A 55,734-nucleotide genomic window follows, 5' to 3' on the forward strand; every position below is an offset into this window, starting at 1 on the left:
GCCCGGTTACATTCCGAACCCGGAAGCTAAGACTCTTTGCGCCGATGGTACTGCAGGGGGGACCCTGTGGGAGAGTAGGACACCGCCGGACTTCTTCGTTGAAATGGCCACCCAAGGTTCTTGGGTGGCCATTTTGCGTTAAGTCACATTTTTCGAGCCTGTGGTGAGCAGGTTCGCTCGTCCAGGAGTACCGTGGACGACAGAATTCAACAGCCGGTAGACGTCGTTCGACGACGTGATGAGTACGTGGAGAGCATTGTGAGCGATCAGTCAGAAGACAAGCCCGAACGGGGCGACCGACGTCCTCCGCGCTCTGCACCACGTTCCTCCGGGGATTCTCGGGGCGGTGCTCGGCCGAACCGCGACCGACCGAACCACGATCGTGCATCCGGTGATCGCTCGCGCGGCGATCGTGCTCCAGAGCGGAAGTCGTGGAGCGACAACCCTCGAAGCGACCGTCCGCGGACGGACCGTCCTGCCGGGGATTCTCCGCAGCGTTCGGGTGACCGCCCGGCGTGGAACAAGGACCGTCCTGCTGGGGATCGTCCGCAGCGTTCGGGTGACCGCCCGGCGTGGAACAAGGACCGTCCTGCCGGAGATCGTCCGCAGCGTTCGGGTGATCGCCCGGCGCGGAACAAGGACCGTCCTGCCGGAGATCGTCCGGATCGTGGGAACCGCACCGACCGTGGGCACAGCTCCGATCGCGGTGGTCGTCCCGACCGCGGACGCGAGGGTGGCCGTGAGTTGTGGACTCGCGACGGCGCGCCCGCCCGTGGCGACCGCGATGCGTTCCGCCGTGAGCGTGAGCTCACTGAAGAGGAACGGATCGCGTTCGAGCTCAAGTCGATCCGGCCACGGCACGACGACCCGGAGATCCCCGCGGACGTCACGCCGCAGGACCTCGACAAGGGCGCTCGGAACGAGCTGAAGACGCTCAGCAAGGAGAACGCCGACGGCGTCGCCCAGCACCTCGCCATGGCTGCACGCCTCATCGGCACGGATCCTGCGCTCGCTCATCTGCACGCGATGTCGGCTGCGCGTCGTGCCGGCCGGATCGCGATGGTGCGCGAGACGTTGGCGATCACGGCCTACGAGACCGGCGACTACGCACTGGCGCTCCGCGAGCTCCGCACCTACCGTCGCATCTCCGGGAAGGACGACCAGCTTCCGCTGATGGTGGACAGCGAACGTGGTGTCGGCCGTCCGGAGCGTGCTCTCGAGCTGGGACGTTCCGTGGACCGCTCGACACTCGACGTCTCGGTCCGGGTGGCGCTCGCCATCGCGATGTCCGGAGCCCGACTCGACCTCGGGCAGAACGAGGACGCCCTCGCCGAGCTCGAGATCCCCCAGCTCGACCCGAAGCGGGCGTTCTCGTGGAGCCCCGCGCTCTTCGACGCCTACGCGGAGACGCTCGACATCCTCGGGCGTGAGGATGAGGCGGCCATCTGGCATGATCGCGCGACGATCGCCGCAGAGGCGCTCGAACAGTCCGCGGCCGACGACGAGGGCGAGACCATGGTCGTCGTCGAAGAACTGTTGGAGTTCGAGCCGTCGGAGGACGAGTCCTCACACGATGCACCCTCGACTGACGATTCCTCCGCGGCGGCCGCCGGAGAACCCGACGCTGCCGCTGAACAGGAACCTGAAAGCGCCTCCGGAGAGGACGCCGCGGATGAGTCCGCTGCTGACGAGAAGGCCTAAGCCAGTGACGCCGCTGGAGGGTGTCGACGTCGTCCTCGCCGACCTCGACGGCGTGGTCTACGCCGGCCCCAACCCCATCGCGCATGCGGTGGAGTCGTTGAACCTCGCCGCCGAGCGGATCCGGGTGGGGTACATCACCAACAACGCGTCCCGTACCGACGCCTCCGTGGCTCAGCACCTGACCGATCTCGGTCTGCGGGTCGCACCCGCTGAGGTCGTCACGAGCCCGCAGGCGGCCGTTCGGTTGCTCGCCGGACTGGTTCCACCCGGCTCCACGATCCTCGTGGTCGGTGGCGCCGGGCTTGTCGACGAGGTGGAGAAGGGCGGGTTCGTCGTCACCCGTTCCGCCGAGGAGTCCCCGGCTGCCGTCATCCAGGGCTTCGCCCCGGAGGTCGGCTGGTCACAGCTCGCCGAAGCGGCGTTCGCGCTGCAGGCTCCGACCGCCGACGGAACCGAACTGCCGTGGGTGGCGACCAACACCGACTGGACCATTCCCCAGGCGCGAGGGATCGCTCCGGGCAACGGCACTCTGGTCTCCGCCGTGCACACCGCCGTCGGTCGTCTCGCGACTGTCGCGGGCAAGCCGGAAGTGCCGATCTTCGACGAAGCCAAGGTCCGGTTCTCCGCGACCAACCCACTGTTCATCGGCGATCGCCTCGACACCGACATCCTCGGCGCAAACCGGGCGGGCATCGCGTCCGCTCTGGTGCTCACCGGCATCGACCGCGCCAAGCACGTGCTCGCCGCCGACCAGCACTCTCGCCCGACGTTCATCCTCGAAGACCTCCGCCAGTTGCACGAGCCCTACCCGGCGACCACGATGTCCCGCGACGGCAAGGCGGCCAGCGTCGGTGGCGCGACCGTCCGCATCCGCGGCAACGATGTCGTCGTCGAAGCCGAAGGGGAGTCGAAGATCGACCTCCTGCGGGCCGCCTGCGCTGCGATCTGGGCTTCGGGCCGTGCGATCTACGGGCTCAACGTGCCGGAGCACCTGTACGCGGAGTGATCGGGCTCATCATGACGTCGAGGGCGGGCATCGGGAACGGTGTTCGCCCTCAGCGCTCCCTCCCGAATCCGTCGGTGGTGGCCGGTAGGCTGGGCGGGTGACGAACGAGCAGGAGTACCCAGCCGACGGCCTGGTGTCGCGCGTCCGCGTGATCGACGAACAGCCGCTCGAGCAGCGGGCTGCGGCGTACGCCGGAATCGTCGAAGAACTGCGCGCCACCCTCGAGGGGAGCGACTCGCCGAGGACCTCGGCGTAACGCATGGAGAACCGAACCCAGCACTCCGACCCCGTTCAGTCCGACCCGATCCCGACCGGCCCCATGCGTCTCGATGCAGCGCTGGCCGCACGGGGCCTTGCGAGGTCACGCACGCACGCCGCCCAGCTGATCGCCGACGGACTCGTCACCGTCGACGGCACAGCGGTTGTCAAGCCGGCGCTCAAGGTCGCCGAGCGTTCACGCCTGGTCGTCGCAGGAGCCGACCACTACGTCAGCCGCGCCGCTCACAAGCTCATCGCGGCGCTCGACGCGTTCCCGGTCGACATCACGGGAGCGCTCGTCCTCGACGCCGGGGCGTCCACCGGCGGATTCACGCAGGTCCTCCTCGAGCGCGGTGCCCGCCAGGTGATCGCCCTCGATGTCGGACACGATCAACTCGTCGCGCAGCTGCGCGACGACAGACGGGTGTCGGTCGTCGAAGGCTGCAACGTCCGCTCGCTCACGGCAGCGCAGCTCGCAACGCTCACCGGCATCGACGAACGCCCCTCCGTCGTCGTCGGGGACCTCTCGTTCATCTCCCTCACCCATGTCCTGACGGCACTCGTGGCGACCGCGGCGGAGGGAGCCGAATTCGTCCTGCTGATCAAGCCGCAGTTCGAAGTGGGGCGCGGCGGCGTGAAGGAGGGCGTCGTCAAGAACGCCGCCCTCCGCGCCGACGCGATCAACGCGGTGCTGTGGGCTGCGTGGGATCTGGGGCTCGGCACCGCAGGACTCATCCCATCTCCCATCGTCGGCACCCACGGCAACCACGAGTACGTGGTGTGGATATCGGCCGCGCACGGCACCATTCCGACAGAATGGATGCAACAGATCACCTCGATGGCTGGAGCGTAACCGGATGGCACCTTCGACCGATCCCGACCTTGCGCCGAGGAACATCCTCGTCGTCGCGCACACTGGTCGCGACGACTCCCGCGACGCAGCGGTCCTCGTGTGTCGCCTGCTCCTGGAGCACGGTGTCCGACCCGTCCTCAGCGCGCTCGAGCGCTCCGACCTGCTCGTCGTCGACCCGGGCCTCGAGGTCGTCTCCGTGCTCGACGAGGATGTCGAGCTCGGCGACATCGAACTGACCATCGTCGTCGGCGGCGACGGCACCATCCTGCGCGCCGCCGAAGTGACCCGCGGATCCTCCGCACCGCTGCTCGGTGTGAACCTCGGGCACATCGGATTCCTGGCGGAGAGCGAGCGCGATGACCTCACCGAGACGGTCGAGCGCGTCGTGCGCCGCGACTACTTCGTCGAGGAGCGCATGACGCTGTCGGTGCGCGTCAAGGTGGGGGCCGAGGTCGTCTACGAGACGTGGGCGCTCAACGAGGCGACCGTCGAGAAGGGCAGCCGCGAGCGGATGCTCGAGGTCGTCATCGAGGTCGACCAGCGTCCGCTCTCCTCCTTCGGCTGTGACGGTGTGGTCATCTCCACCCCGACGGGATCCACCGCGTACAACTTCTCCGCTGGAGGCCCGGTCGTCTGGCCGTCGGTCGAGGCGATCACCCTGGTGCCGCTCAGCGCGCACGCACTGTTCGCCAAGCCGCTCGTCGTCGGGCCGGAGTCCTCTCTCGCTGTTGAGGTGCTCGAACGCACCGACGGTGTCGGGGTCCTGTGGTGCGACGGGCGTCGGGCCCAAGACCTCCAGCCGGGCTCCCGGGTGGTCGTGCGTCGGTCGTCGGTGCCCGTGCGGCTTGCGAGACTGCACGAGAGCACCTTCACCGACCGGCTCGTCAACAAGTTCCAACTGCCCGTGAGCGGCTGGCGTGGCCCCGTCGGCCGCGAGGAGCCGCTGACCGGCGCGATCAACGTGTCCGCGTCGTCGCGGGCTACCGGGTTCGACGACCAGGAGAGCACCGCATGATCGAAGAGATCGAGATCCGCGACCTCGGTGTCATCGCCGAGGGAACCCTGCCGCTCGGCCCCGGTTTCACCGCGGTGACGGGGGAGACGGGCGCGGGGAAGACGATGGTCGTGACCGCACTCGGTCTGCTGCTCGGGCAACGTTCGGACAGCGGGGTGGTCCGAGCCGGCCAGAAGCAGACGAGCGTGCAGGGTCGATGGATCGTCCCGAACGACGGCCCGGTGGCCGAACGGGTGCGCGAGGCCGGGGGAGACCTCGACGCGGCAGGGCACGACGCCGAACTGCTGCTCGGACGCATCGTGACCGCCGAAGGCAGGGGACGCGCGATCGTGGGCGGCCGCACAGCGCCCGTCGGCATCCTCAGCGAATTGGGTGAACAACTCGTCGTCGTGCACGGACAATCGGATCAGATCCGCCTCCGTGCGGCCCCCGCGCAGCGCGACGCCCTGGACCGGTTCGCTGGCGAACCGCTGCAGCAGGCACTGGCCACATATCAGCGGGGGTACGAGCGTCTCCTCGAGCTGCGCACGGAGCTCGACACCCTCACGAACGAACGCGACACGCGCCTGCTCGAAGCCGAGCAGTTGCGTGCCGCTCTCGCTGAGATCGAGCAGGCCGATCCGCAGCCTGGGGAGGACGAGGAACTCGCCGAGCGCTCCGACCGGCTCACGAACCTCGAGGAGCTCCGGCTGTCGGCTGCCGGTGCGCGCGAACTCGTCTCCGCCGAGGCCGGTGAGGAGAGCGACGTCGTCGGGCTGCTCGAAGGGGCCAGGCGTCAGCTCGACCGGGCTGCGATCCACGATCCGGCCCTCGGCACGATCGCGGCGAGCGTGGCGAACGCCAGCTATCTCGCTGCGGAGATCGCCGCCGAGTTGTCGAGTTACCTCGCCGGCCTCGACGAGGACGGCGCCCGCGAACTCGAGGTCGTGCAGGAGCGCCGGGCGTTGCTCGCGACGCTTGCCCGCAAGTACGGGCCCACGGGCGACGACGTCCTGCGCCTGCTGGAGACGGGCAGCTCACGGCTGTTGGAACTCGACGGCGACTCCGACCGCATCACCCAGCTCGAAGTCGACGTCGAACGGGTCGCCGCCGAGGTGGACGCCGCAGCCTCAGCGCTGAGCGTCGTCCGCGGTGAGGCCGCTGCGCGCCTGAGCGCCGACGCCAGCGCGGAGCTGCGGTCGCTCGCGATGGCCGAGGCGGAACTCGTCGTCGAGGTGACGGAACGCGATGACCTCACCGTCCACGGCCGCGACAGCATCGTGTTCCTCCTGCGCCCCCATGCCGGTGCCGACCCGAGGCCGCTCGGCAAGGGTGCCTCCGGAGGCGAGCTGTCGCGGGTCATGCTCGCGCTCGAAGTCGTCATCGCGGGAGCTGACCCCGTGCCAACCTTCGTCTTCGACGAGGTCGACGCGGGGGTCGGTGGCGCAGCGGCGATTGAGATCGGTCGTCGTCTCGCGGCCCTCGCCGAGCGGTCGCAGGTGATCGTGGTCACCCACCTCGCCCAGGTCGCCGCGTTCGCGAACAACCACCTGAGCGTGGTGAAGGGTGGCGACGGCTCGGTCACCGCCTCGAGCGTCCGCCAGCTCGTCGGTGCCGACCGCGAGGCGGAGATGGCTCGGCTGTTGTCCGGTCTGGCCGAATCCGACAGCGGACTCGCCCATGCCCGTGAGCTTCTGGCGATGGCTGGCGCATGAGCCCGTCGACGGCGGGAGACACAACCCCGATCTGGATGGTAGGATAAAAGCCCGTGGTGAATACTTCTGAAGCGGGCAAGCTGAACTCTCTGACCGACGACATCGTCTCGGGCTCCAACGGCACGACCAAGCACATCTTTGTGACAGGTGGTGTCGTTTCTTCGTTGGGCAAGGGCCTCACCGCCGCCAGCCTCGGCAATCTGCTGACGGCACGCGGCCTCCGTGTGGTCATGCAGAAGCTCGACCCCTACCTCAACGTCGACCCCGGCACGATGAACCCGTTCCAGCACGGTGAGGTCTTCGTGACCGACGACGGCGCTGAGACCGACCTCGACATCGGCCACTACGAACGTTTCCTCGACATCGAGTTGAGCCAGGCCGCGAACGTGACGACCGGTCAGATCTACTCGACCGTCATCGCGAAGGAGCGGCGTGGCGAGTACCTCGGCGACACGGTGCAGGTCATCCCGCACATCACCGACGAGATCAAGCGCCGCATGCGCCTCCAGGCGACGGAGACCCCGCGTCCCGACGTCATCATCACCGAGATCGGTGGCACCGTCGGCGACATCGAGTCGCAGCCGTTCATCGAGTCCGCTCGTCAGATCCGGCACGAGCTCGGCCGCACGAACGTGTTCTTCGTGCACGTGTCGCTCGTGCCGTACATGGGCGCCTCCGGTGAGCAGAAGACGAAGCCGACGCAGCACTCCGTCGCTGCGCTCCGGTCGATCGGCATCCAGCCCGACGCCCTCGTGCTCCGCAGCGACCGTCCCGTCACCGAGAGCAACAAGCGCAAGATCGCCCTCATGTGCGACGTGGACGAGGACGCCGTGGTGAACGCCATCGACGTGCCGAGCATCTACGACATCCCGACCATGCTGAACGACCAGGGCCTCGACGCGTACATCGTCGACCGCCTCGGACTGACCGCCCACGACGTCGACTGGAGTGGCTGGGCAGACCTGCTGCAGGCCGTCCACGCACCGAAGCACGAGGTCACGATCGGTCTCGTCGGCAAGTACATCGACCTGCCCGACGCCTACCTGTCCGTCACCGAGGCTCTCAAGGCCGGTGGCTTCGCCAACGAGACCAAGGTCAGCATCCGCTGGATCCCGTCAGACGAGTGCGAGACGGTCGATGGCGCTGCGAAGGCCCTGTCCGAGGTCGACGGCATCTGCGTGCCGGGCGGTTTCGGCATCCGCGGCATCGAGGGCAAGCTGGGCGCACTGAAGTTCGCGCGTGAGAACGGCATCCCCGTCCTCGGCCTGTGCCTCGGCCTGCAGTGCATGGTCATCGAGTACGCCCGCAACATGGCGGGTCTCGAGGGCGCGAGCTCGTCCGAGTTCGACCCGGACACCGAGTTCCCCGTCATCGCCACGATGGCGGAACAGGTCGAGATCATCGCCGGTGGCGACCTCGGTGGCACGATGCGCCTCGGTCTGTACGCGGCGAAGCTCGATGAGGGCTCGATCGTCGCCGAACTGTACGGTGCGAACGAAGTCTCCGAACGTCACCGTCACCGCTACGAGGTGAACAACACCTACCGTCAGCGGATCGCCGACGCGGGCCTGCAGTTCTCCGGCCTCTCGCCCGACGGTAACCTCGTCGAGTACGTGGAGCTGCCCCGCGAGGTGCACCCGTTCTACGTGGCGACGCAGGCCCACCCCGAACTCCGGTCGCGCCCGAACCACGCGCACCCACTGTTCGCCGGCCTCGTCGGCGCGTCGCTCGAGCGCCAGCAGGCGAGCCGTCTGTTCGACGTCGCGAATGGCTGAGCCGTTGCACGACGAGACCCACGCCGTCGAGGTGGTCTCCTCGGAGCGCGTCTTCGAGGGCAAGGTCTGGGACATCCGCCGGGAGGCCTTCACCTACGGTGACGGTGAGGTCGTCCGCGAGTTCGTCGACCACACAGGCGCCGTCGCGGTGCTGGCACTCGACGCCGAGGAGCGGGTGCTGCTCATCCAGCAGTATCGCCACCCGATCCGCGAACGCGACTGGGAGCTGCCCGCTGGCCTGCTCGACATCGCGGGGGAGGACCCTGCGGTCGCCGCCGGTCGTGAGCTGGAGGAGGAGGCGGACCTCGTCGCCGGCTCCCTCCAGCTGCTGACGGAGTTCTACACGACGCCCGGTGGGAGCAACGAGTCGATCCGCATCTACCTGGCCCGAGACCTCACGGCGACCGCCCAGGCGTTCGACCGCACCGAGGAGGAAGCGGACATCAAGGTGGCCTGGGTGTCGCTCGACGACGCCGTGGCGGCGGTGCTCGACGGCCGACTGCACAACTCGATCCTGATGCTCGGTGTGCTCGTGGCCGCTGCAGCGCGCGACCGCGGCTGGTCGACGCTCCGCGACAGCGGTGCCTCGACGATCGGTCGAGCCGGAGCCTGAGCCGTGGCGCTCGATCGCGCGGTCGCGAACTACCTGCGGCACATCGCGATCGAGCGCGGCCTGTCGGCGAACACGCAGTCCGCCTATCGGCGTGACCTCGAGTCCTATCTCGCCTGGCTCGCCGAACGCGACGTCTCCGAGCCCGCCGACATCACCCCGGCGCACATCGCGGCCTTCACGACCGCTCTGCGCACGCCCGAGGGGCGGCCGTTGCAGGCGTCGTCCCTCGCACGCGTGCAGTCCTCGATCAGAGGTCTCCACCGGTTCCTGCTCGACGAACAGCTGGTCGACGTCGACGTCGCCCGCGAGGTGCGCCCTCCGAAGCTGCCGAGTCGGCTGCCGAAGGCGATCACGATCGAGCAGGTACAGGCACTGCTCGCGACGACGGACGGCGACGATCCGCTCGCCGTCCGTGACAAGGCGTTCCTCGAACTGCTGTACGCGACGGGCGCACGGGTCTCCGAAGCGGTCGGTCTGAACGTCGACGACGTGATCGACACCGACATCGTCCGGCTGCTCGGCAAAGGCGGCAAACAGCGGATCGTGCCGCTCGGCAGTTTCGCCCGCGATGCCGTCGACCGCTACCTCGTCCGTGTCCGTCCCGCGTACTCGAGTGTTGGCCGGTCGACCCCGGCGCTGTTCCTCGGGCAGCGGGGCGCGCGACTCTCGCGGCAGAGCGCCTGGCTCGTGCTGCAGCGCGTTGCCGAGCGTGCCGGGCTCGACTCGCACATCTCCCCGCACACCCTTCGGCACTCGTTCGCGACCCATCTGCTGCAGGGTGGCGCCGACGTTCGTGTGGTGCAGGAACTCCTCGGTCACTCCTCGGTGGCGACCACGCAGCTGTACACGCTCGTGACGGTCGACAACCTCCGCGACGTCTACACGCAGGCGCATCCCCGGGCGAGATGGGGCGCTGGCGGAGCGGCACCGCGGGACGGCTCGGCGGGCCGGTAGACTCGTCACTCGAACGACAGCAAGCGGGAGCGAGGCAACACCGGTGGCCGGTACGAAGCACACGAGCGCAGTGCAGGATTCTGCGCGCAAGACCGCCGCCGAACTGAACCCGAACGGCCCGACCGGCCGTCCGCGTCGCGAGTTCGCGGTCCCGCCGAAACTGGCGCAGCACGGCCCCGCGCGCATCATCTCGCTCTGCAACCAGAAGGGTGGCGTCGGGAAGACCACGACCACCATCAGTCTGTCCGCTGCGCTCGCCGAGTACGGCCGCCGGGTGCTCGTCGTCGACTTCGACCCGCAGGGCGCGTTGTCCGCCGGCCTCGGCATCTCGACGCACGAGTCGAACACGGTGTACGACCTGCTGCTCGGCACGGTGAAGGACCCGGCGGAGGTCATCCAGCACACCGCGATCGACGGCCTCGACGTGCTGCCCGCCAACATCGACCTCTCAGCCGCCGAGGTGCACCTCGTGAACGAGGTCGCCCGGGAGACGATCCTCGCCCGGGTGCTCCGGAAAGTGTCCGACGACTACGACGTCATCCTCATCGACTGCCAGCCGTCGCTCGGCCTGCTGACCGTCAACGCGTTGACCGCGAGCCACGGCGTGCTCATCCCGCTGGAGTGCGAGTTCTTCGCGCTGCGCGGTGTCGCCCTCCTCATCGAGACGATCGACAAGGTCCGCGACCGCTTGAACCCGGCGATCGAGCTCGACGGCATCCTCGCGACGATGTACGACTCGCGGACGTTGCACTCGCGAGAGGTGCTCGAGCGCGTCGTCGACGCCTTCGGTGAGAAGGTCCTGGAGACGGTCATCGGTCGCACGGTGAAGTTCCCCGACGCCAGCGTCGCAGGCACGCCCATCACGGAGTTCGCTCCGGAGCACGCCGCCGCGAAGGCCTACCGCCAGCTCGCGAGAGAGCTCATCTCCCGTGGCGCGATCGCCTGATCCCGCCCCAGTGCCGACGGCCGTCCTCTCGGCGGCCCAGGGCGACGGGGTGGCCGCGACCGAGGTGACGTCAGACGCACCCGCTGCGAGCCCGTCCTTCCGCGTCTCGTTCGAGGGCTTCGAAGGGCCGTTCGACCTCCTGCTGTCGCTGATCGGCAAGCACGAACTCGACATCACCGAGGTGTCGCTCAGCCGGGTGACCGACGAGTTCATCGCCTACTTGCGCACGCTCGAGGCGGAGGACGAACTCGACCAGGCGAGCGAGTTCCTCGTTGTGGCGGCGACCCTGCTCGATCTGAAGATCGCCGGGCTGCTGCCCCAGGGCGAGCTCGTCGACGCCGAGGACGTGGCGCTGCTCGAGGCGCGCGACCTCCTCTTCGCCCGGCTGCTGCAGTACCGCGCGTTCAAACAGGCGTCGAGCTGGTTCGCCGGGCGCTTCGACGTGGAGGCGTCACGACACGTGCGCACCGTGCGACTCGAGACGAAGTACCGGCAGCAGACGCCGGAACTCGTCTGGACGCTCACCGCCCAGGACTTCGCAGCGCTCGCGACGCTCGCCTTCACACCGCGCGAGGTGCCGACCGTCGGCCTCGACCACCTGCACGCACCGCTCGTGAGCATCCGTGAGCAGGCGGCTCACGTCGTCGCGATCCTGCGCCGCGGTGGCTCGCACACCTTCCGAGAACTCATCGCCGGTGCAGAGCTGAAAGGTGTGGTCATCGCGCGATTCATCGCCGTCCTCGAGCTGTATCGCCACGCGGCGCTGTCGTTCGAGCAGATCGAACCGCTCGGAGAACTGACGCTGCGCTGGACCGCCGAAACCTGGACCGATGACAGCCTCGCCAACCTGGGAGCCGATTACGATGCCTGACGCGTTCGAAGCCGTCGAAGCACCGCGCGAAGCGGAGACACCGACGCCGCAGCCGGTGACGACGTTGCCCGCGGAACCTGCGCCGGTTCCCGCGCCCGACGTGCCACGCGCGCTCGAGGCGATCCTGATGGTCGCCGACGAACCGCAGAGCCTCGTCAACCTGGCAGCTGCCGTGCACGTGCCGGTCGGTGCGGTCCGCCGTGCGATCGCCGATCTCGTCGCGGATTACGACGGTGAGCGCGGAGGGGTCCGTCGTGGCTTCGAGCTCCGCGAGGTCGGTGGCGGCTGGCGGTTCTACGTGCGCGCGGACTACGACGAGCTCATCACCGAGTACGTCGTGACGCAGAACCCCACCAAGCTCTCCCAGGCGGCCCTCGAGACCCTCGCGGTCATCGCCTACAAGCAGCCGATCAGCCGTGGTGCGATCGCGTCCATCCGCGCCGTGAACGTCGACTCCGTGGTGCGCACGCTCCTCGGACGAGGCCTCATCACGGAGATGTTCACCGACAGCGAGACGGGTGCCATCAACTACGGCACCACCGATCTCCTGCTCACCCAACTTGGTATCAACGCCATCGACGAACTGCCGCGGATCTCACCGCTGCTCGACGACGGCCGGGAAGGATTCGACAGTGACCAGCACTGAATCAGAGGGCATCCGCTTGCAGAAGGTGCTGGCGAACGCCGGCGTCGCCTCAAGACGGGTCTCGGAACAGCTCATCGAGGACGGCCGCGTCGAGGTGAACGGTGAGGTCGTCACCGAGCTCGGCTCGAGGATCGACCCCGAGCACGACCTCGTGTCGGTGGACGGCAGCGCCATCCAGCTCGACGCCTCGAAGCGGTACCTGATGCTCAACAAACCCGTCGGCATCTACAGCTCGTTGAAGGACGACCGCGGTCGTCCGGATCTGCGCCGATTCACCGACCAGTACGAGGAGCGCCTCTTCAACGTCGGGCGCCTCGACGCCGAGACGAGCGGTCTGCTCATCCTCACGAACGACGGCGACCTCGCGCACGTGCTCGCGCACCCGTCCTTCGGCGTGCAGAAGACCTACATCGCGAAGGTCACCGGCCGTGTGACACCCCAGGTGCTCGCGAAGCTCACGGCAGGGATCGACCTCGAAGACGGCCCGATCTCGGCCGACAAGGCACGCCTGCTCGGTACCGAGGACGGCCACAGTCTCGTCGAGCTGACGCTGCATTCCGGGCGCAACCGCATCGTACGGCGCATGCTCGACGCCGTCGGCCACCCGGTCGTCGACCTCGTGCGTCGTCAATTCGGACCGCTGCACCTCGGGACCCTCGGGTCCGGGCAGCTGCGCGAACTCAGCAAGGACGAACTCGGCGCGATCCTCACCATCGCCCGGAAGCACGCTCCCGAGGCACGCGCGGCAGACGGCACCGCTGCGGAGGCCGCGGAGTCAGAGGCATGAGCGATCTGATCGGCGCTCCGGCGCGCGTGCAGGGCTCGGTCCGCGTCGTCGGCGCCGGACTGCTCGGTGCGAGCATCGGGCTCGCGCTCGGGGCGAAGGGTGTCGACGTCACCCTCGCCGACGCGTCGCCGAGCCAGCTGCGGCTCGCGGTCGATTACGGTGCGGGTCGTGCTGCGGGGGCGGACGATGATCCTGCCGTCGTCATCGTGTGCGTGCCGCCCGACGTGACCGCCGACGTCATCGAGGTCGAACTCGCCAGATTCCCGAAGGCCGTCGTGACGGACGTGGCGAGCGTGAAGCTCGAACCGTACCGGGTGCTGCTGGGGCGTGGCGTCGACCTCACCCGCTACATCGGCTCGCATCCACTCGCCGGTCGTGAGCGCGGGGGAGCGATCTCGGCCAGAGCGGACCTCTTCCTCGGACGCCCCTGGGTGATCTGCCGTGACGCCGAGACGCCCGCCTGGGCACTCGCACAGGTGGAGGGGCTCGCACTCGACCTCGGCACGATCCCCATGGAGATGACGCCTGAGGAGCACGATCGCTTCGTCGCGCTCGTCTCCCACACACCGCAGCTGGTCGCGAGCCTGCTGGCCGCGCAGCTCCGCGAGGCGGAGGAGGGCGCGATCCAACTCGCCGGCCAGGGACTCCGCGACACGGTCCGCATCGCCTCGAGCGCACCCGAACTCTGGGTGCAGATCCTCAGCGCGAACCATGCCGAGGTGCTGCCCGTGCTCGAACGGCTCCAGACCGATCTCGCCGCAGTCGCCGAAGCGCTCCGCGATCCGGAATCGCCCGGCGCCCGTCGAACCATCGCGGACACCATCCACGCCGGCAACACGGGTGTCGCACGACTGCCGGGCAAACACGGTCAGAACCGTCGGTTCGCCAGCATCGTCGTGCTCCTCGACGACCGTCCGGGCCAACTCGGTGCGCTCTTCACCGAGCTCGGCGAGATCGGCGTGAACATCGAGGACCTCCGCCTGGAGCACTCTCCTGGCGCGAACATCGGTCTCGCGGAGGTGCAGGTCCTCCCCGAGGTGAAGCAGCGGACCATCGACGACCTCGAATCGCGCGGCTGGCGCATCGCAGAAGTATAGGAAGACACCACACATGACCCACCAGGACCCCACGAGCTCCGGCACCGAGACCGAAGCCGTCGACGCACCCGTCGTCGTCGCGATCGACGGCCCGGCGGGCAGCGGCAAGTCGAGCGTCAGCAAGGCCGTCGCGAAGCGCCTCGGCTACCGCTACCTCGACACCGGCGCGTGGTACCGCGCGCTCGCGCTGCACACGCTCGAAACCGGTGTCGACCCCGAGGACGCAGCGGCCGTCGTGACGTCCCTCGAGGACTTCGGCGCCGCGTACACGGTGTCGCTCGACCCCGAGGTGCAGGCCTTCTCGCTCAACGGCCATGACGTCACTGAGGAGATCCGCGGACCACGGGTGACCGCCGTCGTCTCGGCCATCGCTCGCGTGCCCGAGGTGCGCAGCTGGATCAACCGGACCTTCCGCTCCCTCATCGCGGGTGTCGATCGTGCCGGGATCGTGGTCGAGGGGCGGGACATCACCACCGTTGTCGCACCGGATGCTCAGGCTCGCATCCTGCTCACGGCCTCTGAAGAGGCTAGAATGGCCAGGCGTTCAGCGGAATTCGAGAGCCACCCTGCCGGCGACGTCGCGGAACAACTGCAGCGGCGTGATCGGGCGGACTCCAGGGTCGTCGACTTCATGAACGCGGCGGACGGAGTGACCACGGTCGACTCCACGCACATCGACTTCGACGAGACGGTCGACGCGGTCGTCCGCGTCACCGAATCCCTCACAGCAAGGAACTCCCATGGCTCACGATGACGAGCACTTCGACGGAGGCCCCGACGACCTCGCAGACCGCCTCCTGGACCTCGACGAGGAGCTCGCGACCCAGCGGGCCGCGTCGCTGCGCTCCGGCCTGGCCGACTACGACCTCGAGGGCGATGACCTCGACATCCTCGACGGCGCCACCGAAGACCCCGACGAGATCCGCTTCCTGCCGGCGCTGCCGGTGGTGGCGATCGTCGGCCGACCGAACGTGGGCAAGTCCGCGCTCGTGAACCGGATCCTCGGACGCCGCGAGGCCGTCGTCGAGGACACCCCCGGTGTCACGCGCGACCGCGTCAACTACAAAGCCGAGTGGAACGACCGCCGGTTCACCGTCGTCGACACGGGCGGCTGGGAGCCTGACGCCAAGGGCATCGACGCGTCCGTCGCCGCGCAGGCCGAGATCGCCATCGACCTGTCCGACGTCGTCGTGTTCGTCGTCGACGCCATGGTCGGCGCGACCGCCACCGACGAGCAGGTCGTACGTCTGCTCCGCAAGACCGGACGTCCCGTCTTCCTCGTCGCGAACAAGGTCGACGACGCTCGCCAGGAGCCTGAGGCTGCAGCGCTCTGGAACCTCGGTCTCGGCGAACCGCACCCGGTCTCCGCGATCCACGGACGCGGTGTCGCCGACCTCCTCGACAACATCCTCAAGGTGCTTCCGAAGGTCTCGGCCGTCGCGAAGGACGAGTTCGGTGGGCCGCGCCGCGTCGCGATCCTCGGCCGCCCGAACGTCGGCAAGTCCAGTCTGCTGAACAAGACCGCCGGTGAGGAGCGCGTCGTCGTCAACGACCTCGCCGGTACGACCCGCGACCCGGTCGACGAGCAGATCGAGCTCGGCGGCAAGATCTGGCGTTTCGTCGACACCGCTGGCATCCGTCGCCGCGTGCACCTCTCGCAGGGTGCCGACTTCTACGCCTCGCTTCGCACGAGCACCGCGCTGGAGAAGGCGGAGGTGGCTGTCGTCCTCATCGACGTCACCGAGGTGATCAGCGAGCAGGACGTGCGCATCATCGACCTCGTCCTCGAGAGCGGGCGCGCACTCGTGCTGGCGTTCAACAAGTGGGACCAGCTCGACGACGAACGCCGCAAGTACCTCGAGCGCGAGATCGAGCAGGACCTCTCGCACGTCTCGTGGGCACCTCGGGTCAACATCTCCGCACGCACCGGTCGTCACCTGGAGCGGCTCGTGCCCGCACTCGAGGTCGCCCTCGAGTCGTGGGACATGCGCATCCCGACAGGCAAGTTCAACGCGTTCCTCGCCGAGCTCACGGCTGCACATCCGCACCCGTTGCGCGGTGGCAAGCAGCCGCGCATCCTGTTCGGTACGCAGGCCGCGAGCCGTCCGCCGACCTTCGTGCTCTTCACCACCGGCTTCCTCGACCCCGGCTACCGCCGCTACGTCATCCGCCGTCTGCGTGAGATCTGGGGCTTCGAAGGCACCCCGATCAACGTGAACATGCGTGTGCGCGAGAAGCGTCAGCGCTAGCGCTCGTCGACGCACGACGAAGGCCCGGTGCTCCTCATGAGAGGAGCACCGGGCCTTCGCCGTACAGCCTTGCTATGCGACGCGGTAGCCTTCTCCGACTGGCGCGAGGGTCGTGTCGTGCTGCACCTCGAACGGCCACCAGCTGGGGAGCAGCATCGGCACCAACTCGAGGAACGCGGGAATGTCCCGCGGTGCAGGACTGTCCAGCCACACGCGGAAGGCGGCGACCGATCCGGCAGCCACGAAACTCGCTGCGGAGCGGACGAACCTGTCGCGTTCGGCGGTGTCGAGGACATCGAGCTCCGGCAGCACGATCGCGCCGCGGTCGAAGATCTCGAGGATGGTGGCCGTCAACACCCGGTTGAGCATCGGCTGGAGGCTTGCGCCGATGACGTCGTCGCCGAGACCGATGCGGTAGACCTCTGCGTGCTCTTCGATGTGACGCAGCGTCGCGACGGTGACGCGAGCGATGGCTGCCGGGGCGTCCTCCGCGGACACGGAGGAGAGGTGGGTGACGTTCAGAGCCGTGAGCTCGTCGGCCAGCACCGATTCGAGGAGATCGCAGGGAGCTGCGGCGTGCTGGTAGAACGTGGAGCGATTGATCCCCGCGCGCGCCGAGATCTCCGAGACGGAGAGCTCCGTCGTCGGGCGCTCGGCGGCGAGCGTGAGGATCGTGTTGGCGAGCCGCGCGCGGGTGCGGCGTTGTCGAGCGTCCATTGGGGGTCCTTGGGGTGGTGAACGGTGTCGGGAACGCCATGCGAGACGTCTGCCTGAGCATATGGACGTCAAATATATCACATATTCTTCAGGTGACGGGCGAGATGCGCGGTCATCAACGGCTCACCATGTGGCGATCCGTGACAGTCTTGGAGGATGACCGAGCCGCATCCCCCCGAACACCACGTTCGGGATGCCGGAGACGCCTGGGTCGAATCAGGTGACGGCAGGAAGTTCTGGGGCCGCTTCGGGGCGGCCGGACTCCTGGTGCACGACCCCAGGCGCGGCGTGCTGTTGCAGCATCGGGCTGGTTGGAGTCACTTCGGTGGCACGTGGGGCATCCCCGGCGGTGCCCGACACGAGGGCGAGAGTGCTGTGGACGGCGCCGTCCGCGAGGCGAACGAGGAGGCCGGGGTGCCCGGCGAGGCGATCGAGCTCCGGTTCGACTCCGTGTTCGACCTCGGCTTCTGGTCGTACACGACCGTCATCGCCGAGGCCGTCGCACCGTTCGAGCCGGTCGTCTCGGACCCGGAGAGCATCGCGCTCGAGTGGGTGCCGCTCGGCGAGGTCGAGCAGCTGCCCCTGCACCCGGGCTTCGCCGACTCGTGGCCGGGCCTCCGTTCGCAGCTCGAGCGCAGCGTCACGGTGGTCGTCGACGTCGCGAACGTCGTCGGGTCGCGCCCGAACGGCTGGTGGAAGGACCGCGCTGGAGCCGCGAGGACCTTCACGACCCGACTCGCTCAGCTCGCCCACGACGGTCTCGACGCCTCCTCCCTCGACCTGGACTTCAACCGGTGGTGGCCCGCGTACGTCGCGGTCGTCGAAGGGCAGGCCCGGGGGACCCGGCTCGACGCGACGGTCGCCGGCAGCGGGCATGAACTGCGCGCGGGCGTGAGCGTCGTCGATGCTGCGGCGAGCGGCGACGACGCCATCGTCGACGTCGTCCGCGGCTTGTCGGGCGCGGTAGTCGTCGTGTCCTCGGACCGCGGTCTGCGCGAGCGGGTCGAAGCGCTCGGCGCGACGGTCCGCGGAGCCGGTTGGCTCCTCGACCACCTCGACGCCGTCGCCTGAGCGGCATCTTCAGTAGGGTTGGGGCATGACCCTGTTCATCATCGTCGGCGCCGTCGGTCTCGTGATCGTCCTGATCTCGCTCGTCTTCGGTGAGATCTTCGACTTCCTGGACGGGGCCGTCTCGGCCACCGCACTCGGGAGCGCCTTCACCGTCTTCGGCGCGGTCGGAGCCATCGTGCTCGCGAACGGCCTGCCGCCATGGTCCGCCTATCTCATCTCCGCGATCGTCGGCGTGCTCGTGCTCCTCGGCGTGCAACTGATGATCCGAAGCTTCAAACGATCCGAGGACGGCACGCCGAGTTCGCCGCTCGGGCTGTACGGCGTCGCCCGCTCGACGGTTTCCGGCTCGTTCGGTGAGGTGAGCCTCGACGGCCCGCATGAGATCGAAACCCGGCTCGCGTTCGCCGACGAGCGTATCGAGGCAGGCACGCGCATCCGCGTCGTCGAGATCCAGGGGTCACGCGTCAAGGTCGAACCGGCCTCCATCCCGTCTGCGCCGCCGGCTGCCGCCGAGTAGCGCGCTCAGTCCACCAATCCACCAGCACGCCCTCGAGGGGAAGGCACCTGCCCTATGGACTTCGTCACCACTAATGTCACCGTGATCGCGGTGATCGCGCTCGTCATCGTCGCGCTCGCGATCGTCGCGTTCGTCGCCGGACGCATCAAGCGGGTTCCGCCGAACCAGGCGCTCGTCATCGTCGGCCGCGGCGCAGGCTCACGAGCGGGGGAGCCCGACGGTGGGCAGCGCGTCGTCATCGGCGGCCGCGTCTTCATCTGGCCCATCCTCCAGCAGGGCTTCCCGATCTCGCTCGAGCAGCGCCAGATCGGCATCGTCGTGGAGGGCGTCGACACCAACTTCATCAAGGTCGCCATCCAGGCGAGCGTCAACTTCAAGGTCTCCGGCACCCCGGAGGGCGTGCGTCGTGCTGCGCAGCGATTCCTCTCCCAGCAGGGATCGCTGACCCAGATCATCCAGCAGTCGCTCGAGGGCTCGCTGCGCTCGATCATCGGCAACATGCCGATCAAGGAGATCATCTCCAACCGCAACGCGCTCTCCGAAGCCGTGGTCGAGGCGACCAAGACCGACCTCGCCGAGCAGGGTCTGCAGGTCGACCTCCTGAACATCTCGGACATCTCGACGCCGGGCACCAACTACCTCGCCGACCTCGGTCGTGCTGAGAACGCGCTCGCCCGACAGAACGCCGAGATCAAAGAGGCCGAGACCGCTCGCGCCTCCGAGTTCGCGCGCATCGAGGCCGCCGAGCAGGTCGCCGAGCGCCAGAAGGCGCTGAGCCTCAAGCAGGCGACCATCAAGGCCGAGACAGACCGTGCGAACGCCGAGGCCGATGCCTCCGGCCAGCTCGCGACCGCGCAGCAGGATCGCCTCGTCGCCGAGCAGGAGCGCGAGGCCCTTGCCGAGAAGGCGAAGGTGGAGCAGGAACGCCTCGACATCGAGGTCCGGAAGCCGGCGGAGGCCGACGCGTACGCGACCGTCCAGCGGGCGCAGGCAGACCGCGACGCGGCGAACGCCGCGACCGAGGCGGAGGCCTTCAAGCGGAAGACCATCGCAGAGGCGAACAAGGTCGCAGCGGTGCAGGACGCCCAGGCCGCCGCTGAGTCGGTGCGTCTGGCCGGTACGGCAGAGCGCGACAAGCAGATCGCGCTCGCCGAAGGTATCCGTGCGCAGGGTGAGGCGCGGGCCGCAGCCGTCGCCGCCGAGGGTCTTGCAGAGGCCCAGGCGACCGACGCGAAGGCCGAAGCGCTGAAGAAGTACGGTGAGGCCGGCCTCGCGTCCGAGATCATCGCCCGACTGCCTGAGATCACGCGCGCCGTCGCGGAGCCGCTCGGGAACATCTCGAACCTCACGGTCATCTCGACCGAGGGTGCGTCCGCCGTCACGAAGACGGTGGGCCAGGTCGTCAGCGAGGTGCCGAAGGTCGTCAAGGACATCACGGGTCTCGACCTGTCCGCCCTGCTCGGTGGTGTCGCCGGTGGCGCGCTCGGCGAGAACCTCCAGCAGGCCATGAAGGACAACAGCGCTGCCGCGGCGAAGCGGGCGAAGACGGCCACGCCGCCGTCGACGGACGCCGTCTAGCCAGCGTCGCGCAGGTCACGGCCCGGTCATCCTCGGATGACCGGGCCGTGGTGTTTCCACCGCTCGTCTTCGAGGAGCACGGTGCCTGATTGGAGGTTCCCGTGCAATCTCGGTGCATCCGTGCCGAGGCATATGCTGCGGCCTACGCTGGGAGGATGCGTGCGGCGCGCACGCGGGTCATCTGGAGGATCAGCGTGGACCAGCGAGGCAACGAGTCCGAACAGCACGATGGGTCGCCGTCGGCGGCAGAGCGTGAGGCCGGCGGGGTGCAGCGCACGAGACTCGCCGCCAGGCCGTGGCTCTCGTCGTACGCGAAGGGCGTCCCGGCGGACATCGACGAGGTCACCGAGACGCTCGTCGACCTGCTCGACACCTCGGTGAAGCGCTTCGGCTCCCAGGTCGCCCTGGAGTTCTTCGGTGCCGAGACGACGTACGCGGAGCTCGGTGAGCAGGTCGCCCGAGCGGCAGAAGGACTGCGCAAGCTGGGTGTGAAGCCGGGTGACCGGGTCGCCCTTGTCCTGCCGAACTGTCCGCAGCACGTGGTCGCGTTCTATGCGGCGTTGCGCCTCGGCGCCACGGTGATCGAGCACAACCCGCTCTACACGGCGCGGGAGTTGCGGCACCAGTTCGAGGATCACGGCGCGCATGTGGCGATCGTGTGGGACAAGGTCTACGACCTCGTCGCCGACCTGCCTGCCGATGTCATGCGCGGCCGTATCGTGTCCGTCGACATCACGCAGGCGTTGCCCCTCTCGAAGCGGCTCGCCCTGCGGTTGCCGGTGAAGCGTGCGCGGGAGTCCCGCGCGGCGATGACGGCGACGCCCTCGGCCAAGCATGTGCTGCCGTGGGAGCGGCTCGTCGGTGGTCGGAAGCTGTCGAAGCGTGTGGTGCGGCCGGTGCTCGACGACACCGCGCTCCTGCAGTACACGAGCGGCACGACCGGTAACCCGAAGGGCGCGATCCTCACGCACCGGAACCTGCGCGCGAACGCCGCACAGGGGCGGGCCTGGGTGCCCGGGCTGCGTGAGGGCGAGGAGGTCTTCTACGGAGTGCTGCCGCTGTTCCACGCCTATGGGATGACGCTCTGCCTGACATTCGCGATGAGCATCGGTGCTCGGCTCGTGCTGTTCCCGAAGTTCGACCTCGAGCTCGTGCTGACCGCCGCGAAGAAGTCGCCGCCGACATTCCTGCCCGCCGTCCCGCCGATCTACGATGCGCTGTCCCGGGCGTCGAGCCGGAAGGGCGTCGACCTGACGAGTGTGCGGTTCGCGATCTCGGGCGCGATGAGTCTCCCGGTCGCGACCGTGACGCGGTGGGAGGAGGCCACGGGTGGCCTGCTCGTCGAAGGATATGGGATGACGGAGTCGTCGCCGGTGGCGCTCGGCAACCCGATCGGCCCCTCGCGGCGCCCCGGCACGGTGGGTGTGCCGTTCCCGAGCACGGAGATCCGTGTCGTCGACCCGGACGACCCGACGATCGACCGGCCGGCCGGGCAGGCGGGGGAGTTGTTGATCCGCGGGCCGCAGGTGTTCCAGGGCTACTGGGGTCGCCCGGACGAGACGCGCGAGACGTTGCTCGAGGACGGCTGGTTGCGGACCGGCGACATCGTGACGGTGTCGGACGACGGCTTCGTGACGGTGATCGACCGGGTGAAAGAGCTCATCATCACGGGCGGGTTCAACGTGAGCCCCTCGGAGGTGGAGGAGACGCTGCTGTCGCACCCCGACGTCCTGTCCGCCGCTGTCGTGGGGCTTCCACGGGAATCCGGTGGAGAGGACGTGACTGCCGCGGTCGTCATGCGTGACGGCACGGTCTTCGACTCGGGTGCCCTCCGCGACTACTGCCGCACGAGGCTCACGGCGTACAAGGTGCCCAAGCGAGTGGTGCAGCTCGACGAACTGCCGACGTCGCTCATCGGCAAAGTGCTGCGCCGCAAGGTGCGCGACGAGCTCGTCGCCGCCCGCGACGCGAAGTAGGACCCGGGGGATCCCGGCGGCGCGGATGTGTCACGGAGCCCCTCCGGAATCCGCTAGACTGTTCGAGTTGTCTTCTCCGCCTGGCGGGGATGGCATCGGGCTGTGGCGCAGCTTGGTAGCGCACTTGACTGGGGGTCAAGGGGTCGCAGGTTCAAATCCTGTCAGCCCGACAGAGAAGCCCTGGTGAAAGACATCTTTCACCAGGGCTTCGTCGTTCCTGGAGAAGTACGGCCCCATGACCGACTCGACCGTCTAACATGGGTGCAACGTCGCGTGCCGGTGGCAGTTCGTGTCAGGCATGGAGGCGTCGAACCTGAAGGACTGACGATGCTCTCATCGCTCCCTTCGTCTTCGCGTGACTGAGCGCGAGACGACCAGGCTGATCGCCTGGAACAACGAACTCCGAAGCGTACACCGGCGACTGCGCGATGCACTGGCTGTCGCCCAAGCGGCCGTGACTGACGGTGGCCCATCCGACGACGCAACGCGAGATCTGCTGCTGTATTGCCACGGATTCTGCGTGGCACTGGATGGACACCATCGCGGCGAGGACCGTGCGCTGTTCCCGGCGATCGAGGCCGCGCATCCCGACCTCGCTCCCGTGTTGCGATCCCTCGAACGAGATCACTCGATGATCGCGCATCTCCTCGGAGAGCTCAGCGCGGCGGTCGATCGATCGGCGTCGCCCGCCGAACTGTCCATGCATCTCGACGGTGTTGCCGCAGTGATGGAGACCCACTTCCGCTACGAGGAACGCCAGCTCCTGTGGGTGCTCGACAGCCTCGAACTGCACGACGCTGTGAGCGGTGTCCTCGGGCCGCTGTAAAACACGTCCGGCATTCGCTCCCGCACGCTGACCGTTCACCCTCGACGACGTCGGCTGGCGCACCGGCTCAGCCGAGCAAGGTCACCCCGAACCCCGAGACGACCGTCCGCAGTTCGGCGAGATACCGCTGCGCCTGCTCGGTGAGCGGGATTGCGGCGTGGCCGATCCAGCCGATCTCGATGCGCTCGTCGACGTCGAGGGGGATGGCGACGATCTCGGGGTCGAGGTCGTCGCTGACGATGCCGGTGGAGATGGTGTACCCGTCGAGTCCGATCATGAGGTTGAAGATGGTCGCGCGGTCGGACACCCGGATCTCCCGCGCGCTCGAGAGGGTGGAGAGGATCTCCTCGGCGAAGTAAAACGAGTTGTTCGCGCCCTGGTCGAACGTGAGTCGAGGCACGTCGGCGAGATCGGCGAGGGTGACGCGGTCTCTCGAGGCGAGAGGGTTCTTCCGGGAGATGAAGATGTGCGGTTCGGCGACGAAGAGTGGGCGGAACGTGAGCCCGGAATCCCGGAGCAGCTTGTCGATGACGTTCCTGTTGAAGTCGTTCCGGTAAAGGATCCCCAGCTCGCTGCGGAGCGTGCGGACGTCTTCGATGATGTCCCACGTGCGCGTCTCCCGCAGCGAGAACTCGTACTCCGCTGCATCGCTCGCCTTCACCATCCGCACCATCGCGTCGACGGCGAACGAGTAATGCTGCGTCGACACCCCGAGCAGACGTCGAGACGGTGGGCGACCGAGATAGCGCTGCTCGAGCAGGGCCACCTGCTCCACGACCTGTCTGGCGTAGCCGAGGAACTCCACACCGTCCGTGGTGAGGGTCACGCCGCGGGCGGAGCGGAGGAGTAGGACGCGCCCCACTCTGCCCTCCAGCTCCTTCATCGCCGCGGACAGGGTGGGCTGGGCGACGTAGAGCAAGTCGGCGGCGGCGCTGATCGAACCCTCTGCGGCGACTTCGATGTAATAGGTCAGTTGCTGCAGCGTGATGCCGCTCGAACGCTTCGTCATAGGCTCAGACTATGTCACCGCATAGTCGCCGTGCATTACTCGATGGGGATGCTCGCAGGGCACCATGGAGACACACTTCTTCGTGAGGCCGAGCCCGGCCGATCTGCTGACCGATTGGCCCCTCATGGCGCACGAATTCACGTTCCGCATCACGACGACCCGCTTCGACGAGGACTACTCGCCGTCGAACGACTCCCGGATCACCACGAACTTCGCCAACCTGGCGCGCGGTGAGCACCGTCAACAGAACCTCCGCAACGCCCTGACGATGATCGACCGGCGGTTCAACGATCTCGCGGGCTGGGACAACCCGAACCGCGAGCGATACACCGTCGAACTCGAGATCGTCTCCGTCGCGGTGCAGTTCGCCGCAGAGGGGGAGGACCAGGAGTTCCCCCTGCTCGAGGTCCTGGACATCCAGGTCCTCGACCGCGTCACCGGAAAGCGCAGCCAGGGGATCGTGGGAAACAACTTCTCGTCATACGTCCGCGACTTCGACTTCAGCGTGCGGCTGCCGGCGGCCAGCGAGGCCGCGGGCGGGTTCACCGTTCCCGCCGACTTCGGCGATCTCCACGGCAAACTCTTCCAGCACTTCCTCGACTCTGAGACGTACCGGGAGCGCTTCTCGGTGTCACCGGTGATCTGCATCAGCGTCTCGACGAGCAAGACCTACCGTCGCACCGACAATCGCCACCCGATCCTCGGCGTCGAGTACGAGCAGAAGGATGCGTCGCTCACCGACGAGTACTTCGGCAAGATGGGGCTCTCGGTCCGCTACTTCATGCCGCACGGCAGTGTCGCGCCGCTGGCGTTCTACTTCCGCGGCGACCTGCTCGGTGACTACACGAACCTGCAACTCATCGGCACGATCAGCACGATGGAGACGTTCCAGAAGATCTACCGACCGGAGATCTACAACGCGAACTCGGCCGCAGCGAGCGTCTATCGACCGAGTCTCGAGCAGCAGGACTACTCGGTGACGAAGATCGCCTACGACCGAGACGAGCGCAGTCGGCTCGCGACCGAGCAGGGGAAGTACGCCCACGAGCACCTCATGCAACCGCACGGCGACCTCCTCGAACAATGGGCCGCCACCTACCCCGCCCCTGTCGGATGACCATCGGAGATCCTCGAGCATGAACACGCTTCTTCCCACCTCGATCGTCGGCAGCCTGCCGAAGCCGTCCTGGCTCGCCCAGCCCGAGACCCTCTGGTCTCCGTGGAAGCTGGAGGGTGACGCCCTGGTCGAGGGCACGCACGATGCGCTGCGCCTGACCGTCCAGGAGCAGCGACACGCGGGCCTCGACATCATCAGCGACGGCGAGCAGAGCCGCCAGCACTTCGTCACGACGTTCATCGAGCATCTGTCGGGCGTCGACTTCGACCAGCGGGAGACCGTCCGGATCCGCGACCGGTACGACGCCAGTGTGCCGACGGTCGTCGGTGCCGTGAGCCGCGAGAAGCCCGTGTTCGTCGAGGATGCGAAGTTCCTTCGTCGGCAGACCGATCAGCCGATCAAGTGGGCCCTGCCCGGGCCGATGACGATGATCGACACGCTCTCCGACCGCCACTACAAGAGTCGCGAGAAGCTGGCCTGGGAGTTCGCGACGATCCTCAACCAGGAGGCTCGAGAACTCGAGGCGGCGGGTGTCGACATCATCCAGTTCGACGAGCCGGCATTCAACGTGTTCTTCGACGACGTCAAGGACTGGGGTGTGGCAGCGCTCGAGCGGGCGGCCGAGGGGCTGCGCGCGGAGACCGTGGTGCACATCTGTTACGGCTACGGCATCAAGGCGAACACCGATTGGAAGGCGACGCTCGGGGCGGAGTGGCGGCAGTACGAGACGTCGTTCCCGCTGCTGCAGCGCTCGAGCATCGACACCGTCTCGCTGGAGAGCCACCATTCGCACGTGCCTCTGGATCTCATCGAGCTCATCCGGGGCAAGAAGGTCATGCTCGGAGCCATCGACGTCGCCAGCGACACGATCGAGACGCCTGAGGAGGTCGCGGGCACCCTCCGCAACGCTCTCGCGTTCGTGGACGCCGACAAGCTCATCCCGAGCACGAACTGCGGACTGGCGCCGCTGCCTCGTGATGTCGCGCGCGGAAAACTGCGCGCGCTCACCGCTGGTGCCGCGCTTCTTCGCGAAGAACTCGCGTCAGGGAGGTAGCATCCGACGCGCCTCCGGAGCCGCTGTTCTCTGGACCGGCGTGTTCCTCAGTCCGCACGCCCTCAGACGCCTGCTCCCGCCGTCCGTGGTGCGATACGACGGGGCTCAGACGACGATCAACTCGGCACCGTCGGGCCGGTGGTCGGCCAGCGAGACGCTGTGGATCGTGGCGTCGTCGTAGGTGTTCCAGGAGTAGCTCCTCGTGCGCGACGAGAAGAGCCCCGTGTAGATCGTCTTCTCGAACTCCCCGGAGCCCATCGCCGCAGCGCCTTCCACCATGGCCACCTGCTGCAGGGTGTGGAAGGCCCGACTCACGTTCTCCTCCTCGCTCGCCTTCTCTGGGTAATGCCCGTTGACGTAGGCCGCACGCACGAACCGCGACGGCGAGGAGTAGTCGCCGGGAATGCCACGCATGTGCGAACCCGAGCCGAACGGGGTCAGGCGTGCTCGAATGAGGACGCTCTCCTCGGGGAATTCCGGCGAGGTGTTCAGGTAGTTGCGAAGGTTCTCGTGGTGCCAGGCGAAGCCGGGCTGATTCGCCAGGACGTCGATGTCGTCATCGAAGACGTGCATGCCGTCATCCGTGTACTCCACCACGATCGCCCGGGTCGCATCGCCGATGACCCAGTGCAACAGGGAACTCGGGTACTTCTCGTTGATCGGTCGGTCGACGATCACCACGTTGCCGAGCGCCGCCTCGACGTCGTCGACGCTCCTGAACTGCGAGGCGACCCAGAGTGGGAACTCGAACGCGGCGACGTTCGTCGCACCATCGACGGGCTCGGGGGCATACTGGGCGTATCCCGGGAAGTTCAGCCCCGCGACGGCGAGGCCGGCGTCGTTTCCGCAGTCGAAATACAGAGGCGTGCCCTCCTCCACGATGCCCATGCCGATGACGGCGTAGCGGATGCCGTCCACAGCACCGAACGGCGACGGGACGATGAAAGCGGTCGGAGTGATCACGACCTGTTCGCCGTATCCGGTGCTCCAGTCGAGATTTCGCGCCAGATACAGATGGCCGTTTCCGTCGGAGAATCTGATTGCTATGCACATGGGATGCCCTCCCGTGCGATCCGCGCACGTCGCGGTGCCGCATCCCGTTCAGTATGCTCGCCGCGTCAACCGAACACCAGGGTGGTTGTCCGCACCCGCGCGCGCGGATGACTCCTGCTGCGTGATATCGCTCTTCGCGCCCGAGAGTAATGACCGAGCGGCAGCAGGCGTGGATGCGAGGTCGACCTCGAACAAGTTCCGGCGGGGCTTGCTCTGGCCTGATCCGGGCGGGTGCCGCCCGTCACCCGGCGTCAGGGAACGGGCGGATCTCGAGGCGGCCGTTGCGGGCCATCGGGTGACGGGCGGCGATGTCGAGAGCTTCGTCGAGATCCGCGCAGTCGAGGATGTCGAAACCCCACAGGGTGTCGGTGACGCCGGGCGTGGCGCCCGCGGTCACGAGACGTTCGCCGGCACGGACGCGCAGGCTCCGCGCGTCGCCAGGGTCGAGGACGTCTCCCATCAGTCGCTGCCCCCGTGTGTCCAGGTCGTCGACCCAGCGGTCGACATCCGTGTCATCGGTGGGGGAGTCTGGCTCCGGGTCTGCGAGGACGAACATCATGAAACGCATCAGGTACCCCTTCGTCGTGAGTCACTCGACACCCTATGTGAACAGTGTCCACTTTGTCACGGGTCCGAGCGCAACCGGATCTGAACGACGAGTGCTCGGCTACGCGTTCGCCGCGAGGTGGATCCCGAGATCGGTGCGGCCGGGGAGGATGTCCTCCCGCAGGGCCCGCGTGCCGTGGTAGTCGCCGTCGCTCAAGCGGCGGAACGGGCGGCCGGGTTCCGATCGGATGGCCCTCAACCGCTCTCGCAGGCGCACGACCTCGCGCTCGACGGATGCGCCATCGAGTGCGTCCGCGTCGTGGACCACGTGGAGATCCAGTGCCTCGATGCCGACGTACCACAGGATGCCGTGGGTGAGCGGGAACAGGATCGACTCCAGATCGCCACTGATGCCTCGCGGTCCGATGGAGCCCGGGTCCTCTCCGGCGGTCACGATGACGAGCGCCCGCCGACCCTCGAGTCCACCGGCGCCGTATCGCCGCGGGACACCGAGCTCCGGGTCGAGGTCGCCGTAGGCGAATCCGCTCGTCAGGACCCGGTCGAACCAGCCCTTCAGCACGGCCGGCATCCCGTACCACCAGAGCGGGAACTGGATGACGAGCAGATCGGCCGCGGCGAGCTTCTGCTGTTCGAGCTCGACATCCGAGGCCAGCTGCCCGCGGGCGAACGCTTCACCCGCGATCTCCGCCAGGTTCCCGGGCGTCTCAGCGAGTTCGCCGAGGTCGCGGGAGCTGAAGACCGGGTCGAATCCCTGCGCATAGAGATCTGACGTCACCACGGAGTGGGTCGCCGCCAGCGCCTCGGTTCCGGCGCGGAACAGCAGGTCGTTGAATGACGGGCGGCGCGGGTGGGCGTACAACCAGAGGGCGGTGTCGGGTGTCGGGGGGTGTTGGATCGTCATGCGGTTCCAGGTCCGTTCTGGTCAAGGGTTTCGGTGGTGACGGCCGTGATCACTTGGGCAAGGGTGTCGCGGGCGCGATCGCTGCTGATCCGTCCGGCGAGTGACTCCTGCCCGAGCGCGTTGCCGGCGCCGATCACGGCCTGCAGTGCCGCGGGGTCGAGTGCGCCGGTGAACGGCTGCAGTGCGTCGAGGCACATCCCGAGGTAGGCGTCTTCTGCTTCCTGGCGCAGCTCGCGGAGTGCGGGGGAGCCGGCGAGGGCTGCGACCACGTCGGCCAGCTCCTGTCCTTCGGCGATGCAGCACTCGATGTAGGCGCCGGCGACGATCCCGGTGACCGCCGCGAGTGTGGGTTCGGCGGTCTCGAGCGCTTCGGCGAGCGTCGACCGCTGGCGGCTCTCGAACTCGCGGTACAGCTCGGCGAGGACGCCCGAACGGTCGCCGAAGTGGTCGTAGACCAGGGGCTTCGTCACGCCGGCTGCTTCGGCGAGCCTGGCGAGGGTGAACTCGTCGGTACCGGATGTGCGGATGAGCTCACGAGCCGCTGAGAGCAGCTGGGCGTGGCGTTCTGGTTTGGACAGGCGCTGGCGCGACTGTCGGGCGGTGACGGTGTCCATGCCACTAACTTACCATTCGTAATTTACGATTGGTAACGTAGTGGGCCGTACGGCGAAGGGGTCCTATGACGACGTGCCGTGGGCCCAGAGGGTGTCGATCGGGATGGACGCGCCCAGGATCGCCTCGGCAGCGCGGTGACCCGAGTAGACGGCAGCGTGGACCGTCGCCGGGTCATCGGTCCAGGTCGCCTCGCCGGCGAGGTGGAGGACGTCGCCGACCGGTGTCGCAAGCGTGTCGTGGTCGTCGGTCGAGGAACCGAGCGTCATGAACGCGTACGAGCCGAGCGCGAACGGATCGGCGTACCAGTCGGTGACGATGACGTCCGTCGGCGTCTCAACGCGATCACCGTACAGCCTCCGCAACTGCTCGAGGATCGACTCGACGACCTCGGCATCGCTCCAGCCGCGGATCTCCTCCGCGGTCGGACCCGCCGCGAAGGTGAGGAGGGTTGGGACGCCGTGGAGACCGGTGAGGTCGTACCAGGAATGCCATCGCCGGCTCTCCGGGCCCTGCTGGCGCACGGCGTACACGCCGTCGTCCCAGAACTTCGTCGGGAATCGCAGGAAGACCTTCTCGAAGGCGTTCATCCGGAGTCGACCGAGCGCGCCGGCCACCGGCTCCGGCAGCGGAGGGGTGATGACGAAGTCGTCGGACTGCAGGACCCCGACGGGCACCGTCACGATCGCCGTGTCGGCGGTCAGCGTGCCGACGTTCGTCGTCACCGTCACTCGACCTGTCGACCAGTCCAGGTGTGAGACGACGTGTCCGAGCCGGATGTCGAGGCCCTCCGCCAGGTGCTGGGGGAGTCGGTCGTAGCCGTCGGGGAACACGACCTCGTCGCCGTCGATCGAGTCGTCGTCGAGGCCGTGCGCTGCGAGCTCTTCGATCGCTGCCCCATACTGCTCCTCCGAGCGGTGCTCCAGGTACTCGCGGACGCGCTGGGTGCGCTCCGCCTCCCAGCCCTGCCTGGCGAGGGCCTCCTCCGTGACGTCGCGGTACGAGGCCTCCGGAGCGGAATCGGCGACGACGATTCGCAGGGTGGCGTCGAGCGTGTGGATGTCCTGAGCGAACTGCGCGGCGACCTCGTCGGACAGGCGTGCTCCGTCCGGGCCGTAGTACGCGATCGGCCGACTGTCCGGCTGGTACCCGCCGACCGTGAACTCCACCGTCGTCATGCCGAATGCGGCGGCTGCTGCCGCGACCGCGCTGCCGTCGACGCCGTGGATCCACGACGCCCCGAGGTCTGTCGCATATCCGTCGCGGCGCGCGGTCCAGACTCGCCCTCCGACCCGATCGCGAGCCTCGACGACGACGACCCGCCGGCCGGCCAGCTGCAACAGGCGCGCCGCGGTCAACCCGGCCACACCGGCGCCGACGACGACGGTGTCGAACCCGGGCTCGCTCATCCGAGGTCGTCCATGCTGCCGGTGGCCGGCGTGCCGTGCACGCGCTCGTACTGCAGATGAACGGAACCGCCGGGGGACGTCTCCGCCGGGGCCACGAGACGCAGGTTCGTCGGCACGGCGCCACCGGCGAACACCTGCTTCCCGCTGCCCAACAGGATCGGGTACACCCAGAGGTTGAGCTGGTCGAACAGCTGTTCTGCCAGCAGGGTCTGCACGAAGTCGAGGCTGCCGATGACGTGGATCTTCTCGTGGCGTTGGCGCAGTTCGTCCACCGCCGACGGCAGGTCCGCTCCGAGTTGCGTCGAGTTCGCCCAGCTCAGCTCCTGGGAGCCGCGAGAGGCCACGTACTTGGGGATGCGGTTGAACAGGTTCGCGATGCCGCTCACCCGGCCGTCCTCCTCCTGGTGCGGCCAGTAGGAGGCGAAGATGTCGTACGTGCGGCGCCCGAGCAGGAGGGCGTCCATGCCCTGCATGCCGCGGTCGATCTGCTCGCCGTCGACCTCGTCGATGAGCGGCGCCTGCCAGCCGCCGAAACGGAAGCCGTCGCTCGGGTCCTCTTCCGGGCCGCCCGGAGCCTGGGCGACGCCGTCGAGTGTGGTGAAGAGGTCGATATGGATGCGTCCCATGGCAAGCTCCGTTCTCCTGGACTCACCCTCCACCCGTGGCGCAACCGTGTCAACGGGCGCGCCTGGGAACGCGCTGTCCAAAGGGAGTCGTGCGCGCGGGAGGCGAGTAGCGTTCGATACGACAGCACACACGCTGAGGAGAGAGGCAACGCCACGATGTCCGAACTGGATTCCATCGCCGTCACCACCATCGACGGACGCGACACGACGCTCGCGGAGTGGGACGGCAAAGCGAAGCTCGTCGTCAACGTCGCGAGCCGCTGCGGTCTGGCTCCGCAGTACGAGAAGCTCGAACAGCTCCAGAAGGAGTACGCCGACCGTGGCTTCACCGTCCTCGGCTTCCCGAGCAACCAGTTCCTGCAGGAGCTCAGTGACACCGAGAAGATCGCCGAGTACTGCTCGACCACCTGGGGCGTCACCTTCCCCATGATGGACAAGGTGAAGGTGAACGGTCGCAATCGGCACCCGCTCTACCAGGAGCTCGTGAAGACGGCCGACGCCAACGGCAAAGCGGGCAACGTGAAGTGGAACTTCGAGAAGTTCCTCATCGCCCCCGACGGCACCGTGCACCGCTTCCGCCCGACGACCGAACCGGACGACCCGGCGATCATCGCGGCGATCGAGGCGAGCCTCCCCGCCTGATCCGGGCCCGGCTCCCGGTCACGAGAGGAATCCCACACCCGTGAGTTCCTCGGCGCTCCGCCACAGCTCGGCGGCCACGTGTTCGTCGCGTGCCGCCGCCGAGCGTGCGGCGGGCTTCGGTGTGCCGCGCATCTCGCCGAACCCACCCGGACCGTAGTACCCGCCCGGCTCGACCCCCGGCGACGTCGCGGCGTAGAGCGACGGGAGCGCGCCACTGTCGGCATCCTGACCGAACAGTCGCGTGACGACGGCGAGGATGGGACCCTGGACCGACTGCGTGTGGGATTGCAGTTCCGTGCTCGCGAACCCGGGGTGTGCGGCGACCGACAGCACCGACGAACCGGCCGCCGTCAGTCGACGTTGCAGCTCCGCCGCGAACACGAGGTCGGCGAGCTTCGACGCACCGTAGGCGCCCCATCGCTGGTAGCGCCGACGATGCCAGCCGAGGTCGCTGAGGTCGATCCTCCCCTGACGGTGCGCGACGCTCGACAGCGTGACGACCCGCGACGAGATGCGGTCGAGGAGCAGCCCGGTGAGCGCGAACGGCCCGAGGAAGTTCGTCCCGAACTGCAGCTCGAATCCGTCCGCGGTCCGCGACTCCGGGACGGCCATGACGCCGGCATTGTTGAGGAGGATGTCGACGTCGCCGACTCCATCGGCGAAGCGGTGGACCGAATCGAGGTCCGCGAGGTCCAGGTGACGCACGCCGATGTCGCCGGTCATCGCCGCCGCCGCTCGTTCTCCCTTGTCGGTGTTGCGGCAGGCGAGGATCACCCGTGCTCCGCGGGCGGCGAGCTCTCTGGCGGTCACCGCGCCGATACCGCTGTTCGCGCCCGTGACGATGACCGTCCGGCCGTGCTGGTCGGGGATGTCCGCTGCTGTCCAGTCGCTCATCCTCCCGAGGGTACGCTGCGAATCCACAGCTACAACCCATATCGTTCACAGGTGAAGCGATATATCGTCGAGTATCGTTCACGAGTTTCGAAGGAGATCATCATGGGTGGATCATTCCCGACCGGCAGCTTCGGCTCCGGCGCGCACACCGACGGCATGTGGCAGGTCATGGAGCAGCTGCGCTCCAAGTTCGAGAAGAGCGCGGGATCCCGAGTCGGGCGCGGCGATGTCCGCGCGGCCGTGCTCGCCCTCCTCGCAGAACAGCCGATGCACGGTTACCAGATCATCCGCGAGATCGAGGAGCGCAGCGGCGGCAGCTGGAAGCCGAGCGCCGGCTCCGTCTATCCGACGTTGCAGCTGCTGGCCGACGAAGGCATCATCACCGCCGAGGAGTCGAACGGCCGCAAGACCTACGCGCTGACCGAGGCGGGCCGCGACGAGGTTCGCGAGTCCAGCGTGTCCGCGCCGTGGGATGCCAGCGGCACGAGCGAAGGCAACGGCTTCGCAGCCCTGCCGAAGGCGGGCGTCGAACTCGCGCAGGCCGCGGCGCAAGTCGGCCGCTCCGGCACCGCCGCGCAGGTCCAGGAGGCCGTCACCGTCCTCGATGAGGCTCGCAAGCGCCTCTACGCGATCCTCGCCCAGGACTGAACCGGGTGTCATCGGTCCGCGACGCACGGCTGACCCCGGCGTCCGAATCGGGCGACGGGCGAGCCAGATACCGTCGGATCCTCCGCTTCGCGAGCTGGCACCTCGCCGTGGCGTGGTGGTACGAGATCGTCCTCCCGCGGCTCGGCCTCGGCCGGGTGGCGGAGCGGACGCGCTCGAAGCGGATGCAGCGGTTCGCGCGACGGTTCCACGCCCTCGCGATCGACCTCGGTGGCCTGATGATCAAGGTCGGACAGTTCATGTCGTCGCGCCTTGACGTGCTCCCACCGGAGATCACCAAGGAACTCGAAGGTCTGCAGGACGAGGTACCGCCCGTGCCCTTCCCGGAGATCAGGGCGCTCGCCGAAGCCGAGCTCGGCGTCCCGCTCTCGCAGGTCTTCGCGTGGATCGATGAACGACCGGTCGCGGCGGCGTCGCTCGGCCAAGCGCACCGTGCCAGGCTCGCGCCGCTGCTCGCCGAGGACACGGGACTCGACGCCGTCGTGCTCAAAGTCCAGCGGCCCGGTATCGACGACGTCGTGGCCGTCGACCTCGCGGCCCTTCGCCGCGTCGGCGGCTGGCTGCGACGCGTCCGTCTCGTCGCCGACCGCGTCGACCCGCAGGCGCTCGTCGAGGAGTTCGCAGCGACCAGCCTCGAGGAGATCGACTACCTGCACGAGGCCGCGAGTTCCGAACGGTTCCAGGCGGAGTTCGCCGCCGACGATCGCGTCGGTGTGCCCGCGGTGGTGTGGGAACGGACGACACGACGCGTGTTGACGCTCGAGGACGTCACCGCGATCAAGATCACCGATGCCGACGGTCTCCGCGCCGCCGGCATCGACCCGGGCGCCGTCGCCCCCGTGTTCGCGGCGGTCATGTTCGAGCAGCTGTTCACGAACGGCTTCTTCCACGCCGACCCGCATCCCGGGAACATCTTCGTCACCCCGGTGCCCGACGGCGATCCCGAGCGCCCGTGGAAGCTGACCTTCATCGACTTCGGGATGATGGGCGAGGTGCCGCCGACCACACGGAGCGGCCTGCGGAAGCTTCTGATCGCCGCGGCCTCCCGTGACGGCTCGGGTCTCGTGAACGCGATCCAGGACCTCGGCGTCCTCCTGCCCTCGGCCGACACCACCGAGCTCGAGCGGGCGATGACCCAGCTGTTCGCACGGTTCGGTGGCATGGGATTCGCCGAACTGCGTGAGGTGGATCCGCGCGAGTTCAGGCAGTTCGCGACCCAGTTCGGTGACGTGGTCCGATCGCTGCCGTTCCAGCTGCCCGAGAACTTCCTCCTCGTCATCCGGGCGATCTCGCTCACCTCAGGCGTGTGCAGTGCCCTCGACGCGGAGTTCAACCTCTGGGATTCGGTCGAGCCGTTCGCCGCGCAACTCCTTCGAGACGAGCGCGGCAACGTCGTGCAGGACCTCGGCCGCGAGGCGCTGGAGATCGCGGCGGTAGCCGTGCGGTTGCCGAAGCGGCTCGATGCCGTCATCACGCGGATCGAGGACGGCTCCGTCGCGGTGTCGAACCCGCGCCTGGAGCGTCGGGTGGCGCGACTCGAGCGGACCGCGCGTCGTGTCGTGTCCGCGGTCCTGTTCGCGGCACTGCTCGTTGCGGGCGCTGTCGTCCGGGCCGATGACACCGTGTTCGGCACCGTCCTCATGGCGGCGTCCGTGCTGCCGTTGCTGCACGCGCTCTTCGCCGGGCGCCGCTGAGCGCTGCGGGTGGATCGATCGCTCCTCAGCCCCTGGCGTCACGACGACGGAGCGACACGGTAGCCTCGCGACTGAGGGACTCGCGCTGTCGATGCGTGCGTCCTCGCTCGATTCACCCCGACTGGAGGCACCCGATGCGGCACACGACCGAGTACGCGCTCGACGACGTGGCGGCGGTGCGCGCGCTCGTCCGAGAGAACCCGTGGGCGAGCCTCACGAGCTTCGTGCCCGGCCGAGGGCTCGTCGCCTCGCACTACCCGATGCTGTTGGAGGAGGACGAGGCGGGAATCGTCCTCGTCAGCCATGTCGGACGCCCCGACGAGCGCCTCCACGAGCTCGGCTCGCACGAGGTGATGGTCATCGTCTCCGGGCCGCACGGATACATCTCGCCCAGTTGGTATGAGACCTCACCTGCCGTCCCCACCTGGAACTTCGCTGTCGCGCACCTCCACGGCGTGCCGGAGATCCTCTCGGACGACGAGAACCTGCGGGTGCTCGACCGCCTCGTCGCGCACTTCGAGGAGCCACTGCCGGAACCGTTCTTGATGAACGGCACCATGGCGAACAGCGCCTACGCGGAGCGGATCGTGCACGGCACCGTCGGCTTCCGGATGCGTGTGACGCGTTTCGAAGCGAAGGAGAAGATGAGTCAGGACAAGCCTGCCGAGGTCGTCGAACGGGTCATCACGGCCCTCGGTCAGCCGGGCCCGTACCAGAACGCCGGGCTCGCCGCCCGGATGACCGTCGTCCACCGCCGTCCGGACGGAACCTGACGGTCGCCGCATCCCCCGGACAGGGGGTGGCGCTCGGTAGCATTGACACGTTCCGGACACCCGACGAAAGGACGACAGTGATCACCGCGGAAGACATCACGCGACGCGCGGCGATCGCCGAGTACCAGGTGGTCGGGCGCCCACCGGAGACCGACCTCGAGAGTCTCGTCCAATTGGCGGCCACCATGTGCGGTGTGCCCACTGCCGTCATCAACATCATCGACGACCGCTACCAGCATCAGGTCGCCGCGGTCGGCTTCGAACCGTCGACGTGTTCGCGCGAGGACTCCATGTGCGCGGTCGTGTTCCAGCAGCCCGGCCAGGTGATGGTGCCGGACGCCAGCGCAGACGACCGGTTCGCCGCCAACCCCTTCGTGACGGGCGAGATCTCGAATGTCCGCTTCTACGCGTCGAGCCCGCTCATCACGCCGGAGGGCGTTCCGATCGGCACGCTGTGCATCTTCGACGATCGCGTCCGAGACCTCCGCCCGGAGCACAGCCGAGCACTCGACCTCCTCGCGCGCCAGGTCGTCGACGTCCTTGAACTGTTGCGCCTCACCCACGACCTCGGGCAGTCGAACGAGCAGTTGGCGCAGTTCGCGGGGCAGGTCAGCCACGATCTGCGGAACCCGCTCATGGCCGTTTCCGGATTCCTCGAGCTCGCGACCGACAGCCCTGAGATGGCGAACGCCCCGCACGCCGCGAAGGCCCTGGCCCGTGCGGAGTCCGCAGCGGAACGCATGGCGGACATGATCACCGACCTGCTGGAGTTCGCCCGCGTCGGCGGCGCGCACCCGCGCCGCATGCCCATCCGGCTGGACGAGCTCGTCGGCTCGGTGGTGGAAGACCTCGACGCGGTCATCGCCGGAACCGGTGCCACCGTCCTGGTCGATGCGCCGGTCGAGGTCCTGGGTGACGAGACGCTCCTGCGGGCCCTCCTGCAGAATCTCGTCGCGAACGCCGCGAAGTTCAGTGCGACGGGCGGCGTGGAACCGCGCATCGAGGTGCGGGCCGCCCGGGTGTCGGCCGGTGTCAGGGTGAGCGTCGACGACAACGGTCCGGGCGTCCCTGTCGATCAACGTGACCGGGTCTTCAACCTCATGGAGCGCGGTGTCGCACGCGACGTGAGTGGGCTCGGGATCGGCCTGTCGACGTGTCGGCGGATCGTCGAGGCGCACGGTGGGCTCATCGGGATCGAGGACGCCGCTCTCGGTGGGGCGAGCGTGTGGTTCACGGTGCCGGACGTCCGCGCAGGCGACCGGGCCTGAACGCCGGCGGCGGCTCCAGGCACGACCGTCGTCACGTCTGCCTCGCGCGATGGCGCCTGACCGCAGCGCGGTTCGCGCACCGGACGGAGCAGTACTGCTGGCGTCCGTTGCGGGTGACGTCCACCACGACGTTGCGGCAGGCGTCGCCCGGGTCGGCGCCGGCAGTGCATCTCATGAGGCGTTGCATGCCGCGGGTGGTGAGGTGCAGGGCGGTACCGACGCTGATCACGGCGGCCAGCACCTCCGGCAGCGTCTGGTGCTCATCGCGGTAGTGCAGATGCCAGCCTTCCCCGTCGTGGTCGGTCAAGCGGGGGAACGCCGCGGCAGACGCCATCTGGCGGTTGAGGGCGGCGGCGCGCGTCCGGTCGTCCGGTGCGTCGACGACGGTGAGCCAGTCGTCGACGACGGTGCGCACCCGCGCATGGTCGCCCGGGGCCTCGGCAAACGGCATCGTCATGCCGAACTCCCTCGTGCGCTCCACGACGCCGTCGCGGTCGTCCGGCCAGGAGTTCGCCAGCGAGGCCGCCAGGAGGATCGCGTACGAGCCGTAAGGGTTGAGATGCATAACGCCATTACATCATGGTGGAGACATGACCCTCCTCGACAACCCGACACCACGCGTCGGCCACGCTCCGCGGCCAACGGACGCCTGCCCGCACGAATGGACCATCGAATCGCGGCACGCGACGTCCGAAGGCGTCGTGCGGTACCTGCGGTGCCCGGCCTGCGGGGTGCGCTGCGTCGAGCTGCTCCCGCTCCGGCAGAGCCACCCAGCCAGGGTCACCAGCCGGATCGTGCAGCCGAGTGGCGCCCCGGCCCACGCATCCCTCCAAGCCGGATAGCGTGAGAGGCAGCAGCGCGGCGCTCCGCCGCCCGACGAGAGGAACAGTATGAGCACCGGTGTCTGGCTCGACAAGGAATCGCCCGCGGTCTACCAGGCCCTCGTCGACACCGGACGCGCGGCAGCTGAGGCGGCCCTCGCCGTCGGGATCGACAAGCAGCTCATCGAGCTCATCCGCATCCGTGCCTCGCAGATCAACGGCTGCGCGTACTGCCTCCGGCTGCACGTCGGCGACGCACTCGCGCTCGGCGAGACGCACGAGCGCCTGGCGCTGCTGCCGGCCTGGCGGGACAGCGAGTACTTCACGCCGGTGGAACAGGCTGCGCTCGCCATCACCGAGGACGTGACCCTCATCGCGGACGTGCAGCACCGTCGCCGGCTGCCCGACGACGACCTCTCGACGCTCACGACATCGCAGATCGCCGCCGTGCGGTGGCTCGCCATCGTCATCAACGCGTTCAACCGCGTCGCGATCACGAGCCACTACCCCGTGCATCCGTAGGGATGTCTCCGCCGCTCGATGACCAGCGCCTGCGGGAGCTCGGCTGGGCCTCGGGGCCGCCTGGAACGTCGGCAGTGCAGCGATCCGCGGCGCTCGGCCGGGCGGTTGCTAGGGTCGATGCATGTCTGTGCCCCCGGAGTGGATCGAGCACCGTCGTGGAGACGGGGAGCGGGTCGGTTGGATGCGACCCGATGGTGACGGGTTCGTCGTCATCGACCTCCTGGGGCGCGAGCGGACGGGCGCGCTCGACTGGCTCGACGCCGAGGAGACACTCGACGCCCTCGGCATCGGCTACCTCGCGGATCCGTACGAACTGCAGCTCGAGGATGGCAGCTGGCTGCGAGTCCGGCTGACTGAAGTCTCCGAAGACGGTATCCGGATGAAGACCGAGGACTGGGGTGCGATCGACATCCCGTTCCGGGAGCACCGGGTCGGCTTCCCGCTCCCGGATCATCTGCGCCCGCACACGCCGGACGGGGAGTTCAGCTGGGGCGCCGGCGCCTAGCCGCCAGCTGCTCGACGGGGCTCACGCCTTCGGCCGCCGCAGCCCGCGAAACCAGGTGGTGAATCGGGCCCAGACTCCCTCCGAGTACTCGTTCGAGAGGTCGAGCGTCTCCTTGCCGAGGTCGCCGCCGTTCATGATGGACTCGAGGGCCCGCAGCGCTCGCGCCTCCTGCTCGGCGGCCCGCTTGCGGCGTTCCTCATCGCTCATCGCACCAGCCTAAGCGTTCACACGCGCCGCTGAGTCGCCCGGAAATGCGCGAAACTGACCCAGTTTCGCGCATGTTCGGGCGACTCAGCGGGTTATTTGACGACGTCGTAGACGGCCTTGATGACGCCGTTGGCGTACGCCTCCTGTTCCACCAGCTGCAGCTGACGGAGCGTGTCGGTGTCCTCGTCGAAGAGGCGGCGACCGGCGCCGATGGTGAGTGGGAAGATCAGCAGGTGGTACCGGTCGACGAGGCCGGCGGCGGCGAGGCCCTTGGCGAGCGTCGCGCTGCCGTGGACGATGATCGGGCCACCCTCCGTCTCCTTCAGTGCAGCGACCTCGTCGAGCGAACGCAAGACGGACGTGTTGTTCCACGCCGGGTCCTGGAGCGTGGACGAGACGACGTACTTCGGCATCGCGTTGTAGTGTGCGAAGTCGTCCATCGTCGGCCAGATCGGCGCGAACTCGTCATAGCTGACGCGACCGAGGAGCATCGCCGTGGCCTCGAGCTGCTCGCGGCCCTTGATTTCATAGGCCGCGGCGTCGAACGGGACCTGCTTGAAGGTCCAGCCGGCGTGCGGGTGCGGACCGTTGCCGGGGGAGTCGATGACGCCGTCGAGGGACAGGAACTCGGTGACGATGAGCGTGCGCATGGATGGGTCTCCTGAGGTGGGTCGGACGGTGCAGTCCACTCTGGCACCGAATGGGCCGAACACACGAGGGCCGGATGGAATCGACGATTCCATCCGGCCCTCGTGCATCCGGCACGCGGCCGGGGTCGCCTAGCTGCGCGGCTTGCGGTCGTAGCCGCCGCCGGAGGTGCCCTCGTCGTCGCGACGACGCGCCGGACCACCACGGTCGGGGCGCAGCTCGATGAGCTTGCCGCTGATGCGGGTGTTCTCCAGGCGGTCGAACACGTCGTTGCCGAGGTTCGCGGGCAGCTCCACGATCGAGAAGTCGGGCTTGATCTGGATCGCGCCGAAGTCCTCGCGCTTCAGACCGCCCTCGTTCGCGAGTGCCCCGACGATCTGACGCGGGTCCACCTTCTGGCGGCGGCCCACGGCGATGCGGTACGGCGACATCGGTCCGCTCGACGGTCGGCTGCGACGCTCGGGGCGTTCGCCGCCGTCGCGGTCGTTCCGGTCGTAGCGTGATCCGCGGTCGCCGCGATCTCCGCGGCTGTCGCGGTCGCGACCCGGGCGATCGCTTCCGCGACCAGCGTTGTCGAACTCCTGACGGCGGGCGCGCTCCTCCTCGGCTGAGAGCAGCAGCGGGGTCTCGCCCTGTGACACGACCGCGAGAGCCGCGGCCACGTCGGCCTCCGGCACATCGTGGTGCTCGACGTAGTGCGCGATGATGTCGCGGAACCGCTCGATGCGATCGGTCTGGGCGAGCGCCGAGGTGATCGCGTCGTCGAAGCGAGTGAGGCGTGTGGCGTTGACGTCGTCGACGCTCGGCAGCTGCATCTGCGTGAGCGGCTGGCGCGTCGCACGCTCGATCGCCTTGAGCAGGTGGCGCTCGCGCGGCGTGACGAAGCTGATCGCGTCGCCGGTGCGTCCGGCGCGGCCCGTGCGGCCGATGCGGTGGACGTAGGACTCGGTGTCGACCGGGATGTCGTAGTTGACGACGTGGCTGATGCGTTCGACGTCGAGCCCTCGGGCGGCGACATCGGTGGCGACGAGGATGTCGAGCTTGCCGGCCTTCAGCTGGTTGACGGTGCGTTCACGCTGCACTTGCGCGACGTCGCCGTTGATCGCGGCAGCGGAGTATCCGCGGGCACGCAGCTTCTCGGCGAGGGTCTCAGTCTCGTTCTTGGTGCGCGTGAAGATGATCATCGCGCTGAAGTTCTCGGTCTCGAGGATGCGGGTCAGCGCGTCGACCTTCTGCGGGTACGAGACCATGAGGTACCGCTGGGTGATGCTCGCGGACGTCGTGGTCTTCGTCTTGACCGTGATCTCTTCGGGGTTGTTCAGGTACTTGGCTGAGATGCGGCGGATCGACGACGGCATGGTGGCCGAGAACAGGGCGACCTGTTTGTCCTTCGGGGTGTCGGCGAGGATCGTCTCGACGTCCTCCGCGAAGCCCATCTTGAGCATCTCGTCGGCCTCGTCGAGCACGAGGTACTTCAGCTCCGTGAGGTCGAGCGTCCCCTTCTCGAGGTGGTCCATGATGCGCCCGGGGGTGCCGACGACGATGTGCACGCCGCGACGGAGCGCGGAGAGTTGGACGCCGTACCCCTGGCCGCCGTAGACGGGCAGCACGTGCACACCGCGGAGGTGCGTGGCGTACTTCTCGAACGCCTCGCAGACCTGGAGTGCGAGCTCGCGGGTGGGGGCGAGGACGAGCGCCTGCGGCGTCTTCTGGGTGATGTCGAGGCGGGAGAGGATGGGCAGCGCGAACGCTGCGGTCTTGCCGGTGCCCGTCTGGGCGAGGCCGACCACGTCGCGTCCTTCGAGCAGCGGGGGGATCGTGGCGGCTTGGATGGCCGACGGTGTTTCGTAGCCGACGTCCTTGAGGACCTTCAGCACGGCGTCGTCGAGGCCGAGGTCGGCGAAAGTCTGCGTAGCGCCGGCGGAGTCCGCCTCGGGCTGCGTCGTGGAATCAGATGACGTCATACTCTCAAAGGTAGTCGCAACGCAAGCATTCTCAGGACACGAACATCACCGCACCCCGACAAGCCTGGTGACGGGGCGGGCGACGGGGCGACGACGGACGCGGCGCCGGTCCCGGCCACCGCGCCCGTCGAGGGGTCACCGGCCCGAATCGAGGTGCTCGGCGTACAGCCTGGCGAGGGTGGAGCCGTCGAGCTCGGTACCCGTCTTCTCGGCGTGCGCCTGCACGATGCGCGCGAACGCGACGCGTTCGCCGGGTTCCAGCACGATTCCCGTCGTCTGCTCCAAGAGGAACGCCACGCCGCCCTTTCCGGACTGGCTGTTCACCCGCACGACGCCCTCATAGCTCCGTCCGACGTCGGCCGGATCGATCGGCAGGTACGGGACCCGCCAGTCGATCGAACGCTGATCGACGCCGAGCGCTTCAGCTCGCTCGCGGTGTTCGGCGAAGCCCTTGCCGATGGCGTCCTGATGCGTCCCGGAGAACGCCGTGTACACGAGGTCGCCGGCGTACGGGTGTCGTGCGTGGACCGCGATGCCCGTGCACTCCTCGACGACACGACGGATGTCGTCGATGTCGGAGAAGTCGATCATGGGGTCGACGCCCTGCGCATGGAGGTTCAGTGCGAGTGTCGCGATGTCGACGTTGCCCGTTCGCTCCCCGTTGCCGAAGATGCAGCCCTCGACCCGTTGCGCGCCTGCGAGGACGGCGAGTTCAGCACAGGCGATCCCCGTGCCGCGGTCGTTGTGCGGATGGACCGAGAGGATCACACTCTCCCGACGGGTGAGGTTCCGGTGCATGTACTCGATCTGATCGGCGTAGACGTTCGGGCTGGCGATCTCGACGGTCGCCGGCAGGTTGAGGATGACGGGGCGGTCAGGGGAGGCCTCCCATCGCCCGGTCACGCGGTCGCACAAGTCAAGGGCGAAATCCGGTTCCGCGAGGTTGAAGACCTCCGGGGAGAACTCGAACCGCACGTTCGGTCGGTCTCCGGCCAGTTCCAGGACGTCGTCGGCGGCGCGCAGTACGAGGTCGGTGAGCGTCTCGCGCGTCGTCCGGAGGACGGTGTCGCGCCAGATCGGTGCGGTCGCCGTGTAGACGTGGATGACGACAGGGTTCGGGATGCCCTCGATGGCGGCGACGGTGCGTTCGATCAGGTCGCGTCTGGCCGCGGTGAAGACGACGATCGCGGTGTCGTCCGGCGCAATGCGCTCGGTCGCGAGCAGACGGACGAAGTCGAAGTCGGCCTGCGACGCCGACGGGTACCCGACCTCGATCTCCCGGTAGCCCATGGCGACCATCAGCTCGAAGAACCGGCGTTTGCTCGCTGGTGACATCGGTTCGGGCAGCGCCTGGTTGCCGTCGCGGAGGTCGACGGGGACCCAGAGCGGAGCTTGGGCCAGCCGCGCGGTCGGCCATCGCCGCTCGGTGAGCGGCAGCTCGACGCGGTCGTGCGCGGCACGGTATCGGTGCGATGGCATGCCGGAGGGGCGCTGACGGTTCCAGTGCGGCACCGCCGTGGTGTCTGCCCGGTCATGGGGTGTCGTCGTGGTCATGGTGCTGCTGCTTCCTGCTCGTGTCGGTCGATCGGCGCGACGACTGCCACCACGGCGGGGAGCCGATCGGATCACACCCCGCCGTGGCGACCGAGAAGCAGTGCGTTCCACAACATGGTGGTTACACTAGACCAGGAAAAGTCCTCAGACAAGCTGAGGAGTTGAGGAGATGGTGATGACGACCTTGCGCAGGCATCCATTGGCGGATCAGGCTGCGGACGCGTTGCTCGCCCGGATCGGCGCCGGGGAGTGGGCGCTCGGGCACAAGCTCCCCGGCGAGACCACGCTCGCCGCACAGCTCGGTGTCGGACGGTCGACGGTGCGCGAGGCGATCCGGCAGCTCGCCGGACGCGGAATCCTGGAGAGTCGCCAGGGATCAGGAGTGTTCGTGATCTCGCTCGACGACGTCGAGGACTGGGATGCGGTGCTGCGTCGCGCGGGCATCGTCTCGATCGTCGAGACCCGCCTGGCGATCGAGTCCGAGGCTGCAGCGCTCGCGGCCGCACGCAGGACACCAGCCGATCTCCGCACCATGCGTCGGGCGCTCGATCGCCGCGGCGAGCTCATCGATGCACCGATCGAGGAGCACGTCGACGCCGACACCGCCTTCCACCGGGCCATCGTGTCCGCTGCGCACAACGAGGTCCTTGCGGAGCTGTTCGACAGCCTGATCCCGCGTGTCCGCCCCGCCATGGTCGATCTGCTGCGCATCGCCCCGGCACCGTCGGTGCACTCCGATCACGCCTCCCATGAGGAGCTGTTCGAGGCGATCCGCGGCGCGAGGGCGGAGGAGGCCCGGTCAGCGAGCCGATCCCACCTCGGGGAGTTGCGCCGCCGCCTCGCGGACCGCAGCTGAGGTGGTCACAGCCGGCCCCATCGTGCCCTCGCCATGCAGAAGAGGCCGTAGGCGATGAGGCCCACGCCGATGACGATCAGGATGACCACGCCGAAGGGCAGGGCGGCGAGCGCCGTGAGCGCGCCATCCATGCCGGACGCCTTGTCCGGATCGTGGGTCGCCGCTGCGACGATGAACAGGATGCCGACGACCACCAGTGCGATGCCCTTTGCGATCCATCCGACGACCCCCAGGGCGACGACTGCGCGCTTCGGGGCACCGGCCGGCGGATCGACGTCCTCGAGGAACTTCTGCGTCGCGCCTTTGAAGACGAAGAAGCCACCGATGCCGATGACGACGAGGCCGATCGCGATCACGACGAACACGCCGCCGGGGGAGGAGAGCAGCGTCGCCGTGATGCCCTGGCTGGCCTGCGAGGAGTCGGAGCTGCCACCGAGCGCGAAGACCAGGGCTGTGCTGCCCACGGTGAGGTAGGCGACCGCGATGCCGATCTTGGTGATGCGCTGACTCCAGCGCTTGCGGGTCTCGGAGTTCCGGACGAGGAAGGCCGCGATCACGTTCCAGAGCCCGAGGGCGAAGAGCCCGACGGCGACGACCCAGATGACGACGATCCCGCCGGGCGTCCCGGCGAGGGTCTTCAACGCGCCGGACTGGTCCGCGTCCCCACCGCCACTGGCTGCGCTGCCGGCCGACAGTGCGATGGAGATCGCGATCCCGCCGATGAGGATGTGGAGGAGCCCGTTCACCGCGTGACCGGTCCGCGCCAGCAGGCGCAGGCTCGTGCTGTTCCGGGCGGTGCCTGCGGCTTGGTCGGCGGCGGCGCGTGCGTTCTCGGGCATCCGACCACGGTAGCCGTCGCGCTCCACCCCTGCAGGGGGTTGCATCCCTCGGCCTCCGCCTCGACCGATCCGAACAGGCCCGTTCCTCCGAACGTCTCGTATGCGTCCCTTCACGTCAGACCCCGGTCCCCTCGCGTCGGAACCCTCCGCCATCACGCTCGACGAGGCGGCTCTCGGCCTGGGCAGGGTCGAGGTGGACACTGAGCTCGGGCCCGTCGTCGTGCGCGCTGGACGGGAGGCAGGTGGACCGGCGTCGATCCTCCTCCACGGTGCAGCCGGCTCGTGGTCGACCTGGTCGCCCGTGCTGCGCGCTGACGACGCACGGGGAGCGATGATCGACGACGTGATCGCGTTCGATCTGCCCGGTTGGGGTGAGACCGAACTGCCCGTCGGAGGCGTCCCGTCCGTCTCCGCGCTCTCGGACGCCGTCGCCGAGACGGCCCGAGCACTCGGCTACACGTCCTGGCGGGTCGTCGGCCACTCCCTCGGCGGGTTCGTCGCGCTCGACCTCGCCGTCCGGGAGCCGGTGGCGACGATCCGGGTCGACCTCGTCTCAGCGACGGGGGCTGCCGTCGTCGAGGCCATCCGGCAGCCGGTGAGCGGGGGTGCTCGGTTACCGTGGTTCGGCGGCATGCTGCTCGGGATGCGTGCGCTTGCCCGTCTCGGGAGCTGGGGAACGGCGCTGCTGGCCGCGCTGAACCGGATCGGCGCCCTCGCGCCTGCGCTCTCCCCGCTGTTCGGGCGCAACCACGACCTCTCCCGGTCGGTCGTCGACGCGCTTGTCGCCGACGTCCGTCCGGGCGCCTTCCTCCTCGCTGCCAGACTCGCCGCGGCCTACGACCTCCACGCCTGGCGAGGGATCGCTTGCCCGGTCCGGTCGATCGCAGGGGAGCGGGACGTGTTCGTCGGACGGGACGATGCCGCGATCCTGAGGGCGCTCGTCCCTGACGTCGCCACCCGTCGGCTGGCCGGTGTCGGTCATTTCGCAGCGGTCGAGCGCCCGGACGCGGTTCTGGATCTCTTCGCTTCCGCCTGACATCGTCCAGGAGTCCGCTAGACTTGTCGTCTGCCTGACTTCGTGGTCGGGGTGGTTGATCGTCCGCACCGTGCTGTGACCGCACCGTGACGTGAGCATCGATCTGGGGCTGGAAACCCCCAGCACCCACACCCCTCACGGAGGTCTCCTGTGTCTGCGTCCGCAGCAACCGCATCAGTTCCCACCACGTCCCCGTCGGGGCATCCGGCCCGCCGATGGTGGGTGCTCGTCGTCCTCGCCATGACGCAGCTCATCGTCGTGCTCGACGGCACCATCGTCAACATCGCGCTGCCCGCGGCCCAGACCGAGCTCGGTCTGTCCGACACGCAGCGGCAGTGGGTCGTCACCGCGTACGCCCTGGCGTTCGGTGCGCTGCTCCTCCTCGGTGGCCGGATCGCCGACTACTGGGGGCGGAAGCGCACCTACCTCGTCGGCATGGTCGGCTTCGGGGCGGCCTCGGCATTCGGCGGCTTCGCACAGAACGGCACCGAGCTCATCGTCGCGCGTGGCTTGCAAGGCGTGTTCGCCGCGCTCATGGCACCCGCCGCGCTCGCCCTGCTGACGGTGACCTTCACGCACGGTCGTGACCGCAACACCGCGTTCGCCGTGTTCGGCACGGTCGCCGGTGCCGGTGCCGCCGTCGGCCTCGTCCTCGGCGGCGTCCTCACGGAGTTCGCCGACTGGCGCTGGTGCCTCCTGGTGAACGTGCCGTTCGTGATCGTCGGACTCATCGCGGGCCTCGTGCTCGTGACCGAGAGCCGCGCTGAGGGCGACAACCGCTACGACTGGCTCGGCGCGATCACGGTCATCCTGGGCCTCGGCTCCCTCGTCTACGGCTTCACCCTCGCCGAGGGAGGTTGGGGTTCGGCCGACACGATCGGGTTCCTCGCGCTCGGCGCAGGTCTGCTCGCGCTCTTCGTCTTCATCGAGATGCGCGTCGCGCAGCCGCTGCTGCCGCTGCGGATCGTCGCGAACCGCGTGCGCGGTGGCGCGTTCCTCATGCAGATGGTCGTCGGCAGCGTCATGATCGGCGCGATGCTCTACCTCACCTTCCACCTGCAGATCGTGCTCGGGTTCCCGCCGCTCGAAGCCGGCATCGCTTCACTGCCGATGACGCTCGCCATCATGATCGTCGCCCCGATCGCCACGAAGCTGCTCCCGGCGATCGGCCCCCGTCCCCTCCTCATCGCGGGTCCGCTCATCGCGGCCGCTGCGCTCGTGTACCTCAGCCGGATCACGCCGGACGGTGACTACTTCGTCCAGGTGCTCCCGGCGCTCATCGTGCTGGGTGTCGGCATGGCGATGATCTTCGTCCCGATGCAGAACCTCGCCCTCACGGGTGTCGCCCCGCACGACGCCGGCGCGGCATCCGCGACGGCGAACGCCGCCATGCAGATCGGTGGCTCCATCGGCCTCTCCGTCTTCACCACGGTGTACGCGAGCGTCGCCGATGCCGCGACGGTGACCGACCAGGCGTCCCAGCTGGCAGCCTTCACCGACGGCTACGGTGCGGCGTTCATCGCGGCCGCGGTCGGCCTCGTGGTCGCGTCCGTCATCGCGATCGTCTTCATCCGCGGGCGCAAGGAAGACCTGCTCCCGTCGGGTGAGCACCAGGCGGTCCACCTGGGGTGAACGCTCTGCGTCCTCGATGATCGGTGCAGCGCCCGCTCCCCTCGGTTCCATCACGAGGTGGGTGGGCGCTCTGCATCAGCCGATCTCGCCCGCGGCGACGGCGTCGCGGAGTCTGTGGTAGTCGGTGAGCGACTGCGCCGCGTACCCGAACGACCAGTCGGTCACCGCGCGGTCGAACGTGTTCGATCGACCGAGGTACGCGGCGATCGCGGGAGCATTGGCGCTCTGCGCATGCCCGCGGGCGAGCAGGATCGCACAGCCCTCGACGTACGTCGTGTACGCGGCCGGGTCGAGCGACTCGGCATCGATCGAGCCCTTCATGTCACGGAACTGACGCACGTAGAAGTCGCGATGCCGCACACCCGTGGTGAGACCGTCGGCATCGTCGTTCCTGATCCAGCCGAGGAACGGGTCGGAGACGGCCTGCAGGATGCGTTGACCGACGACCACCCGGCGGCCCTCGTTCGGTGTCGCGTCTCCGGCGTCCGTCCACCCCGCCGACGGCACCAGCGACGGGTCCGCGCCGCCGTACTGCTGGAGGACTGAGCGTGTCGCCTCCTTGATCTGCAGGACGATCGCCTCCTGCCGGGGGCCCGTGAGGATGAGGATGAAGCACCTCGTGCCGACGCTGCCGACCCCGACGACCCGGAAGGCGAGGTCGGTGAGCGAGTACTGCGCGAGGAGGTGCGCGACGTCGGCCGGGATCGAACCCCGATACTGCTCGAAGAGCGCCTCGACGTTCGACTCGAGCGCTTCGGAGACATGGGTGAGCACCGGGGGGTCCTCGACGATCCTGCGCGTGCCATCCGATGCTCGTGTCGTGACCTTGTCGAGGAAGGCCGCAGAGGTCCGCTTCTGCGCCTGCTTCGTCGCTCTCCCGAGGATGCGACGGCCCTCCTTGCCGAGCTGCGCTCGGATGGAGTCCACGTCGACGAGCGAGTAGTAGCGCTTGAGGGTGTCCACCTGAGAGAAGGCGAGCATGGTCTCGCGGTAGACGCGCGCGGTCTCGCGAGCCGAACGACGCGCTTGGCTCTCGGTGTGTCCCGCTTGGCGCGCACCGATCACCACACTCGCGACGAGGCGCTTGACGTCCCAGTCCCAAGGCGCGGGAGCCGCCTCGTCGAAGTCGTTCAGGTCGAAGACGAGCGTGCGCTGCGGAGAGGCGTAGAAACCGAAGTTGCTGATGTGTGCGTCACCGCAGGCCACGACGGTGAGATCCGTCGAGGCGTTCCGGGCGAGATCGCTCGCCATGAGCCCGGCCGTTCCCCGGAAGAACGCGAACGGCGACTGGAGCATGCGCTCGAGCCGCAGCGGCACGAGTGCCTGCACTCGGACCGCGTTCTGCTCGGCGAGCGCGGCGACCGGGTCCCGATCGCCGACGAGGTACTCCGCGTGCGCGGAACGCGGCAGCGCGGTTCGCGCCGCCCGTCCCGCGGCGAGGGCTTCTTCGTGGGACATCGTCGGGGCGTGCTCGCGCTGCAAGCGGCTGAGGTGGGTGGTCACGTGCTCATCCTGGCGCACCGGCACCGCTCGTGGGAGGGGCGGACGCGCATTTCCTCTGCGTGGAGCGGTGCGGTGTCACAACCCGTCGATGGCAGACCGCCGTGTCGAACTCGAGGCGGCGGCAGACGGCACGGGTCGGACGGCGCGCTCACCTGGACCACGCCTGACGGCGCGACGCATCGCACCGAACCCGAGTGGGAGTTCAGCCGCGGTCAGGCGCGCTTCGCGTAGGTCGACAGCACGTTGCCGGAGCTGGTGCGGATGCTGTCGACGAGTTCCAGCCGCGTCACCGGATCGCTCGGCTCGAAGAGGTGCTTGCCCGCACCCGCGACCACCGGGTGGATCATGAGGGTCAGCCGGTCGAGGAGTCCCGCGAACAGCAGTTGGCGCACGACCGAGATACTGCCCTGCACAGCGATCCGACCGCCCTCCTGCTGCTTGAGGTCGGCGACGAACGTCTCCAACTCGCCGACGATGATGGTCGAGTTCTCCCACGCCAACGCCCCGGTGAGCGTCCGCGTCGCGACGTGCTTCCGGACCGGGTTGATGAACGACGCGAAGGGGTCTTCGGCGTCGAACGACGGCCAGAAGCCGGCCCACTCCTCATAGCTGACACGGCCGAGCAGCACGTCGTCGATGGGGGCGATCGCCTCCGTCATCATCGTGCCCATCTCGGGATCGAAGTGGTCGAACTGCCAGAGGTTCGGAGACTCGACGACGCCGTCGACGGACTGGAAGAGGGAGGCGTGGACCTCGCGCATGGGGACTCCTGACGGACTCGTGGACGATGGTGATTCGTGGTGCTCGTCCCAGTTGTACTCGTCGGCCTGCTCCACCGCCACCCTCCTGACACGAGCCCGGCACCGGCGTAGCGTTCCCGCATGGCCAGCAGCGCGATCATCCTCACCGTCCCCGGACCGCACGGCGAGCGCGAGGTGCGGTTGTCGAGCCCCGACCGAGTGCTCTGGGAGCAGTCCGACATCACGAAGCGGGACCTCGCCGAGTACCTGATCGAGGTCGCACCGGCCTTCCTCGCGGCGAACGGCGGGCGCCCCGTCTCCCTGCAGCGCTTCCCTGGTGGTGTCGACGGTGAGCAGTTCTTCTCGAAGAACCCGCCGAAGGGGGCTCCGAACTTCGTCCGCGCGGTCGACGTCGTCTACCCGAGCGGACGGACCCATCCACAACTCGTCCTCGACGAGGCCGCCGGGATCGTCTGGGCCGCGCAGATGAACACGGTCGTGTTCCACCCCTGGCCCTCCCGGGCCGAGGACACCGACCATCCGGACGAGCTGCGGATCGACCTCGACCCGCAGCCGGGCACCGGGTTCGCGGACGCCGTCCGTGTCGCAGGTGACCTCAGGGCGCTGCTGGCCGAGGTCGGACTGACAGGCTTCGTCAAGACCTCCGGCAACCGCGGTGTCCACGTCTTCGCGCCGATCGAACCGGAACACGAGTTCCTGGACGTCCGCCACGCGGTCATCGCCGCCGCCCGCGAGCTCGAACGTCGAGATTCCGAGCGCGTGACGACCTCCTGGTGGAAGGAGGAGCGAGGTGAGCGTATCTTCGTCGACTACAACCAGGCGAACCGTGATCGCACGATGGCCGGTGCTTACAGTCCGCGTGCCCTGCCGGGGGCGACGGTCTCGTGCCCGGTGACCTGGGACGAGCTGGCGGAGATCGATCCGGCCGACTTCACCGTCCGCAGCGTGCCGGAGCGTCTTCGGACGGTGGGGGATCCGTGGGCGTCGATGCACGAGTCGCCCGGTCGGATCGGCGCCCTGCTGGAGTGGTGGGAGCGGGACCTCGCCGACGGTCTCGGCGAACTGCCGTTCCCGCCCGACTTCCCGAAGATGCCGGGGGAGCCGCCGCGGGTGCAGCCGAGCCGGGCCAAGCGGGCACCGTAGGCGCACGCACGCACGAGGCCGCCCGGCGATCGTCGATCACCGGGCGGCCCGTCGTGCTGCGCGCCGAACTGGGGCGCGGTGAAGCTGTGCTGCCTGCGGCTATTCCGCCTTGCCGAGGGCGAAGCGGACGCCGCCCTGGTCGTCGATCTGCGCGTCGAGGACGGCGTCGCTGAGTGCGACGGCTGCGGACTCCTCGAGGAACACGGTGGCTCCTGCGCTTTCGATCACCTGGTCCTCAGCCTGCGGCTGGGTGGTCATCGTCACCTCGAACCCGTTGTCGTCGGAGCTGCTGATGCGCAGCCCCGCGGTGGAGGTGAGTGCGGACGCGTCGTCCGGGACCACGAGACCCGGAGTGAGCGGTGCGTTCTCGGCGAGGGTCTTGACGACTCGGCCGGCGTTCTCGGTCAGGGTGAGCATGTGTGTTCTCCATTCCGTTCGCGAATACGAGTTCCCCACCTTGCTCGGGTTCGGCGGCGGATGCCACCCGAGAACGGATCCTCTGCGGGAACTGCCACGGAACTCTGCAGGGATTCACACCTGGCTCACTAGGCTGCGGGCATGACGAAGGATGATCAACCCGGCGGCCTGCCGTTCCGGCGCACCGGCCGAGGTACCGTCTCGACGAGGCGCCTGGAGGCGTTCACCGACGGCGTGTTCGCGATCGCGGCGACACTCCTCGTGCTCGACCTCACGGTCAACGACATCGGCAGGGTCGCGACGAGCGAGGACCTGTGGGCTTCGTTGTCGGCGATGGGCAGCTCGTTCCTGAGCTTCGTGGTGAGCTTCCTCCTCCTGTGTCTCCTCTGGTCGGTGCATGTCAGCCAGTTCGAGCACATCGTGCGCGTCGACGGCGTGTTGACGACGCTCAACACGCTGCGTCTCCTGGGGATCGTGCTCATCCCGTTCACCACGACGCTGAACGCGGACTTCTCCGATGTGACGCTCGGGCGGATCGTCCTGCCGATCAACTTCCTGTTCGTCGTCGTCATCGGCTATCTGCAGTGGTTGTGGGCCTCGCGTCAGGGGAGCGGCCTGCTCGACGACATGCCGGAGGGTGAGCGGAAGCTCTCCCGTGCCGGGTCGCTGAGTGCGGTGGTGCTCGGTGTGATCGCGCTGGCGCTGGCGCCGCTGCTCGGCTCGCTCGCGTTCCTCGCGTACGCGCTCGACGCCCCGATGACGAGGTTGCTGCAGCGTCTCGGGCGTTGACGGGGGATATGTCCGCGCTGACCGGATCGTGACACGTCGAACTTTCAAGACATTTGAAAGTTAGGTAAGGTGAGGCTGCGCTAAGTTCGCGCGACTCCCCACGAAAGGCACCGTCATGGTCCATGCCCCTGCCCCCACGCCTGCGGCCGCATCCCGCGTCACCCGTCTCCGTCGCAGCACCCCCGTCATCGGCCTCGTCGCCGCCGGTCTCCTCCTGAGCGGCTGCAGTGCCAGCGCGGACTCCAGCGCCGGCGCTTCGGGCGACTTCACCCCCGTCACGATCGAGCACGCCCTCGGAGAAGCGGTCATCACCGAGCAGCCCGAGCGCATCGTGACGCTCGGCATGGGCTCCGCAGAGACCGTCATCGCCCTCGGCACCGTCCCGGTCGGCATCGAGGAGTACCCCTGGGGCAGCGATGACACCGGGTACCTGCCCTGGATCCACGACGCCGTCACCGAGCAGGGAGCCGAGTTGCCCGAGCAGTTCACGGGCGGCACCGAACTCGACATCGAGGCCATCGTCGAACTCGACCCCGACCTCATCCTCGCGCCGTGGTCCGGCGTGACCCAGGAGCAGTACGACGTGCTCACGGACATCGCGCCGACCGTCGCCTACGAGGAGTCGCCCTGGACCATCACCTGGAAGGACCAGATGAGCGTCATCGGCGAGGCGATGGGCAAGGCCGATGAGGTGGACGGTCTCATCGACGGCATCGAAGCACAGTTCGCCGAGGCGACCGCAGCGCACCCCGTGTATCAGGAGGTGTCGTTCTCCTTCATCTACAACACCGGCCCTGGCACCCTCGGCGTGTTCTTCCCCGAGGAGCAGCGCGTCGCCATGGTGAGCGCCCTCGGTCTGCAGGTCGACCCGGTCGCGAACACGCTCGAGGAGACCGAAGGCACCGACTCCGCCGTGATCGGACTCGAGAACGGTGACCTCCTGAAGGACTCCGACCTCATCTTCACGTTCTACTCCGACCCGGCGAACCGCACGGAGATCGAGGCGCAGCCGCTCTACAACGCGATCCCGGCCATCGGTCGCGGCTCGGTCGTCGCACCGACGGACCAGCCGTTCGTCACCGGCTCGTCGATCATCAACCCACTGACGGTGCCGTGGTCGCTCGAGCGCTACGTGCCGCTCATCGACGCAGCGGTCGCGAAACTCGACAAGTAGTCGTCGAGCAGGAAGAACAGCGCAACCGATGACTCACGACGGCGGCAGCGCGGCGCAGGAGGCGACGGGTGCACGAGCACCCGCCGCCCGGCGCGCGCTGCCCGCCGGAGCTCCACCCGGGCGCACCGCGCTCGTCATCACGGGGTCCGCGCTGCTCCTCGTCCTCGTCGCGGCGGTCGGCCTCGTCGCCGGCAGCAAGGCGACCGGCGTCGGCGACGTCTGGCAGGTGCTCACCGGAGGGGGCGAAGAATACCTGCGCACGGTCGTCGACAGCCGGATCCCGCGCACCATCCTCGGTGCGCTCGTCGGGGCGGCCCTCGCGGTCGCCGGTGTCATCATCCAGGGCATCACCCGGAACCCGCTCGGAGACCCGGGTCTGCTCGGCGTCACCGTCGGCGCCTCGGCAGCCGTCGTCACCGCCACAGCCTTCTTCGGGTTCGCCGGAGGAGCCGCGACCGTGTGGGTCGCGTTGCCCGGTGCCCTCATCACCGTCATCGCGGTCTACGCCATCGGAGGCCGCGGCGCCGGCGGGAGCGCTGTCCCGCTCGTGCTCACCGGTGCGGTCGTCGCCGCCGTCCTCGGTGCGTACATCCAGGCGATGACGCTCACGATGCCGACCGTCTTCGACTCCTACCGCCACTGGGTCATCGGTGCGCTGTCCGGGCGGGGCTTCGAGACCATCTGGTCGGTGCTCTCGGTGCTCGTTCTCGGCATGCTGCTCGCCGGGCTGCTCGCCGGTGGCCTCAACACGCTCGCGCTCGGCGACGAGGTCGCAGCCTCGCTCGGGGTTCGGGTGCAACTCGTCCGTGCCACCGGCATCCTCGCCGCCGGCCTCCTCAGCGCCGCCGCCACCGCAGCCGTCGGACCCATCGCGTTCGTCGGCCTCGCCGTGCCCCACCTCGTGCGTTCGCTCGTGGGGGCCGACCACCGCGCAGCGCTGCCCGTCGCCGTCCTCCTCGGCGGCACGCTCCTCATCGCCGCCGACATCGTCGGACGCGTCGTCGCCCGACCCGAGGAGCTCATGGTCGGCGTCGTCACCGCGTTCGTCGGGGCGCCGGTGCTCCTCTACGCCGTGCGTCGCGGATGGGCGACGAGATCGTGACCGGCACGACCCGGTTGCCGGGGACACGGATCCTGCGGATCGGCACGCGAGTCGCGCTGCCCGTCCGTCGCCGTGCGGTGATCGTCTGTCTGCTCGTCGTGGCCGTGCTGTTCGTCGCCGGACTGGCCACGCTCACCATGGGGCGTCTCGGTGTCCCGCTCGGGGAGCTGTTCGCCGCGGCCATCGTGCCGCCGGAGGGCAAGACCGCCTTCGTGCTCGAACGCCTGCGCGGTCCACGACTCGCCACCGCCATCGGAGTCGGGGCAGCGCTCGGTCTCGCGGGCACGCTGTTCCAGACCGTCACCCGCAACCCGCTCGGCAGCCCGGACGTCATCGGCCTCGGCGCCGGCGCCGGTGCCGGTGTCGCCGTCACGACCATCCTCTGGAACGGGGTCGTCCCGACGCCGCTCGGCGCGCTCGCCGGCGCAGCCGTCGCGATCTTCCTCGTCCACCTCTCCACGGGTCGAGGCTTCGCGTCGCCCGCCCGCGTGATCATCGCCGGTATCGGTGTCGCCGCCATGGCGGCGGCCGTCACCCAGTACGTCGTGAGCATCGGCCTCCGTGACCAGGCGTCCCAGCTCGCCGCAGCGCTCGCCGGTTCGCTCAACGCCGCCGACTGGAATGACGTCGCGGTCCTCGCCGTGACGATCCTGATCGTGCTCCCCGTCGCGGCGGTGCTCGGCAGCGAGCTCCGGCTCATCGAGCTCGGCGACGACACGGCCGACGCGCTCGGCGCGCGCGCGGTCCGCACCCGGACGATCGCGATCGTCCTCTCCGTCGTCGCCGCCGCGGGTGCTGTCACGGCGGCCGGACCGATCGCCTTCGT

56 protein-coding genes, 1 tRNA gene and 1 rRNA gene (1 of these 58 only partly in view) are annotated in these 55,734 nt (G+C 68.5%); 40 read left to right on the plus strand and 18 right to left on the minus strand.

Annotated elements, in window-relative coordinates; translation table 11 throughout:
- The 17 genes from rrf to der all read left to right on the plus strand — a co-directional run.
- Positions 1-91: ribosomal RNA gene (gene rrf, locus KXS11_RS03830) — 5S ribosomal RNA — on the plus strand; the annotation flags it as partial.
- Positions 92-744: 653 nt separating this feature from the next.
- Complete coding sequence (locus KXS11_RS03835; protein WP_437384138.1) at positions 745-1,701, plus strand: hypothetical protein; 957 nt, start codon at positions 745-747, stop codon at positions 1,699-1,701.
- Complete coding sequence (locus KXS11_RS03840) at positions 1,673-2,707, plus strand: HAD-IIA family hydrolase (protein ID WP_437384139.1); 1,035 nt, start codon at positions 1,673-1,675, stop codon at positions 2,705-2,707. Before KXS11_RS03835 ends, KXS11_RS03840 begins: the two co-directional genes overlap by 29 nt.
- 97 nt (positions 2,708-2,804) lie before the next feature.
- Positions 2,805-2,963: a hypothetical protein gene (locus KXS11_RS03845; RefSeq protein WP_437384140.1), complete on the plus strand. Its 159-nt coding sequence runs from the start codon at positions 2,805-2,807 to the stop codon at positions 2,961-2,963.
- Between the two features lie 63 nt (positions 2,964-3,026).
- On the plus strand, positions 3,027-3,818 hold the full coding sequence (locus KXS11_RS03850) for a TlyA family RNA methyltransferase (RefSeq protein WP_437384855.1): 792 nt from the start codon (positions 3,027-3,029) through the stop codon (positions 3,816-3,818).
- A 4-nt stretch (positions 3,819-3,822) separates the two neighbouring features.
- Entirely contained in the window at positions 3,823-4,833 is a 1,011-nt protein-coding gene (locus KXS11_RS03855; RefSeq protein ID WP_437384141.1) for an NAD kinase, read from the plus strand.
- Positions 4,830-6,527: a DNA repair protein RecN gene (gene recN / locus KXS11_RS03860; protein ID WP_437384142.1), complete on the plus strand. Its 1,698-nt coding sequence runs from the start codon at positions 4,830-4,832 to the stop codon at positions 6,525-6,527. The genes KXS11_RS03855 and recN overlap by 4 nt, the downstream gene beginning before the upstream one ends.
- Before the next feature lie 80 nt (positions 6,528-6,607).
- The gene (locus tag KXS11_RS03865) at positions 6,608-8,302 is read left to right on the plus strand and encodes a CTP synthase (RefSeq protein WP_437384856.1); all 1,695 of its coding nucleotides are present in this window, start codon (positions 6,608-6,610) and stop codon (positions 8,300-8,302) included.
- Positions 8,295-8,915 carry an NUDIX domain-containing protein gene (locus tag KXS11_RS03870; RefSeq protein WP_437384143.1) on the plus strand — a complete coding sequence of 207 codons (621 nt, stop codon included), beginning with the start codon at positions 8,295-8,297 and terminating at the stop codon, positions 8,913-8,915. The genes KXS11_RS03865 and KXS11_RS03870 overlap by 8 nt, the downstream gene beginning before the upstream one ends.
- Before the next feature lie 3 nt (positions 8,916-8,918).
- Positions 8,919-9,869 carry a site-specific tyrosine recombinase XerD gene (xerD, locus tag KXS11_RS03875; protein ID WP_437384144.1) on the plus strand — a complete coding sequence of 317 codons (951 nt, stop codon included), beginning with the start codon at positions 8,919-8,921 and terminating at the stop codon, positions 9,867-9,869.
- Positions 9,870-9,939: 70 nt separating this feature from the next.
- Entirely contained in the window at positions 9,940-10,815 is an 876-nt protein-coding gene (locus KXS11_RS03880; protein WP_437384857.1) for a ParA family protein, read from the plus strand.
- Between the two features lie 10 nt (positions 10,816-10,825).
- Positions 10,826-11,686 (plus strand): segregation and condensation protein A, encoded by an 861-nt coding sequence (locus tag KXS11_RS03885; protein ID WP_437384145.1) that lies wholly within the window; start codon positions 10,826-10,828, stop codon positions 11,684-11,686.
- On the plus strand, positions 11,679-12,332 hold the full coding sequence (gene scpB / locus KXS11_RS03890) for an SMC-Scp complex subunit ScpB (RefSeq protein ID WP_437384146.1): 654 nt from the start codon (positions 11,679-11,681) through the stop codon (positions 12,330-12,332). The genes KXS11_RS03885 and scpB overlap by 8 nt, the downstream gene beginning before the upstream one ends.
- Entirely contained in the window at positions 12,319-13,119 is an 801-nt protein-coding gene (locus tag KXS11_RS03895) for a pseudouridine synthase (protein ID WP_437384147.1), read from the plus strand. Before scpB ends, KXS11_RS03895 begins: the two co-directional genes overlap by 14 nt.
- Positions 13,116-14,216: a prephenate dehydrogenase gene (locus tag KXS11_RS03900; RefSeq protein WP_437384148.1), complete on the plus strand. Its 1,101-nt coding sequence runs from the start codon at positions 13,116-13,118 to the stop codon at positions 14,214-14,216. The genes KXS11_RS03895 and KXS11_RS03900 overlap by 4 nt, the downstream gene beginning before the upstream one ends.
- Before the next feature lie 13 nt (positions 14,217-14,229).
- A complete protein-coding gene (gene cmk / locus KXS11_RS03905; protein WP_437384149.1) occupies positions 14,230-14,970 on the plus strand; it encodes a (d)CMP kinase in 741 nt (246 codons plus the stop codon).
- Complete coding sequence (gene der, locus KXS11_RS03910) at positions 14,957-16,465, plus strand: ribosome biogenesis GTPase Der (protein WP_437384150.1); 1,509 nt, start codon at positions 14,957-14,959, stop codon at positions 16,463-16,465. The genes cmk and der overlap by 14 nt, the downstream gene beginning before the upstream one ends.
- Positions 16,466-16,537: 72 nt before the next feature.
- Here the strand turns inward: der and KXS11_RS03915 are convergent, their stop codons facing one another.
- The gene (locus KXS11_RS03915) at positions 16,538-17,182 is read right to left on the minus strand and encodes a TetR/AcrR family transcriptional regulator (protein ID WP_437384151.1); all 645 of its coding nucleotides are present in this window, start codon (positions 17,180-17,182) and stop codon (positions 16,538-16,540) included.
- 156 nt (positions 17,183-17,338) lie between these two features.
- On the opposite strand from KXS11_RS03915, the gene KXS11_RS03920 reads away from it, so the two are divergent.
- From KXS11_RS03920 to KXS11_RS03945, 6 genes are all read left to right on the plus strand, one after another.
- Positions 17,339-18,253 carry an NUDIX domain-containing protein gene (locus KXS11_RS03920; RefSeq protein ID WP_437384152.1) on the plus strand — a complete coding sequence of 305 codons (915 nt, stop codon included), beginning with the start codon at positions 17,339-17,341 and terminating at the stop codon, positions 18,251-18,253.
- 25 nt (positions 18,254-18,278) lie between these two features.
- The gene (locus KXS11_RS03925) at positions 18,279-18,770 is read left to right on the plus strand and encodes an NfeD family protein (protein WP_437384153.1); all 492 of its coding nucleotides are present in this window, start codon (positions 18,279-18,281) and stop codon (positions 18,768-18,770) included.
- A 54-nt stretch (positions 18,771-18,824) separates the two neighbouring features.
- Positions 18,825-20,348, plus strand: coding sequence for a flotillin family protein (locus tag KXS11_RS03930; protein ID WP_437384154.1), 1,524 nt, complete (start codon positions 18,825-18,827; stop codon positions 20,346-20,348).
- Positions 20,349-20,614: 266 nt separating this feature from the next.
- Positions 20,615-22,324: a long-chain-fatty-acid--CoA ligase gene (locus KXS11_RS03935; RefSeq protein ID WP_437384858.1), complete on the plus strand. Its 1,710-nt coding sequence runs from the start codon at positions 20,615-20,617 to the stop codon at positions 22,322-22,324.
- Positions 22,325-22,420: 96 nt separating this feature from the next.
- Positions 22,421-22,494: transfer RNA gene (locus tag KXS11_RS03940), tRNA-Pro, on the plus strand.
- Between the two features lie 185 nt (positions 22,495-22,679).
- Positions 22,680-23,150, plus strand: a complete 471-nt coding sequence (locus KXS11_RS03945) for a hemerythrin domain-containing protein (RefSeq protein ID WP_437384155.1) — start codon at positions 22,680-22,682, stop codon at positions 23,148-23,150.
- A 67-nt stretch (positions 23,151-23,217) separates the two neighbouring features.
- On the opposite strand, the gene KXS11_RS03950 is transcribed toward KXS11_RS03945, so the two are convergent.
- Entirely contained in the window at positions 23,218-24,159 is a 942-nt protein-coding gene (locus tag KXS11_RS03950; RefSeq protein ID WP_437384156.1) for a LysR family transcriptional regulator, read from the minus strand.
- 124 nt (positions 24,160-24,283) lie between these two features.
- On the opposite strand from KXS11_RS03950, the gene KXS11_RS03955 reads away from it, so the two are divergent.
- Both KXS11_RS03955 and KXS11_RS03960 read left to right on the plus strand, forming a co-directional pair.
- Positions 24,284-25,276, plus strand: a complete 993-nt coding sequence (locus tag KXS11_RS03955; RefSeq protein WP_437384157.1) for a DUF1852 domain-containing protein — start codon at positions 24,284-24,286, stop codon at positions 25,274-25,276.
- A 19-nt stretch (positions 25,277-25,295) separates the two neighbouring features.
- Entirely contained in the window at positions 25,296-26,330 is a 1,035-nt protein-coding gene (locus KXS11_RS03960) for a methionine synthase (protein ID WP_437384158.1), read from the plus strand.
- A 105-nt stretch (positions 26,331-26,435) separates the two neighbouring features.
- On the opposite strand, the gene bsh is transcribed toward KXS11_RS03960, so the two are convergent.
- From bsh to KXS11_RS03990, 6 genes are all read right to left on the minus strand, one after another.
- Positions 26,436-27,383 (minus strand): choloylglycine hydrolase, encoded by a 948-nt coding sequence (bsh, locus tag KXS11_RS03965; RefSeq protein ID WP_437384159.1) that lies wholly within the window; start codon positions 27,381-27,383, stop codon positions 26,436-26,438.
- Between the two features lie 241 nt (positions 27,384-27,624).
- Positions 27,625-27,951 (minus strand): YciI family protein, encoded by a 327-nt coding sequence (locus KXS11_RS03970; protein ID WP_437384160.1) that lies wholly within the window; start codon positions 27,949-27,951, stop codon positions 27,625-27,627.
- Between the two features lie 99 nt (positions 27,952-28,050).
- On the minus strand, positions 28,051-28,851 hold the full coding sequence (locus KXS11_RS03975; RefSeq protein ID WP_437384161.1) for an NAD(P)H-dependent oxidoreductase: 801 nt from the start codon (positions 28,849-28,851) through the stop codon (positions 28,051-28,053).
- Complete coding sequence (locus KXS11_RS03980; protein ID WP_437384162.1) at positions 28,848-29,465, minus strand: TetR/AcrR family transcriptional regulator; 618 nt, start codon at positions 29,463-29,465, stop codon at positions 28,848-28,850. The genes KXS11_RS03975 and KXS11_RS03980 overlap by 4 nt, the downstream gene beginning before the upstream one ends.
- A 63-nt stretch (positions 29,466-29,528) precedes the next feature.
- Positions 29,529-30,872 carry a flavin monoamine oxidase family protein gene (locus tag KXS11_RS03985; protein ID WP_437384163.1) on the minus strand — a complete coding sequence of 448 codons (1,344 nt, stop codon included), beginning with the start codon at positions 30,870-30,872 and terminating at the stop codon, positions 29,529-29,531.
- Positions 30,869-31,498, minus strand: coding sequence for a dihydrofolate reductase family protein (locus KXS11_RS03990; protein WP_437384164.1), 630 nt, complete (start codon positions 31,496-31,498; stop codon positions 30,869-30,871). The genes KXS11_RS03985 and KXS11_RS03990 overlap by 4 nt, the downstream gene beginning before the upstream one ends.
- Positions 31,499-31,654: 156 nt before the next feature.
- Between KXS11_RS03990 and KXS11_RS03995 the strand changes: the two genes are divergently transcribed.
- Complete coding sequence (locus KXS11_RS03995) at positions 31,655-32,140, plus strand: glutathione peroxidase (RefSeq protein WP_437384165.1); 486 nt, start codon at positions 31,655-31,657, stop codon at positions 32,138-32,140.
- Positions 32,141-32,158: 18 nt separating this feature from the next.
- On the opposite strand, the gene KXS11_RS04000 is transcribed toward KXS11_RS03995, so the two are convergent.
- A complete protein-coding gene (locus KXS11_RS04000) occupies positions 32,159-33,034 on the minus strand; it encodes an oxidoreductase (protein ID WP_437384166.1) in 876 nt (291 codons plus the stop codon).
- 102 nt (positions 33,035-33,136) lie between these two features.
- On the opposite strand from KXS11_RS04000, the gene KXS11_RS04005 reads away from it, so the two are divergent.
- The 4 genes from KXS11_RS04005 (at position 33,137) to KXS11_RS04020 (ending at position 37,435) form a co-directional block, all read left to right on the plus strand.
- Positions 33,137-33,682 (plus strand): PadR family transcriptional regulator, encoded by a 546-nt coding sequence (locus KXS11_RS04005; RefSeq protein WP_437384167.1) that lies wholly within the window; start codon positions 33,137-33,139, stop codon positions 33,680-33,682.
- 5 nt (positions 33,683-33,687) lie between these two features.
- Positions 33,688-35,394 carry an ABC1 kinase family protein gene (locus tag KXS11_RS04010; RefSeq protein ID WP_437384168.1) on the plus strand — a complete coding sequence of 569 codons (1,707 nt, stop codon included), beginning with the start codon at positions 33,688-33,690 and terminating at the stop codon, positions 35,392-35,394.
- A gap of 134 nt (positions 35,395-35,528) precedes the next feature.
- Positions 35,529-36,167, plus strand: a complete 639-nt coding sequence (locus tag KXS11_RS04015) for an FMN-binding negative transcriptional regulator (RefSeq protein ID WP_437384169.1) — start codon at positions 35,529-35,531, stop codon at positions 36,165-36,167.
- Between the two features lie 77 nt (positions 36,168-36,244).
- Positions 36,245-37,435 (plus strand): sensor histidine kinase, encoded by a 1,191-nt coding sequence (locus tag KXS11_RS04020; protein WP_437384170.1) that lies wholly within the window; start codon positions 36,245-36,247, stop codon positions 37,433-37,435.
- Between the two features lie 31 nt (positions 37,436-37,466).
- Here KXS11_RS04020 and KXS11_RS04025 read toward each other — a convergent pair whose 3' ends face one another.
- On the minus strand, positions 37,467-38,000 hold the full coding sequence (locus KXS11_RS04025; protein WP_437384171.1) for a CGNR zinc finger domain-containing protein: 534 nt from the start codon (positions 37,998-38,000) through the stop codon (positions 37,467-37,469).
- Positions 38,001-38,325: 325 nt separating this feature from the next.
- Between KXS11_RS04025 and KXS11_RS04030 the strand changes: the two genes are divergently transcribed.
- Positions 38,326-38,778: a carboxymuconolactone decarboxylase family protein gene (locus KXS11_RS04030; protein ID WP_437384172.1), complete on the plus strand. Its 453-nt coding sequence runs from the start codon at positions 38,326-38,328 to the stop codon at positions 38,776-38,778.
- Between the two features lie 121 nt (positions 38,779-38,899).
- Complete coding sequence (locus KXS11_RS04035) at positions 38,900-39,283, plus strand: hypothetical protein (RefSeq protein ID WP_437384173.1); 384 nt, start codon at positions 38,900-38,902, stop codon at positions 39,281-39,283.
- A gap of 21 nt (positions 39,284-39,304) precedes the next feature.
- Here the strand turns inward: KXS11_RS04035 and KXS11_RS04040 are convergent, their stop codons facing one another.
- From KXS11_RS04040 to KXS11_RS04055, 4 genes are all read right to left on the minus strand, one after another.
- Positions 39,305-39,490, minus strand: a complete 186-nt coding sequence (locus KXS11_RS04040; protein WP_437384174.1) for a hypothetical protein — start codon at positions 39,488-39,490, stop codon at positions 39,305-39,307.
- 92 nt (positions 39,491-39,582) lie between these two features.
- Positions 39,583-40,140: a dihydrofolate reductase family protein gene (locus tag KXS11_RS04045; RefSeq protein ID WP_437384175.1), complete on the minus strand. Its 558-nt coding sequence runs from the start codon at positions 40,138-40,140 to the stop codon at positions 39,583-39,585.
- Between the two features lie 129 nt (positions 40,141-40,269).
- Positions 40,270-42,102 (minus strand): DEAD/DEAH box helicase, encoded by a 1,833-nt coding sequence (locus KXS11_RS04050; RefSeq protein ID WP_437384176.1) that lies wholly within the window; start codon positions 42,100-42,102, stop codon positions 40,270-40,272.
- 135 nt (positions 42,103-42,237) lie between these two features.
- A complete protein-coding gene (locus KXS11_RS04055; protein WP_437384177.1) occupies positions 42,238-43,656 on the minus strand; it encodes a 2-isopropylmalate synthase in 1,419 nt (472 codons plus the stop codon).
- A gap of 175 nt (positions 43,657-43,831) precedes the next feature.
- Here KXS11_RS04055 and KXS11_RS04060 point away from each other — a divergent pair, with 175 nt between their 5' ends.
- Positions 43,832-44,512: a FadR/GntR family transcriptional regulator gene (locus KXS11_RS04060; RefSeq protein ID WP_437384178.1), complete on the plus strand. Its 681-nt coding sequence runs from the start codon at positions 43,832-43,834 to the stop codon at positions 44,510-44,512.
- A gap of 5 nt (positions 44,513-44,517) precedes the next feature.
- Here KXS11_RS04060 and KXS11_RS04065 read toward each other — a convergent pair whose 3' ends face one another.
- Positions 44,518-45,351: a DUF1206 domain-containing protein gene (locus tag KXS11_RS04065; RefSeq protein ID WP_437384179.1), complete on the minus strand. Its 834-nt coding sequence runs from the start codon at positions 45,349-45,351 to the stop codon at positions 44,518-44,520.
- A gap of 100 nt (positions 45,352-45,451) precedes the next feature.
- Here KXS11_RS04065 and KXS11_RS04070 point away from each other — a divergent pair, with 100 nt between their 5' ends.
- Positions 45,452-46,387, plus strand: coding sequence for an alpha/beta fold hydrolase (locus KXS11_RS04070; protein ID WP_437384180.1), 936 nt, complete (start codon positions 45,452-45,454; stop codon positions 46,385-46,387).
- A 150-nt stretch (positions 46,388-46,537) separates the two neighbouring features.
- On the plus strand, positions 46,538-48,019 hold the full coding sequence (locus tag KXS11_RS04075; RefSeq protein ID WP_437384181.1) for an MFS transporter: 1,482 nt from the start codon (positions 46,538-46,540) through the stop codon (positions 48,017-48,019).
- Between the two features lie 75 nt (positions 48,020-48,094).
- On the opposite strand, the gene KXS11_RS04080 is transcribed toward KXS11_RS04075, so the two are convergent.
- Both KXS11_RS04080 and KXS11_RS04085 read right to left on the minus strand, forming a co-directional pair.
- Positions 48,095-49,522 (minus strand): DUF2252 domain-containing protein, encoded by a 1,428-nt coding sequence (locus KXS11_RS04080; RefSeq protein ID WP_437384182.1) that lies wholly within the window; start codon positions 49,520-49,522, stop codon positions 48,095-48,097.
- A 212-nt stretch (positions 49,523-49,734) separates the two neighbouring features.
- The gene (locus tag KXS11_RS04085; RefSeq protein ID WP_437384859.1) at positions 49,735-50,283 is read right to left on the minus strand and encodes a dihydrofolate reductase family protein; all 549 of its coding nucleotides are present in this window, start codon (positions 50,281-50,283) and stop codon (positions 49,735-49,737) included.
- 120 nt (positions 50,284-50,403) lie between these two features.
- Here KXS11_RS04085 and ligD point away from each other — a divergent pair, with 120 nt between their 5' ends.
- Positions 50,404-51,426 (plus strand): non-homologous end-joining DNA ligase, encoded by a 1,023-nt coding sequence (gene ligD, locus KXS11_RS04090; protein WP_437384183.1) that lies wholly within the window; start codon positions 50,404-50,406, stop codon positions 51,424-51,426.
- A 99-nt stretch (positions 51,427-51,525) separates the two neighbouring features.
- Here the strand turns inward: ligD and KXS11_RS04095 are convergent, their stop codons facing one another.
- A complete protein-coding gene (locus tag KXS11_RS04095) occupies positions 51,526-51,843 on the minus strand; it encodes a Fe-S cluster assembly protein HesB (protein WP_437384184.1) in 318 nt (105 codons plus the stop codon).
- 141 nt (positions 51,844-51,984) lie between these two features.
- Between KXS11_RS04095 and KXS11_RS04100 the strand changes: the two genes are divergently transcribed.
- From KXS11_RS04100 to KXS11_RS04115, 4 genes are all read left to right on the plus strand, one after another.
- A complete protein-coding gene (locus KXS11_RS04100; RefSeq protein WP_437384185.1) occupies positions 51,985-52,632 on the plus strand; it encodes a TMEM175 family protein in 648 nt (215 codons plus the stop codon).
- Between the two features lie 115 nt (positions 52,633-52,747).
- Positions 52,748-53,806 (plus strand): iron-siderophore ABC transporter substrate-binding protein, encoded by a 1,059-nt coding sequence (locus KXS11_RS04105; RefSeq protein WP_437384186.1) that lies wholly within the window; start codon positions 52,748-52,750, stop codon positions 53,804-53,806.
- Between the two features lie 28 nt (positions 53,807-53,834).
- Positions 53,835-54,908, plus strand: coding sequence for a FecCD family ABC transporter permease (locus KXS11_RS04110; protein WP_437384187.1), 1,074 nt, complete (start codon positions 53,835-53,837; stop codon positions 54,906-54,908).
- Positions 54,905-55,734 carry the 5' portion of a FecCD family ABC transporter permease gene (locus tag KXS11_RS04115; RefSeq protein WP_437384188.1) on the plus strand. 223 nt of this gene lie beyond the right edge of the window, so 830 of the gene's 1,053 nt are visible here — the first part of the coding sequence; its start codon is at positions 54,905-54,907; the stop codon falls past the right edge of the window. The genes KXS11_RS04110 and KXS11_RS04115 overlap by 4 nt, the downstream gene beginning before the upstream one ends.

It is taken from the genome of Plantibacter flavus, assembly GCF_051487245.1.
GTDB lineage: Bacteria > Actinomycetota > Actinomycetes > Actinomycetales > Microbacteriaceae > Plantibacter > Plantibacter flavus_B.

What these genes read in the sequence shown, in the direction of transcription:
- KXS11_RS03840 (WP_437384139.1), top strand. Translation starts at nt 1,673, where the DNA reads ATGAGTCCGCTGCTGACGAGAAGGCCTAAGCCAGTGACGCCGCTGGAG.
- KXS11_RS03850 (WP_437384855.1), top strand. Translation starts at nt 3,027, where the DNA reads ATGCGTCTCGATGCAGCGCTGGCCGCACGGGGCCTTGCGAGGTCACGC.
- KXS11_RS03855 (WP_437384141.1), top strand. Translation starts at nt 3,823, where the DNA reads ATGGCACCTTCGACCGATCCCGACCTTGCGCCGAGGAACATCCTCGTC.
- recN (WP_437384142.1), top strand. Translation starts at nt 4,830, where the DNA reads ATGATCGAAGAGATCGAGATCCGCGACCTCGGTGTCATCGCCGAGGGA.
- KXS11_RS03870 (WP_437384143.1), top strand. Translation starts at nt 8,295, where the DNA reads ATGGCTGAGCCGTTGCACGACGAGACCCACGCCGTCGAGGTGGTCTCC.
- scpB (WP_437384146.1), top strand. Translation starts at nt 11,679, where the DNA reads ATGCCTGACGCGTTCGAAGCCGTCGAAGCACCGCGCGAAGCGGAGACA.
- KXS11_RS03900 (WP_437384148.1), top strand. Translation starts at nt 13,116, where the DNA reads ATGAGCGATCTGATCGGCGCTCCGGCGCGCGTGCAGGGCTCGGTCCGC.
- cmk (WP_437384149.1), top strand. Translation starts at nt 14,230, where the DNA reads ATGACCCACCAGGACCCCACGAGCTCCGGCACCGAGACCGAAGCCGTC.
- der (WP_437384150.1), top strand. Translation starts at nt 14,957, where the DNA reads ATGGCTCACGATGACGAGCACTTCGACGGAGGCCCCGACGACCTCGCA.
- KXS11_RS03915 (WP_437384151.1), bottom strand. Translation starts at nt 17,182, where the DNA reads ATGGACGCTCGACAACGCCGCACCCGCGCGCGGCTCGCCAACACGATC.
- KXS11_RS03920 (WP_437384152.1), top strand. Translation starts at nt 17,339, where the DNA reads ATGACCGAGCCGCATCCCCCCGAACACCACGTTCGGGATGCCGGAGAC.
- KXS11_RS03925 (WP_437384153.1), top strand. Translation starts at nt 18,279, where the DNA reads ATGACCCTGTTCATCATCGTCGGCGCCGTCGGTCTCGTGATCGTCCTG.
- KXS11_RS03930 (WP_437384154.1), top strand. Translation starts at nt 18,825, where the DNA reads ATGGACTTCGTCACCACTAATGTCACCGTGATCGCGGTGATCGCGCTC.
- KXS11_RS03950 (WP_437384156.1), bottom strand. Translation starts at nt 24,159, where the DNA reads ATGACGAAGCGTTCGAGCGGCATCACGCTGCAGCAACTGACCTATTAC.
- KXS11_RS03955 (WP_437384157.1), top strand. Translation starts at nt 24,284, where the DNA reads ATGGCGCACGAATTCACGTTCCGCATCACGACGACCCGCTTCGACGAG.
- KXS11_RS03960 (WP_437384158.1), top strand. Translation starts at nt 25,296, where the DNA reads ATGAACACGCTTCTTCCCACCTCGATCGTCGGCAGCCTGCCGAAGCCG.
- bsh (WP_437384159.1), bottom strand. Translation starts at nt 27,383, where the DNA reads ATGTGCATAGCAATCAGATTCTCCGACGGAAACGGCCATCTGTATCTG.
- KXS11_RS03970 (WP_437384160.1), bottom strand. Translation starts at nt 27,951, where the DNA reads ATGCGTTTCATGATGTTCGTCCTCGCAGACCCGGAGCCAGACTCCCCC.
- KXS11_RS03975 (WP_437384161.1), bottom strand. Translation starts at nt 28,851, where the DNA reads ATGACGATCCAACACCCCCCGACACCCGACACCGCCCTCTGGTTGTAC.
- KXS11_RS03980 (WP_437384162.1), bottom strand. Translation starts at nt 29,465, where the DNA reads ATGGACACCGTCACCGCCCGACAGTCGCGCCAGCGCCTGTCCAAACCA.
- KXS11_RS03985 (WP_437384163.1), bottom strand. Translation starts at nt 30,872, where the DNA reads ATGAGCGAGCCCGGGTTCGACACCGTCGTCGTCGGCGCCGGTGTGGCC.
- KXS11_RS03990 (WP_437384164.1), bottom strand. Translation starts at nt 31,498, where the DNA reads ATGGGACGCATCCATATCGACCTCTTCACCACACTCGACGGCGTCGCC.
- KXS11_RS03995 (WP_437384165.1), top strand. Translation starts at nt 31,655, where the DNA reads ATGTCCGAACTGGATTCCATCGCCGTCACCACCATCGACGGACGCGAC.
- KXS11_RS04000 (WP_437384166.1), bottom strand. Translation starts at nt 33,034, where the DNA reads ATGAGCGACTGGACAGCAGCGGACATCCCCGACCAGCACGGCCGGACG.
- KXS11_RS04005 (WP_437384167.1), top strand. Translation starts at nt 33,137, where the DNA reads ATGGGTGGATCATTCCCGACCGGCAGCTTCGGCTCCGGCGCGCACACC.
- KXS11_RS04015 (WP_437384169.1), top strand. Translation starts at nt 35,529, where the DNA reads ATGCGGCACACGACCGAGTACGCGCTCGACGACGTGGCGGCGGTGCGC.
- KXS11_RS04025 (WP_437384171.1), bottom strand. Translation starts at nt 38,000, where the DNA reads ATGCATCTCAACCCTTACGGCTCGTACGCGATCCTCCTGGCGGCCTCG.
- KXS11_RS04030 (WP_437384172.1), top strand. Translation starts at nt 38,326, where the DNA reads ATGAGCACCGGTGTCTGGCTCGACAAGGAATCGCCCGCGGTCTACCAG.
- KXS11_RS04035 (WP_437384173.1), top strand. Translation starts at nt 38,900, where the DNA reads ATGTCTGTGCCCCCGGAGTGGATCGAGCACCGTCGTGGAGACGGGGAG.
- KXS11_RS04040 (WP_437384174.1), bottom strand. Translation starts at nt 39,490, where the DNA reads ATGAGCGATGAGGAACGCCGCAAGCGGGCCGCCGAGCAGGAGGCGCGA.
- KXS11_RS04045 (WP_437384175.1), bottom strand. Translation starts at nt 40,140, where the DNA reads ATGCGCACGCTCATCGTCACCGAGTTCCTGTCCCTCGACGGCGTCATC.
- KXS11_RS04050 (WP_437384176.1), bottom strand. Translation starts at nt 42,102, where the DNA reads ATGACGTCATCTGATTCCACGACGCAGCCCGAGGCGGACTCCGCCGGC.
- KXS11_RS04055 (WP_437384177.1), bottom strand. Translation starts at nt 43,656, where the DNA reads ATGACCACGACGACACCCCATGACCGGGCAGACACCACGGCGGTGCCG.
- KXS11_RS04060 (WP_437384178.1), top strand. Translation starts at nt 43,832, where the DNA reads ATGACGACCTTGCGCAGGCATCCATTGGCGGATCAGGCTGCGGACGCG.
- KXS11_RS04065 (WP_437384179.1), bottom strand. Translation starts at nt 45,351, where the DNA reads ATGCCCGAGAACGCACGCGCCGCCGCCGACCAAGCCGCAGGCACCGCC.
- KXS11_RS04070 (WP_437384180.1), top strand. Translation starts at nt 45,452, where the DNA reads ATGCGTCCCTTCACGTCAGACCCCGGTCCCCTCGCGTCGGAACCCTCC.
- KXS11_RS04085 (WP_437384859.1), bottom strand. Translation starts at nt 50,283, where the DNA reads ATGCGCGAGGTCCACGCCTCCCTCTTCCAGTCCGTCGACGGCGTCGTC.
- ligD (WP_437384183.1), top strand. Translation starts at nt 50,404, where the DNA reads ATGGCCAGCAGCGCGATCATCCTCACCGTCCCCGGACCGCACGGCGAG.
- KXS11_RS04095 (WP_437384184.1), bottom strand. Translation starts at nt 51,843, where the DNA reads ATGCTCACCCTGACCGAGAACGCCGGCCGAGTCGTCAAGACCCTCGCC.
- KXS11_RS04100 (WP_437384185.1), top strand. Translation starts at nt 51,985, where the DNA reads ATGACGAAGGATGATCAACCCGGCGGCCTGCCGTTCCGGCGCACCGGC.
- KXS11_RS04105 (WP_437384186.1), top strand. Translation starts at nt 52,748, where the DNA reads ATGGTCCATGCCCCTGCCCCCACGCCTGCGGCCGCATCCCGCGTCACC.
- KXS11_RS04110 (WP_437384187.1), top strand. Translation starts at nt 53,835, where the DNA reads ATGACTCACGACGGCGGCAGCGCGGCGCAGGAGGCGACGGGTGCACGA.